Below are 57,671 nucleotides of genomic sequence, written 5' to 3' on the forward strand. Positions count from 1 at the left end.
GTAGACGCCGGTCAGCGGCTGGTCCCGCCCCCCGGGGTCGACCAGCAGCGCGCCGTCGGCGTCCGGCGGCAGGGCGGCGGCCAGCCGGGGCACCGTCGCGGCGTCGAGGAACGGCAGGTCGGCGGCGAGCACCGCGACCAGCGGGCGTTCGGTGAGCGCGAGGCCGGCCGCCAGCGCCGGCAGCGGCCCGCCGCCGGGCGGCTCCTCGCGGGTCCACCGGACCGGCCGCGCGGTGCGCCGTCTCGGCCCGACCACGACCGGGTCGGGGCCGCCGGCCGGGCAGCCGGCCAACACCCGGTCCAGCAGCGTCCGTCCGCCGACGCGCACCGCCGGCTTGTCGGCCCCGCCGAGCCGGCGCGCCGCTCCCCCGGCCAGCACCACCGCCTCGGGCGCCGCGTCGGGGTCCTGGTGCTCGCTCGCCGCCGTCATGGCCGTCACCGTAGCGCTCCCCTCCCCGTCGCGCCCCCGTCCAGGGCCCCGACCCCGCCCGGGCGCCCGGCCGTCGCCCGGCGCCCGGGGCGGGGTCGCCACAGGGGCCGCCGCCGCCTGGTGCCTGGGCGGACGGGTGGGGTCGGCCTCGCTGTGGAGGAAGGTCGGCGGACGAGGCCCTGGGCCGCCGCGCGCCGACCGGGTTCGTGCCGAGCGACCCGCGACGAAACGCGACGCTCTCCCCACAGATTGTTCGAACCGACCGGCGAAATGGCTAGCCGCGGTGACGCCCTGTGGACAGTCGGCCGCATATGCCGTGATATGGGGCCAGGACGTCCAGGGAGGGGAGGCTCAACGGGATGCCGGAGGACCAGTTGCCCAACGGGGGCGAACGGCCGCTCGACGCGATAGACGAGTCGATACTGCGACTGCTGCGGAACGACGGCCGCGCCTCGGTGCGTTCGGTCGCCGAACGGGTGCACATCTCGCGGGCCAACGCCTACGCGCGCATCAACCGCCTCGTCGAGGGCCAGGTGATCAGGGGGTTCACGGCCAGGATCGACCAGGAGCGGGCCGGGCAGGCCACCTGCGCCTATGTCACGTTGAAGATCGTCCAGAACAGCTGGCGCACCGTCCGCGAGCAGTTGGCCCGGCTGCCGGGGGCCGCGCACATCGCCCTGGTCAGCGGGGACTTCGACGTGCTGCTGCTGGTCCACACCGCCGACAACCAGCAGCTGCGCGAGCTGGTGCTCACCCGTATCCAGGCCATCCCCGAGGTGCTCTCCACCCGCACGCTGCTGGTGTTCGAGGAGACCGACCTGCTGCCCGAGCCGTAGGGCGGGGCGCGTCCCCGTTACGGTGGCCCCGTGCGCACGCGTGTCGAACGTCTGGCCTGGGTGACCACCCGCGCGGCCCGGGGGCGGGACGAGGACGAGCCGCTGGCCCTGGCCGCGCTGGAGCGGGCCGGGGTGCGGGTGGAGGTGGTCGACTGGGACGACCCCGGGGCGCGGTGGTCCCGTTTCGACCGGGTGGTCGTGCGCTCGGCCTGGGACTATCCGGAGCGCCTCGCGGAGTTTCTGCGGTGGCTCGACGAGGTGGACGCGGTCAGCGATCTCGTGAACCCGCCGGCGACCGTGCGGTGGAGTCTGGACAAGCGGTATCTGGCGGAGCTGGAGGGCGCCGGGATACCGACGACACCGACCGCGTTCGCGCCCCCGGGCGCCCCGGTGGCGTTCCCCGCCGGCCGGTTCGTCGTCAAACCCGCCGTCGGGGCCGGCAGTCGCGACGCCGCTTCCTACGGCCCCGACCAGCACGAGCCGGCGCGGGCCCACGTCGCACGGCTTCATGCGGCGGGCACGGTGGTGCTGGTGCAGCCGTTCCTCTCGTCGGTCGCCGCCGAGGGCGAATGGCCGCTGGTCTTCTTCGACGGGGTCTTCAGCCATGCCGCGAACAAGCGGGTGGCCCTCCCCCGCGCCGGGTCGATCGACGGTCTCTTCGCCGAGGAGACCAACACCGAGCACGTCGCCACCGAGGCCCAGCTCGCGGTCGCCCGTTCCGTGACGGACCTGGTCGCCAGGCGGCTCGGGACCCCGACCTACGCCCGGGTGGACCTGGTCAGGGACGACGCGGGGGCCTTCCGGGTGCTGGAGCTGGAGCTGAACGAACCGTCGCTCTTCCTGCCGCAGGGCGGCGCCGACGCCGTGGAACGCCTCGTCGCGGCGCTGCTGCGGTGGCCACCCGTGGGGCGCGGCCCGGGTCGCGCGGCGCCCGCCGCCGGGTGACGGTGGTCCCGGGGGCAGGCCACGCGCAGTGAAGGAGCGCCAACGATGAGACTCACCCTGACCCAGTTCGTCTCGCTGGACGGCGTGGTGCAGGGCCCCGGCGGGCCGCACGAGGACACCACGGACGGCTTCACCCGCGGCGGCTGGGTGGTCCCCTACGCGGACGAGGCGATGGGACGGCTGGTCAGCGGCTGGTTCGCGGAGGCCGACGCGTTTCTGCTGGGCCGGCGGACCTACGAGATCTTCGCCGCGCACTGGCCGCTGATCAGCGACCCGGACGACATCGTGGCCGTGAAGCTCAACGGCCTGCCCAAGTACGTCGCCTCCGGCCGGCTGCGCACCCCCTCCTGGCAGGGTACCGAGGTGCTGGGACCCGACGTCGTCGCCGAGGTCGCCGAGCTGCGGGCACGGCCGGGCCGCGAGCTCCAGGTGCACGGCAGCGGCCGGCTGGCCAGGACGCTGCTGGCGGAGGGGCTGGTCGACGAGGTGCGGCTGCTGACGTTCCCCGTGGTGCTGGGCGGCGGCCGGCGGCTCCTGCCCGAGGGCTCCCCGCCGGCCGCCCTGCGGCTGACCCACACGGAGGCCACCCCGACCGGAGTCGTGGTCCAGGTCTACGAGCCGGCGGGCGAACTGGCCACCGGCTCCTTCGAACTGACCTGACCCGGCCCGGGACGGCCCGCCGTCACCGGAGGGGGCCCGGGACGTCGCCCGCGTTCCGCGGCCCCGCCGGGCAGCGGCCGGCGGCACGCTCCCTGGCGTCGTCGTCGAGGAAGAAGTTGGGCCGCGACTCGACCTCGTCGTAGTAGCGGTGGAAGACCGGGGTGATCCCGCCGGAGAGCGGCGGGACGATCCAGCTCCAGTCGGTCGGCGCCGGGCGGCCCAGCCGCTCCTCGCGCTCCACATGGGTCAGGAAGTGCCGCGAGAGCGTGTGGTGGTCGGCGATCCTGACGCCGGCGCTCTCGAAGGAGTGCAGCACCGCGACGTTCAGCTCGACCAACGCCCGGTCCCGCCACAGCGTCGACTCCCTGCCGGTGTCGAGGCCGAGCAGTTCGGCCATCACGGGCAGCAGGTCGTAGCGGTCGGCGTCGACGAGGTTGCGGGCGCCGATCTCGGTGCCCATGTACCAGCCGTTGAACGGCGCCAACGGATAGTCCACGCCGCCGATCGACAGGCGCATGTGCGAGATCGCGGGGACGGCGTACCAGCGCAGGCCGAGCGCGTCGAACGCCGGCACGTCGGGGTGGCGCAGACGCACCTCGCGCACCTCCTCGCGCGGCACCTCCAGCACCCGCGGCGCTTCGTGCGCCACCTCCACCACCCACGGCAGGATGTCGTGGGCGCCGCCCGGCGCCCGCCAGCCGAGCCGGCGGACCGCCTCGGTGAACCCGACCCGGCCCGGGTCGCCGACGATCCCGCCGCGTTCGGCGCGGTAGCCGGCGTACCGGATCAACTGGTCGTTCCACACCCTCGGCGCCGGCCGGCCTGGCGCCTCCTGGGCGAAGACCGAGATCACCGGCCGGACGCGCCCCCCGTTGGTGGCCAGCCGCAGATGCTCCACCAGATGGCGGTGGATCTCCTCGGGCGTGCGGGCCGAACGCCGGTCCAGCACCCGCAGGTTGCGCCAGTAGAGGCGGCCGATGCAACGGGCCGAGTTGCGCCAGGCGGCCCGGCAGCCGAACTCCAGCTCGGCGGGCGTGTGCCGGTATGTGCCCGTGCGCGCGATCTCGGCGCGCACCGCGGCCAGCCGGGCCCCCAACGGGACCGGCTGCTCCGGCTCCTCCGCGTGGAACCGCCGCAGGAACGCCTCGGCCTCCTCCGGGTCGGGCGGGCGCCGGTCGCCGGTCGATGAGGCACCGGGAGCGGGGGACGCCGCCGCACCGCTCGCACCGTCGTACTGCATGGGCTCCCCGGTCTCGTCGCCAGGCGCGCGGCCTTCGGCACCGGTTCACCCTAGGCGGCCGACCGCCGCCCGGACCGCCGCGAACGGCACTGCGGCGCCCGGGAGTCGGGGTCCGCGCGGCTCCGCCCGAGGAGGACGCGGCGAGACGGACGCCCCGCCGGACACCCGTTCCCCGGGTGACGCTCTCCGAGAGCGGCGGGCGACGCGCCCTAGCCCCGGCCGAGTGGCGGGTTGCACAATCGTGCCCACCCGCACCGCGAGGAGTTGGCCGTCGATGACCCCTTCGCTCACCCGCTCCCTGCTGACCGAACGCCACCGCCCCACCCTGGAGCGCGCCACCAGCGCGCTGCGGGAACGCGGACACTGGTCGGCGTACTCCGACAACCCGCGCGACTATTCCCGCGAGGAGGGCGCCGCCGCGTTCGACTCGCTCACCGGCCGCCGGTTCGCGCTGGACCAGCCGGGCACCGACGACTGGGTCGGCGCCGAGGTCTCGCCCTACGGACCGGCGTTGGGCATCAGCTATCCACGCCCCGACCCGGACGTGCTGCTGCCCGCGATGCGGGCCGCGCTGCCCGCCTGGCGGGACGCCGGGCCCGAGCTGAGGGCGCTGGTCTGCGTCGAGATCCTCTCGCGGATCGCCGCGCGCACCGCCGAGTTGGCGCACGCCGTCATGCACACCACGGGCCAGGGCTACGCCATGGCGCTCCAGGCCGGCGGGCCCAACGCGCTGGACCGCGGCCTGGAGGCCGTCGCCAGCGCGCTGGTCGAGCAGACCAGGCACCCGGCGACCACGGAGTGGACCAGGCCCCGGGGCCGCCACGAACCGCTGCGCGTCACCTCCACGTTGACCCCGGTACCGCGCGGCGTCGCGCTGCTGGTCGGCTGCCGCACCTTCCCGACCTGGAACGGCTACCCGGGGCTCTTCGCCTCCCTGGCCACCGGCAACCCGGTGCTGGTCAAGCCGCATCCGCGCGCGGTGCTGCCGCTGGCGCTGACCGTGTCGACGGCGCGCGAGGCGCTGGCGGAGGCGGGGTTCGACCCGCAGCTGGTGGCGTTGGCCGCCGAGGGGGACGGAGAGCACAGCGCACGGGCGCTGGCGGTCCGGGAGGATGTCCGGATCGTCGACTTCACCGGGTCGGCCGCCTTCGGCGACTGGCTGGAGGAGAACGCCGGGCAGGCGCGCGTCTACACCGAGAAGTCCGGCGTCAACACGGTGCTGTTGGACTCCACGGACGACTACCGGGGCCTGCTGGCCAACCTGGCGTTCTCGCTCTCCCTCTACAGCGGCCAGATGTGCACCACCCCGCAGAACCTGGTGATCCCGCGCGACGGGATCGGGACCGACGAGGGCCCCAAGGGCTTCGACGAGGTCGTCGCGGACCTGGCCGCCGCCGTCGACAAGCTGCTGGGCGACGACCGGCGCGCGGCCGGGCTGCTGGGCGCGGTCGCCGACCCCGGTGTGCTGTCCCGGATCGCCGCGGCCGGGGAGACCGGCGAAGTCGCGCTGGCCTCCCGCGAGTTCACGCATCCCGACTTCCCCGGGGGACGGGTGCGCACCCCGCTGCTGGTGCGGCTGGACGCGCGGCGGCCCGGGGTGGAGAGGACGCTGCTCGCCGAGTGGTTCGGGCCGGTGTCCTTCGCCGTGGCCGTCGACTCGACGGCGGAGGCGCTGGCGCTGCTGCGCCGCACGCTGCGGGAGCGCGGGGCGTTGACCGTGCTCGGCCACACGACCTCGCACGAGGTGGAACGCGACCTGGTCGGGGTCTGTCTGGACGAACGGGCGCAGCTCTCGCTGAACCTGACCGGCGGGGTGTACGTCAACCAGACCGCCGCGTTCGCCGACTACCACGGCAGCGGAGGCAACCCGGCGGGGAACGCGGCGCTGGTGGACGGGGCGTTCGTCGCGACCCGTTTCCACTGGGCGCAGGTGCGCCGCCCCGCCTGAACCGTCGGCATCCTCGCCTGCCCTCTCCCGCCTCCCACCTGCCGATCCGCTGGCCGGATCGTTTCAGCTGGGGGGCGGGAGGCTCAGGCGGGGCGCCAGAAGCGCCAGTTCTCGTCCAGCACGTCGGCGTTGCGCTGCTCCCACTCGGACGCGGCGCGAACCGCGTCGGCGGGACAGTGCCAGGGGCGGCCCCTGGTCAACGGCCGCAGCCGCAACCGCGGGCCGATCCGCCCCGCCACCCGCCCGACCCTGCCGCTCCTGGTGTCCACCACGCAGGCGCCGTCGGTCCAGGCCATCGAAACGCTCCCTCGCTCTGACACAGCCGTCCCCGGTGCTGTAGTCGGCTCGTCGCCGAGCGCACCGGACTCCTCCGGTACCCACTGTGCGGGGTGTCGAGGGGTGCTCGGTGCGAGGTTCCACCGCATTGCGCAACGGACTACCCCTTCGGGGGATGGCGCGCGAGTGACCTTGCCGCGCCGTTCGATAACCCGTGGGACGCTGCCCGCCGGACGTTGCCCGCCGCGCTTCGCGGAGGGCGCGCGCCCGGGGGCGCCGGGCGCGGTACGCCGGGAACGCGCGGGGTGGGGGCGCGGGGTGCTGGGCGCAGGATGCCTCATCCCCCGGTGCCGCGTCCCCGTTTCCCGGGGATGCCGCCCGCGCGAGGGATGGCCCCGTTCCGGTGGGACGATCCGCTCTATACGCTCCCCGCCATGATTCGAGCGGTGGTGTTCGACGTGGGTGAGTGCCTGGTGGACGAGAGCCGGGAGTGGGCCGGTTGGGCCGCCTGGCTCGGGGTGCCACGGCACACGTTCTCGGCGGTGTTCGGGGCGGCGCTCGCCCGGGGGCTCGACCCGAGGGAGGCGTTCGAGGTCTTCCGGCCCGGCTTCGACATGGCGCTGGAGCGCGAGAAGCGCACGGCGGCCGGGGAGCCGGAGTGGTTCGGGGAGAACGACCTCTACCCGGATGTGCGCATCACCATCAGAGTCATGCGGCAGGCCGGGATGTGGCTGGGCATCGCCGCCAACCAGAGCCCCGCGACGACACAGGTGCTGCGGACGCTCTTCTCCGGCTACGCGGGGCTGGTGCTCACCTCAAGCGACCTGGGCGTCGCCAAGCCGGATCCGCGTTTCTTCGAGCTGCTGGTCGAGGAGTTGGAGGTGGCGCCGGAGGAGATTCTCTACGTCGGCGACCGCCTGGACCACGACATCGCGCCGGCGGCGTCGGTCGGCCTGCGCACCGCGCTGATCAGGCGCGGGCCGTGGGCGACCATCCAACGCGACCACCCGGACGCGGAACGCCTGCCGACGATGCGGATCGACGGGCTGCGTGAGGTGCCGGAGCGCGTCGCCGCGTTCAACGAGGCGATGGCGGCGGGGGCGGCGACAGGCGGCATCGCGTAACCGCTGGGCCGCTGGCCGTGGGGCCGCGGGGCGGTGGGGCGACAGCGGTGCGTCGTGGCCGCGGTGAGTTGTCGGCCTCGCCCCGGTGGGCGGTCACCCGCGCGGTTCCCCGCACCCCCGAACCGCCCACCGGGGTGAGGCGACACCGCGCGAGCCAGGGTGCTCCGCTGTTCGCGCCGGCTACCCGCCGGCCGGGTTGTCGACGTCGAACCACTCCGTGCCGCCGATCATGTACCCCCACTCCGTCTGCCCGCTGGAGGCGCTCGTCCGGAACGACCTGCCCTCGTCGTCGACGCGGAGCGTTCCCGACTCGTCGCCGCTCGACCAGTCGAGTTCGAGGTGCCAGGTCACGTCCCGGCTCTCCGTGCGCGCGTCGAGGTAGAAGACCACCGGCTCGTTCTCGTCGACGGACAGCGGCAGGTCGTCCTGGTCGGGGTCGGCCACCAACTCGGGCGCCCCGGCGTCCAGATCGAGGGTGAAGTCGGTGGTCCGCACGGGGCCGCCGCCGCAGCCGGCGTAGCCGCCGTAGAGCTCCCACGGCAGCGGGTCGCCGGTCTCCGTGACGTTGACCCGCAGGTCGTTGAGGACGACGGTGGAGTCCCCGCTGCCCTGGATGGTGAACTCCATCAGCTGGCGGTCCGCCACCACCGCGCCCAGCGCCCGTACCCAGCCGTGCGCCTTGCCCTCGTCCGGCGGAGGCGGCACCTCGGCCGGCGGCCGGTCGACGAGGTAGAGCGCGCCGTCGCAGTTCTCGAACGCGAAGGGGCGGGTGGTCACGTTCAGGGGTGCGGTGCCCGTGACCGGGTTTCTGACGTAGTCCTTCTCCGCGCCGCCCTCCCCTTCGGGCAGGAGCACGGCCAGCAGGACCGCCGCGAGGCCGGCGGCGAGGGCGCCGCCCGCGATCCACGGCAGCGGCGGCCGGGGACGGCGGGGCGCGGCGGGTTCGGCCGGCGCGGCGGCGGGTTCCGGTTCCGGGAGCGGGTCCGCCGTGCCGGCGGAGGGCGCGGCCACGGGCCGCGTCGGCGCCTCGGGTTCGGCCGGCCGGGGGCCTTTGCGGTCCCGCTGCCGGGCGAGGTCCGCGGCGATCCAGCGCCGGTGCGCCTCGGATTGCTCCTCCGGCGTGGCGCGGCAGACCCTGGCGAAGCGTTCCACGATCGCGAACTCCGGCGGGAGCGCCTCGCCCCGGCAGTACCGGTGGAGGGTGGAGGCGCTGAGGTGGAGTCTCTGTGCCAGCACCCCGTAGCTCAGCTTGGAACGGGTCTTCCACTCCATGAGCAACGCGGCGAGATCCGCCGTCTCCGCACCCGGCGTCAACGTCCCAACCCCTCTTCGGCGTCCCGTCCCGGCATTCGATCCGCTCACCATACTTCCAGCTCAGCCCCCTCGGGGCCGTCCCACCCCTCCGAACCGGCCGTGTCCGCTGGCTGGTGGGACGGGAAGCGGCACATGCTGCCTCTCGTCACCGACCGACAGACCACGGAAGGAACACCCACCATGAAGACCCGCGCACCGCACCGCCGTTCCCGCGTTCGGACCGCCGCCGTCGCCGCGCTCGGCGTGGCGCTGACGATGGCGTCCCTCACCGCCTGCCAGGACGACGACAAGGACGACGCGAACGCCTCGCCCTCCCAGTCCTCTTCCACCGACTCGGGCGACTCGGGCGACTCGGACGGCGCCGCCGAGGAGGGCGAGGACGGCACGGAGGACGCGGCGGGGGACGACACGGAGGGCGACGGCAACGTCTCCGTCGACCCCGGCGCCGCGGACGACGAGGAGTCGGGCGGCGAGCCGGAGGCCACCCAGCCGGAGGCCGGGGAGGAGCCCCGCGAGGTGTCCTCCGAGGAGGCGGCCGAGTTCCCGCCCTGCGCCGAGGGCGGCGTCGAGTTGAAGGTCACCCCGGTCGAACGGCCGATCAACCACATGCTGTTGACCGTGACCAACACCGGCGACGAGACCTGTGCGGCCTACCACGCCCCGCTGCTGCGTCTGGGCGAGGACGCCCAGGCGCCCGCGCCGCGTAACGAGGACAGCAAGCCGCAGAGCGTCATCGTGCTGGACCCGGGCCAGGTGGCGTACGCGGGGCTGCTGACCTCCGACGCCTCGGGGGACTCCGGCGAGGGGCACACGATCGACAGTCTCGGCGTGACCCTCACCGACCGCGACGACCAGCCCACGGGCGGGCAGATCGACGTGCCGCTGCCCGGCGGCGAGATCCACGTCGACGACGCGGCGCAGGTCACCTACTGGCAGTCGTCGCTGGACAACGCGCTCTACTGAGGCCCGAGGGGGGAGAGGCAACGGCGTCCGAGGCGGCCGAGGGCCGCGTCGGGCGCCGCCGCGCGTGGGCCGCCGGCGTTCAACGGGCGGTGGCGCGCCAGTGGTAGAGCGTCATGGCCACGCTGGTGGCCAGGTTGTAACTGGAGACCCCGGGGCGCATCGGCAGCGCGACCAGCGCGTCCGCGCGGGCGCGCACCTCGGGCGTGAGCCCGGCGCGTTCGGAGCCGAAGGCGAGCAACGCGCCCTCGGGAACGGTCAGTCCGCGCAGGTCCTCGCCCTCCGGGTCGAGGGCGAGCAGCGGCCCCGCCGGCAGCCGGTCCACCTCCGTCCTGCCCACCGGCACCGCGTAGTGCAGCCCGGCCGAGGAACGCAGCACCGTCGGATGCCAGGGGTCCACCGTGCCCGTGGTCAGCACCCCGGCCGCGCCGACACCCGCCGCCAGGCGCACCACGGCGCCCACGTTGCCCAGATGGCGCGGCTGGTCCAGCACCACCAACGGGGCGCCCCGCCCGGCCGGCGGCGGCAGCAGCGCGGGGTCGGCGGGCGCCGGCTCCGCCAGCGCGGCGACGCCCGTGGGGTGCGGCCTGCCGACCAGTTCCCGCAGGGTCTCGGCCGGGACCTCCAGCAGCGTGGCGGCGAGGCGTTCGCCCAGGTCGGGCGCCAGCCGTTCCGCCAGCTCCCGGGTCGCGGCGGGGTCGACGGCGAGCGCCAGCTCCACCCGGGCGCCGAAGCGCAGCGCGTGCTTGAGCGCGTGGAAGCCGTCCAGCAGCACATGCCGTGCGGACAGCGCCCGCCAGCGCGCGCCCGCCTCGGCCGGCGTCACGCGCGTTCGGCCCCGGCCGGGGCCGGCGCGGGAGCGGGCGCCTCGGTCGGCGGCGCGGGCCGCTCGCCGCGCCCGACCAGCCGCGCCACCGGCGCCGTGACGCGGCGGGCGATCCGCCCGGTCCGGTCGCCTGCCCACAGCAGGAAGACGGTGGGCAGGAAGACGGCGTCCATCGCGATCATCGCCAGCGAGAAGAACGGCAGCCCCAGCATCACCGCGATCCCCAGGTGCTCGCCCATCATCAGAAACAGCAGCACGTTCTTGGCGCGGCGGTTGAGCAGCGCGAAGGGGAACGCGACCTGCACGATGACCGTTCCGTAGGTCAGCGCCAGCACCAGCAGGCCGCTGCCGGTGATCAGGTCGCTCAGCTCGGGCCAGGCGTTGAAGTAGTCCAGCTTCAGCGGGTAGAAGACCGCCGTGCCGTCCTGCCAGCGCGAGCCCTGGATCTTGTACCAGCCGGCGGTCGCGTAGATGACGCAGACCTCGAACATGATCACCAGCAGGGCCGCGTTGTGGACCAGGTTGCCGATCATCCGGGAGACGATCCGGGGCTCGCCCGGCGCGTACCTGGTGACCAGCCACCAGAACGCGTGCACCGCCCACATCCCGGCGAAGAACAGCGTCCACACCAGGCTGTCCATGCTCCCGGTCACGACGGAGAGCAGCAGCGCGACGCCGAGCACCGCCCAGATCGCCACGCCCACCGGGTCGTGCGTCGCCGGCACCCCGGCCGCCGCGCGGCGGGCGCGGCGCCTGGCGTCCAGCGACCAGACCTGGCCGCAGCGGGTGAGCACCAGGTACATCGCCATCAGATGGATGACGTTGTCGCCGCCGTCGCCCATGAAGACGCTGCGGTTCTGCACGGCGAGCACGCCGACCATGAAGAGCGTCGAGCTCGCCCTGGTGCGCCAGCCGAGCAGCAGCGCCACACAGGCGAGGATCGCCAGGTGGTAGACGAACTCGAACCACAGCGCCGAGTCCGACCACAGCAGCGGGGTGAACGCCCCGGTGTCGTCGACGAACCGACTGGCCAGGTCGTAGCCCCAGGGGCTGTCCGGGCCGTAGAGCAGTCCGCGGTTCGGCCACTCACGCACCAGGTACAGCAGCATCGTGAAGGCGAAGCCGATCCGCACGATCGCCGTCTGGTAGGGGCCGAGCGCCCGGCGGGTGATGTTGCCGATGCCGCGCAGCAGCGCGCCGTCGAACTTCCGGCCGAGGTCGGCGAACGGCGAGGGCGGCGGGGGGCCCCCGGCGTTCCGGGCCCCGGGCCCCCCGGGGCCGCCGCTCTCGGCGGCCGGCGCGGAACGGGGCGGGGGGACTGTCATGGCCGCGCCTCGTTCCCGTCGGTGTCGTCGTTCGCGTCGGCTGCGGTGTCACCGTCTGCTTCGGTGCCGCCGTCGGCGTCCTCGGTCTCACCCTCGGCCTCGGCGCCGCGGCCGGCGGCGTCGCCGCTGGTGCGGACGTCGGCCGGCAGGTCCTCGGTGGTCACCGTCCACCAGCCCAGCTCCTCGGCGGTGGGCTCGGTGTCGAAGTCCTCGCTGCGCCAGTTCGGCGCGGGAACGCGGGTGTTGACCACCCGCAGCTGGATGCGTTCCACGGTGGTCAGGTCGAGCCGGTCACCGAGCCGCTCCAGCGCGATCCGGTGCAGATAGCTCGCCGAGACCTCGCCGCGCATCCCGACCGGTTCGCCGTCGTCGTTGTGCGACTTCTCGTAGAAGTCCCAGCCGCGACGGAGCATGTTCTGGTTGGAGTGGCTGGGCAGCGGGTTGTGCCGGATCTGGTCGATCTCCCAGGCGGTGAGGTCGATCCACTCGGTGGTGCTCGGCGACTGACCCGCGCCCTCGCGTATCTCCGCGCGGGCGTGCACGGCGGTGTTCCGCTGGAGCGGGTTGGGCGCGAAGAGCTTCCAGTTCTGCTCGAACTCCGGGTACATGTACGCGCGGACCGTGCCCCAGTGCTCCTCGCGCACCGTGTTGGACGGCGCGACGAAGAGGAAGATCATCGCCAGGTGCCAGCACGCGTAGACCGCGAGCGCGCCGATGGCCACCGCGACGACCGCGCGCGCCGGCAGGGACAACGCCCCCAGCCGCACGGACTCCAGCGAGTCGTCGTCCACACCGCCGGCGAGCGGGCCGCCACCGCGCGCGCGGTCGTCACGCGCGCCGTCGTCGGACGGCGTCACGGTGCTCGCACGCTCCTCGCCGGGCTCGCCCCTCGCCCCGGCGGCGGAGTCGGATGACATCATCTCGGTCCGCTCCCCCATCGCCGCCCTCGCGGCGGCACCACTCCACGCTTTCCACGCTTTCCACGTGATGACCCCAGCACCGTATCCCGTTCGGTACCGCTCGTGACACCGGAGTCTCCCGACCCGGGACCGGGCGGCGCGCGCGGCGCCGAGACCTATCGTGGGCCCATGCGCCGCGCCAACGAGACCTCGATCTTCACTGAGATGACCGAACTCGCCCACCGCACCGGGGCGGTCAACCTGGGCCAGGGCGTGCCCGACCTGGACTCGCCGCCCGAGCTGCTCGCCGGAGTCGCCGAGGCCGTACTGGCCGGCCGGAACCAGTACCCGCCGGCCGCCGGCCACCCGACGCTGCGTGCGGCCGTCGCCGACCACCAGCGCCGGCACTGGGGGATAGAGCTGGACCCGACGGCCCAGGTGCTGGTCACCACGGGCGCCACCGAGGCGCTCGCCTCGGCCGTGCTCGCGCTGACCGGGCCGGGCGACGAGATCGTCGCGTTCGACCCCTGCTACGACGCCTACCCGGCGGACGCCCGGCTGAGCGGCGCCACCCTCGTGCCGGTGCCGCTCACGGTCGACGGCGACGGCTTCGCGCTCGACGCGGACGCGCTGCGCGCCGCCCTCACCCCGCGCACCCGCCTGCTCGTCCTGAACTCGCCGCACAACCCGACGGGGAAGCTCTTCACCCCCGACGAGCTGACCCTGATCGCCGAGCTGTGCGTCGAACGGGACCTGACCGTGCTCACCGACGAGGTCTACGAGCACCTGGTCTACGACGGGGCCCGGCACGTGCCGATCGCGACCCTGCCGGGGATGGCCGAACGCACCCTGACCGTCTCGTCGGCCGGGAAGACGTTCAGCGTGACCGGCTGGAAGGTCGGCTGGATCAGCGGCCCGGCCGAGCTGGTGACCGCCGTCGCGTCGGTCAAGCAGTGGCTGACGTACGCCTCGGGCACCCCGTACCAGGAGGCGATCGCCGCCGCGCTGGGAACGGTGGACACCTGGGCGGCCGGGCTGCGGACCACGCTCACGGAGGGGCGCGACCTGCTGGCCGCCGGCCTCACCGAGGCGGGCCTCAGGCCGCTCCGCGCGGACGCCGGGTACTTCCTCCAGGCCGACGTGCGGCCCTGGGGCTTCACGGAGGGGCTCGCGCTCTGCCGCCGGCTGCCGGAACTGGCCGGGGTGGTGGCCATCCCGACCAGCGCGTTCCAGCAGGGCGTGGACACGATGCCGTGGCTGGTCCGCTTCTCCTTCTGCCGCCGCCACGATGCGCTGCGCGAGGCGGTCACCCGCGTGACGGCGGCGTTCGCCGGGTAGCCCTGGGGGCGGGCCGCCCTGACCGCGACGCCAGGCACGGGGAACCCACCACCGGGGCCCACGCCGACAACCCGCCTTGACAGCGCGGCACCGTGGCCGTCCGCCCCCCGCCACCCAGCATTCGCGCAGCTCCCCGCGCCCCCAAACCGCCCACCGGCGTGGAAGGGGCGCGGGGAACGGCGCGAGCAACCCACCACCGAGGCCAGGACGACCACCCACCCAAACCACGCACGTGCGTAGTCGACCGCCCCCCGCCACCCAGCACCCGCGCAGCTCCCCGCACCCCAAAACCACCCACCGGCGTGGAAGGGGCGCGGGGAACGGCGCGAGCAACCCACCACCGGGGCCCACGCCGACAACCCGCCTTGACAGCGCGGCACCGTGGCCGTCCGCCCCCCGCCACCCAGCATTCGCGCAGCTCCCCGCGCCCCCAAACCGCCCACCGGCGTGGAAGGGGCGCGGGGAACGGCGCGAGCAACCCACCACCGGGGCCAGGACGACGACCCACCCGAGCCACGCACGTGCGTAGTCGACCGCGGCCCCCGCCGGCGCGGCGTCAGCGCACCGTCGGGGCGTCGCCCTCGTCGCTGACCATCGGGCGGCCGGCGGACTGCCACGCGTGCATCCCGCCGTCCACGTTGAACGCCTCCACGCCCTGCTGCCGCAGGAACGCCGTCACCTGCGCGGAGCGGCCTCCGGCCTTGCAGATCACGTGCACGGGCCCCGCGCCGGCCAGCTCCGTGATCTCCGGCAGTCGCTCGACGACCTGGCCGAGCGGGACGTGAACGGCGCGCTCGACGTGTCCCGCGGCCCACTCCACCGGTTCGCGCACGTCCAACAGCAGACCCTCGTCCGGCACTTCGCCCGCGCCAACGGCGGGAACCCCAAAGCTCATGGCGTCAACCCTGCCACAGGACCGCGAACCGTCACCCGGTGAGCCTGGCCAGCTCGGCCTCCTTGGTGGCGATCTGGCGGCGCAGGCCCTCCGCCACCTCGTCCAGCAGCGCGTCCGGGTCGTCCTCGGCCATCCGCAGCATGGAGCCGACGGCGCTGTCCTCCAGCGCCGCCGCCGCGTCCGCCAGCAGCTCCTTGCGGCTGGCCAGCCACTCCAGGCGCGCGTACAGCTCGCTCGCGCCGGGCGCGAGCGGCTCGCCGTCCGGCGTGCCGCCGTTCTCCCACTCCTCCGTGAGCGCCCGCAGCTCGTCGGCGTCGCCGCGCGCGTACGCCTGGTTGACGCGGGAGAGGAACGCGTCCCTGCGTTCGCGCTCCGTGGGGTCGGTGGAGAGGTCCGGGTGGCAGCGGCGGGCCAGCTCGCGGTAGAGCTTGCGGGCCTCCTCGCTGGGGCGTACCCGGGGCGGCGGCTGGACGGACTGGTCCGTCATCATCGCGTAACCCTCGGGAGTGAACCCCTCGCCGTCGAGCCATCCGGAGAACAGTTCGGAGACCAGCGGCATCGGCGTCACGGCGGCCCTGGCCTCGCGGGCGCGGCGCTGGTCTTCGGGGTCGCCGGTGCGGGCGGCGACCGCCTCGGCGAGCTGGGCGTCCAGCTCCTCGATCCTGGCGTAGAGCGGGCCGAGGCGCTGCTCGTGCAGCCGGGAGAAGTTCTCCACCTCGATGCGGTAGGTCTCCACCGCGATCTCGAACTCGATCAGCGCGTTCTCGGCGGCCCGCACCGCCTGGGCGAGCCGCTGGGTCGCGGCCTCCGCCTCCGGCCCGCCGCCGTCGACGTCCGACCCGCCGCCGTCGACGTCCGACCCGCCGCCGTCGGCCTCCGACCCGCTCTGGGCCGACCCGTCCCGGGCCGCCTCCTCCGGCGTCGAAGCGTCCGGCGTGGTCCCCTCGCGCGGGGCCCCGTCGGACGGGGACCCGGCGGGCGCCGTCCCGTCGCCCGCCGCTTCGTTCCTGGCCGCGTCGTCCCTCGCCTCGTCGCTCACCGCATCAGCCTAAGCCGTCCGAACGCCCGCCCGGCCACCGTCCCCGACGCGGGCGTGCGACACGTCGCCTCCGCGCCCACCCGCCGTGTCAGGGGCCCATCCGGGGGCACTGGCCGCCGTCCACCAGATGGGTCTCGGCCCACCGGGTCAGCTCCGTCAGCGCGGGGCGCAAGCCCTGACCGGCCTCGGTGAGGCGGTAACTGACGCGCAACGGCGGCCCGTTGTGCACCTCCCTGGCGACCAGTCCGGCCTCGGCCAGCTCGCTGAGGCGGTCCGAGAGCATCCGTTCGCTGATGCCGGGGACCACGCGGCGCAGCTCGGCGAAGTGTCCCGGGCCCGCCATCAGCGCCGCGATCAGCAGCCCGTTCCAACGCTTGCCCAGCACGCCGAAGACCTCGTTGACCGCGTGGGCCGGCTCGCGACAGGCGGCCGACGCGGACTCACCACCCCCGGACCGCTCCTCACCCCTGGTAGCGCTCATGAGTTCAACCCTACTTGTGGGCTCCGGAAAGAGGTGTACTGTAGAAAAGTAAGCAGCTTCGCAAACACTGGCTGCCTCCTTGAATGTATCCCCTTACTCTTTGGAGAGTACGTCATGGCCACCCTCCTGCACATCGACTCCTCCCTCAACGGCGCCGCCTCGGTCTCCCGCGAGGTGACCAGGACCTTCCGTGAGGCGTGGGAGGAGGCGCACCCCGGAGGCACGGTGTGGTACCGCGATCTCGACGCGGCGCCCGTTCCGCACCTCTCGGCCGCGGGACACGTCGCGGCGAGCCTCCCGGCCGAGGAGCGCAGCCCGGAGCAGCGGGCGGCCCTGGAGCTGCGTGAGGAGCTGACCAGCGAGTTCGAGGCGGCCGACGCCGTCGTGATCGGCGCGCCCCTCTACAACTACGCCGTGCCGAGCACGCTCCAGGCGTACCTGAACCAGATCATCGTGGTGGGCCGCACCCTCGGCGAGAACTCGTCGGTCGCCGGCAAGCCGGTCACCGTGGTCACCAGCCGGGGCGGTTCCTACGCCGAGGGCACCCCGCGCGCCGGGCAGGACTTCAACGCGCCCTATCTGAAGCACATCCTGGCCGACTCCTTCGGCGTCGACCTGCGGCTGATCGTTCCCGAGCTGACCCTGGCCCGGATGGTGCCCGCGATGGCGGACCTGGTCGATCTGGCCGACGCCTCCCGCGCGAAGGCGCACGAGGAGGCGCGGGCCTACGCGGGCGCGCTGGCCGCCGCGTAAACGCTCCCCTGCCCTCCCCCGGGACGCCGGAGGTAACGGTCCTCGCAGGTTCTTGTATTCGGTGACCCCTCACGGCTTCGGGGAGCCACAATGAAGTTCCCGTCACGGTTCGTCCGAGAAAGGGAGCGCAGTGGACCCGACCCCCGGGACTTCCCCCTCTTCCCCGCCGCCGGGCGACGCCGACCCGTTGGCCGTCGGCGTCGCCAACGCCTCGCTGCTGGGCGGCGGTTACGCGCTGCTGCGCCGCCCGGGGCTCGCGCTGGGCGCGGCGCTGGTCTCGTTGGCGCTGGTCGGCTTCCTCGCGGCCTCGCCCTCCTGGTGGCGCGAGGTCCTGCTGCTGGCCTGGTGGGTGTTCGTCTCCGTACACGGCTGGTATCTCGCGGGCGGGCGGCCGGCGCGCGGGGCGTGGAGGGCGGAGGCGGGCGAGAGCGGCAAGGGCGGTTGGCTCAGGGGGATACGCCGGCAGCGGCTGCTCGCCCTCACCGCCGCCGTGCCGCTGGTGCTCTCCGTGGCGATAGCCCGGTTCGACGCCCACGCGATCGAGGGCGACGCCACCGCCGCCCACCGGGAGGGCGACTGCGAGCGCTCCCTGGCCCGCTCGGACGCGCTGGGCTTCTTCCACCGCCTCTACGACGCGCCCCTGACCTCCCGGGTGGACGACGAGGCCGAGGCGTGCGAACTCCTCGTCGAGGCCGAGCGGTTGCTCGACTCCGAAGAACGGGTCGCCGCCGCGGGCACGTTCGCCGACTACGCCGACCACGCGAGCGCGCTCTGGGAGGGCGCGCGCGACCGCGGTGCCGAGCTGTATCTCGCCGAGGCGCGGGACGGCCTGGACGCGGCCCTGGCGGGGGGCGACGTCGAGCTGCTGGCGGCGGCGTTCGACCAACTCGACGTGGTGTGGTCCCGGTTCCCCGAGCGCGGCGGCGAGGCGGAGGAGGCGTTGGACGGCTTCCTCGGCGCGCTGCCGACGGACGACGCCTGTGTGACGCGCGAGATCGCCGGCTGGCTCGACGCCACCGACGAGGAGGAAGAGGACGCGGCCCCGGACACCGCGCTTGGCCGGTCGGTCGGCGTCGTACCCGAGATCCAGCCCGCCGCGCTGGTCGGCTGCGGCGAGGAGCTGCTCTCGGACGAGCGGTGGGAGTCGGCGCGCGCCCAGTACCGGGGCCTCGTCGACCGCTACCCGGACCACGAGCTGGCCGGTGAGGCGGAGCAGGGGATCGAACGGGCGGAGACCGGCATCGAGTTGGAGGCGGTGCGGGCGCTGCTCGACGACGGATACGGCGGCGAGCCGGACTACTGCGACGACCCCGCGCCCTACCGGGGCGCCCCCGCCTACGACGGCGGCGGCCCGCACCCGGCGCTGCTCTTCAACGACGAGGAGGGCACCGGCGCCGGCCTCCCCGACTCCTGGCGCGCCGAGGGCGCGGAGGACGCGGTGCTGGTGGTCTGCCTCGGCACGGCGGAGATGGGCGCCGCGGTGGAGACCTGCCCCTACGAGTCCGACTTGGGCATCAACGGCTCCGTGGACGTCACCTTCCACGAGCTGCGGGTGCCGCTGCGGGCCTACGAGCTGCGGACCGGCGAGTTGGTCTCCGACAGCGCGCTGGCGGTCGGCGGCGCGAGCTGCCCGGCGGTGCTGACCTACGAGACCTACACCGGCGTCGGCATCCCGCCGTCCGAGGTCTATGTCGAGCCCTCGGACTCCGACCGCCGCGCGGCCTACCGCCCGCTGATCGAGCCGTAGGGTCGCGTCCGGGGCTCGCCCTGGTCACCACGCCGCCGAGGTGCGTCGGGAAGGCCGGCGGATCGGCCTCCGGCGCGCGGGCGGGCGGCGCGGAGACGGAAGGGCGGGTTCCGGCCAACTGCCGGAAAGCCACACCAACACCCCACGATCACCTCACCGCACGTCCCTGGCGTGCGGAAAGGCGCGTCCCTACGCTCGTCCGCAGCCCGCACAACGTTCGGCCGCGTCGGCTGCGACCCACCGCCTCTCGGCCGTGCCGACCGCCAACGGCTTCGACAGGAGGCCCTCTTGACCACGGAAGACGCGGACCCGACCAGCGCCCCAGGCCCGTCCCCGGCCCGTAGAAACGTGCTCCGTACCGGACTCGGTCTCGGGCTGGCGCTCGGCACCGGCGGGATCGCCCTCGCCCCGGGCGGCGCGGCGAGCGCCCACGCCGGCGGCACCCACGCCGGGGGCGGCAGTCCCGGGGGCGGCCTCGCGCCGGCGGCCGTCGGCGGCTCCAAGGTCAGGGACCTCACGGGGCCGAACGAGACCGGCCGGTTCGCCGCGCCCTGGACCGACCTCGGCATCCCGGTGCGGTGCCCGGACGGCACGATCCTGCTGGTGTGCGGCGACACCTTCGACGGCGAGGGCGTCGGCGACGACACCAACTGGCGCTCGCCCGTGGGGCTTCGCGCCTCCAACCCGGACCTGAACGCGCTGGTCGTCGACGGCGCCGTCGGCGGGGCGCAGGCCGTCGGGCTCGTGCCGGAGGGCCACGAGGGCGGGACGACCGCCATCCCCTCCGACGTCTTCGCCATCGGCGACACGCTCTACATGCACCTGATGCGCGGGGTGATCTTCCAGACGCACCACTCGGACTTCTGGCGCTCCACGGACAACGGCGAGACCTGGGAGTACCTGTGCCAGTGGCCGGGTGACCAGTACGGCGGCCAGTTCCAGCAGAAGACCTACGCGGTGGCCGACGACGGCTACTGCTACGTCCTCTCCTCCGTCTTCAACCGCGACATCCCCTCGGGCCTGCTGCTGCACCGCGTGCGCCACGAGTCGGTCGGCGACCCGGCGGCGTACGAGCCGTGGGGGTACGCCAACGGCGCCTGGGCGTGGGGGAACCAGCCGACCACGGTCAACGGCGTGCGCCGCCGGGGCGAGATCGGCTTCCGGGCGATGGAGGGCCGCTACATCCTGACCTGGCTCAACATGGAGCCGCTCGACATCCGTGCCCAGATCTTCGACCTGCCCACCTCCGACCTGACCGTCACGCCGGAACAGCCGATGATCCTGCCCACCGCCCCGGGGCAGGACCACGACAACGTGGTGGCACACCCGTACGGCGGTTGGGTCTTCCCCGGCTCGACCTTCGATGACCTGCACATCGCCGTGAGCCAGTGGTACGACCCCCAGAACTACCGGGTGATGCAGTACCGCATCCACGGACTGGTCACCTGACCACCCAACTCCCGTCTCGCACACGCCCGTCGGCCCTGCGCGTCGGCGGGCGCGTGCGCGTGCCCCGACATACCGTCAACCCATGCCGGAGCGCGCCGACTCGACGACCACCCGGCGCCAAGCCGGCGGCGGCGCCCGCCCGTTGGCCGGGCGGCGAGAACGGCACCGCCGTCGTTCCCCCGACGGGGTGACACGGCGCGGACCGGTCATACCGGCACGGGCGTCCCTACCACCGCGTCAGGCGCGTCACGAAGCGGAGGCGGGTGCGGTCGGCGGGAAGGGTGATGCGGGAGAGTTCGACGGTGCGGTCGTCGACGGCGACCGAGCGGGCGGTGAGGCGGATCACGGGGGCGCCGGGCGGCAGGTCCAACTCCGCGGCCTCGGCGCGGAAGGCCGGCCCGACACCGGTGACCTCCTCTTCGATGCGGCTCAACTCGACACCTACGGTCGCCAGTTGGTGCTGCGTGCCGCCGGGCCAGGGTTCGCGGGTCTCGTCGAGCAGCGCGGGATTGGCCGCGACCAGTTCGCTGACCAGGAACGAACTGGTCAGGTTGAACGGCGCCGACTCACCCGCGCGGCGGGTGCGGTAGACGCGTTCCACCAGCGCCGTGCCGGCCGGGACGTCGAAGGCACGCGCCAACTCCCCGTTCGCGACGGCCTCGTGATAGGTCGCGGTGAAGACCAGTTCGTCCGTGGGCAGCCCGGTGTCGCGCTCGGTCACTCCGGTGCCCGCGCGGACCCGGTGGTCGCGCCGGGCGCGGTCCTTCTCCCACTGGTGGCGCTCGTTGGAGCGGACCACCGCCCGGCGCGGGGCGCGGGCGAGCACGCCCCCTCGCCCGTCCGGGACGAGACGCCCCTCGGCCGTCAACGCGGCCAGCGCCGAGGCGACGTCGGCGTCCGTGCCGCCGCACTCCCGCGCCAACTCCTCGACGGGCGGCAGCGGCCGCCCCGCCGCCCAGTCCCCGGAGCCGAGCCGTCGCCGCAGCTCCTCGGCGATCTCCCGGTCGCTCCTCGCCATCGCGCGCCGCCTCTCTCCCACGCGGCGCACCCGAACGCCGCGACTCCGCCGCACCGTTCCGCGGCATTTGCCACAACCTATCCGTCGTTCCCCTGTTTCCTCCGCCCTCGCCGGCCGGGGAAACAGGTGTGGCACGGGGAGTTGGGGGAACGTCCGTGCGAGGCATACCCAGAGAGGCCAGCGCGACTGAATATCCCATAGGAATATCGCATTCCTGAGAGTCTCTGATTCATGAAGCGCACAAAGATACGGATGGGGTGAACCGCCTTGCGGCACCGTGGTTTTCAGCTCTACTCTCGTCTCCTCGCACACGCACGGAAGATCGCAACGGGGGAATCCAGTGACGGTCGCCTTGTCAAAGCGCAGGTTCCCGCAGGTCGTTCACCTCGGGAATTCTCATGAGTCTGTTCGGGCAGGGGCACGCCTTCCTTGACGCCCTGTCGCCGGGGGACCGCGCGGATCTGATCAATCTCGGCACCCCCCGCACCTTCGCCCGAGGCGAGGCCATGATCCGGGAGGGCGATCACAGCACCTTCGTCCTGGTGATCCTCGACGGCTGGTCGGTCGCCGAGGTGAACACCGACCGGGGCGCCCGGCTGATCCTCGCGCTGCGCGGTGCCGGCGACCTGGTGGGAGAGCTGGCCGCCGTCGACCACCGCCCGCGCAGCGCCACCGTGACGGCGCTCGGGGAGCTGAACGCCACGGTGCTCACCGGCGACCGGTTCCGCGGGTTCCTCTTCCAACGCCCGGTCGCCGCGGGGCTGGTGATGCGCCAGCTCAGTTCGCGGCTGCGCAGCTCGGACCAGGAACGCAGGGAACTCGCCTCGGGAACGGTGCTGCGACGCCTGGCCATAAGGCTGCTGGAACTGGTGGAGAGGACGGGACGCGAGGTGGAGGAGGGAACGGTCGTGGACCTCCCGCTGCCCCAGCACGACCTGGCGGCGGCGATCGGCACCGGACGGGAGGCGGTCGCCAAGTCGCTGCGGCTCCTGCGGGACCAGGACGTCGTCCGCACCGGGCCGAGACGGCTGATCGTCACCAACCCGCACCTGCTGCGGCTGCTGGCGGAACGCGGGGAACTGAACTGAGGGTCCGGCGGCGGAGCCACCACGCTCCCGGGGTGGGAAAGCGGAGGGCGGGGCGCCGTCCGGAAATGTTGTGCCGGGTGTGTAAACGGCTACATCGCGCCGGCGAGTGGGTGTCCACACTCGTTCAGGAAACGGCGGCCCGTGGAGGGGAAGGGCATGGGGGAGGACATGGGGAGGGCATTCGATGACGGGGAGCGAACCGGCCGGGAAACCGGCGGAGTTTCCCGCGACGACCGGGGGAAGCCGGAAAGGGCGCTCAGCCGGCTGGTGATCTCCGTGGACGCCCGCGGTTCCGGCCGGCTCGGAATGGACGCGAAGATCGCGCTGCGCGAGGCGATGTACCGGGCGTTCCACGAGGCGTGCGACCTGGTCGGGCTCCTCCCCGGGGAGTTACGCCACGAGGACCGGGGGGACGGCGTCCTCGCCACCGTCGAGCCGTCGTTTCCGGCGACCGACATGGTCGGCGTCTGGATGGACGCTCTCCACCAGGGCCTGCGCGCGCACAACCGGGCCGGCGGGGTGCCGCTGCGCCTGCGGGTCGCGATGCACGCCGGCCCGGTGGTGTTCGACGCGCGGGGCCTGGTGGGGCGGGCCGTCGACCTGACCTGCCGGCTCTGCGACAGCGAGGCGGCCAGGCGGGCGGTCGAAGAGGCGCGGGCCGACCTGCTGCTGGTGGTCTCCGACACGCTCTACCGCACGGTGGTGCGCGAGGGCGGCCGCTACATCGAGCCGGAGCACTACGCGCGCCGCCGCGTCGGCAACAAGGAGACCGACGAGTACGCGTGGTTTCTGCTGCCGGGACGCCCGACGCCGCTGCCGGAGTCCGCCCCGGAGTCCGCCCCGGGACCTGGCCCGAAGCGCGCCCGGGACGATGCGCCGGGGCGCCGGCCGGCGCCCGAGGGGGAAAGCGCGCCGGGGCACGCCGAGAGAAGCCCGCGCCCGGTGTTCCACGTGCGCGGCGACAACCAGGTGATCCAGGACAACGTGTTCCACGGCCCGTTCACCGGCATCCGGAAGTCCGCGGGGGCGGACCGCCCCGACCGCCCCGACGGTTCCGACGGTTCCGACGAGGGGGGACGGCCGCATGACTGAACGGGACGAGGACGAGGGCTCCCCGCCCGAGGCGGGGCGTTCGGCGGAGCCGGCGGAGGGGGCCGGCTCCGCCGACGACCGGGACCGCGACCGCGACCGCGACCGCGACCGGGACCGGGACCGCGACCAGCGGGAGGGCAGGGAGGGTAAGGGCGGTCGGGACGGGAGGGACAACCGGGAGGAGCGCGGCGACGAACCGTCCCCCGGGCCCGACCCGTTCCGCTCCGCCGTCGGCGACCTCGGCGACGGGGAGGACGGCGGCGGCGCGGCCACGGCGCGCGCGGCGCGGGCGAACCTCGCCCCCTCGCGCACCCTCGCCGTCGGCCGGGACAACCAGTACTTCGAGGGCAACTACTTCTTCGTCAACCAACTCGATCCCGCCTGGGCCGCCGGCCCCGCGCTGGCCGACGGGCCGGTCCCCGAGGAGGAGTTGGGGCGGTTGCGCGCCGTCTACCTCCAGGCCCCCGGCTACGCGCGGATGAAGCGACTGCTGCGCGCCCAGAGCCTGTTGGTGGTCTGCGGCGAGCCGGGCACCGGGCGCGGCACCACCGCGCTGGCGCTGCTCGCCGAGGTGGCGGCCGAGGGCGTCAACCGGCTGGACCCGGCGACCGATCCGCGCGCGCTGCGGGAGGAGCGGTTCCGCGCCGGCGCCGGCTATCTGCTGCGGCTGCCCGACGAGGACGCCGCCGACGCCCAGGTGACCGACGCGCCCCCGGGCGCCGAGGGCGGGCCGGGGACGGCGGGGCCGTTGGCGGAGATGCATCTGGACCGGCTTGGCGCCCAGTTGGCGAAGGCCGGCGCGTTCGGCGTGCTGGTGGTGGGCAGCGGCGAGCTGGCCGACCGGCTGCTGCGCGGCCGGCACGCGGTGGGCTTCGTCCCGCCGCCGGCGCGCGAGGTGCTGCGGCGCCATCTGCGGCGGCGGCTGCGCGACGCGCCCGAGGGGGCGCTGGACGCGGCGCTGGCGCGGTCCCGCGGCGCGGCGGTGCGGGGCGCGCTCGGCCTCGACGAGCTGCTGCCGGCCGAGGCCGCCCTGCTCGCCGACCATCTGGCCCGCCGCGAGCTCGGCGAGACGACGGACGAGGAACTGCGCGCGGCCTGCGCCGGGTTCGTGACGCGGCAGGCCCGGGTGTGGTTCGCCGGCGCGGACCGCCCCGGCCGGCTGCCGGAGGCGCTGCCCGCGCTGCGCACCGCGGCGTTCCGGATCGCGGTGGCGGTCTTCAACGGTTCTCCCTACGGGCTCGCCACCGAGGCCGCCGACCGGCTGGCCTGGGAGTTCGGGATCACGCTGGCCCCCGAGGAGCCGCCGGGGCGCCGGCTCTTCGGCACCCACGCCGAGCTGCGGCCGGCGCTGGCCCGCGCCCAGCTCGGCGACGGGGTCGTGGACCTGGGCCTCGCGCAGGTGCCGGCGCGGGTCGTCACGTTCCGGGGGAACGGGCTGGCCACCGCCGTGCTGCGCGAGGTGTGGGAGGGGCACCACTCCGCGCGCGGCCCGATCGGCCGCTGGCTGCGGGAGCTGTGCGACGACCCGCGCCCCGCCGTGTGGGTGCGGGCCGCGGTGGCCGCCGGGGTGCTGTGCTCCTGGGACTGGATCCACGGCTTCGGCGACATCGTGCGGCCGATGGCGCTCGGCGACCAGGAGGGCCCCCGGCTGGCCGTCGCCACCGTGCTCTCGCGCGCGGCCCACGCGCCGGGCGTGCGGCCGGCGGTGACGAGCCTGTTGAAGCAGTGGGCGAAGGGCCCCGACCCCGGGCTGCGGAAGGCGGCGGTCGTCGCCCACGGCTACGGGTTGGCGGCCGGCTCGGTGGCGGCCTCGCTCGACGAGTTGGGCAAGGCGGTCCGCCGCGACGAGGAGGGCGCGCTGCTGGGCGCCGTCTCGCTGAGCGTGGCCAGGCTGCTGGCGGGGCCCGGTCCCGAGGCGGTCGTCGAGCGGCTGGGCCGCTGGCTGCGCGACGGCCGCCGCCCCTACGCGGACCTGGTGCTGCTGACGGTGCTGCGCGCGATCCGCACCCCGACCACCTTTCTGTGGGGGCTGCGGGACAACGAGGAGTGGGAGGGGCGTTCCGACTGGCCGCTGGTGGGTGCGCTGGTCGCGGCGCGCCCGGAGTTGGCGGGGCGGCTCGCCGACCTGACGCGGTACGCGCTCACCACCGCGCGGTCCTCCACGCCGGCGCTGGACGCGCTGGGCAGCTGGGTGCGGCGGGCGGCGGCGGACGAGGAGCAGTTGGCGTCGCTCGCCGGCTTCCTGCCGCTGCTGGTGGCCGACGACCGCGACCGGGACCGGCTGCGGCACCTGCTGGACCGTCAGGTACGCGATCTGGACCGCCCGTTGGAGACGGAGGTCGCGCGTCGCCTGTGGCGTGCGGCGCGAGGAGGGAGTACCGACCGGTGAGTGACAGGGAACCCGGCGCGTTCGGCGGGCCGGGTCGCGAGGACGGGGACGGGGACGGGGATGAACGGGGAGAACGCGTCACGCCCGCCGGCCCGCTGCTGCGGGAGTGCCGGGTCCCCTACCGCCAGACCAGCGGGCAGGTGATCGCGGTGCTGCGCTACCGCAACGGCGGCCACTCGGTGTGGTGGCCCGACCGGCACGAGGACCACGCCAAGCCGCTGCTGCGAGGGCCGTACACGGTCTTCGAGGTCGCGACGGGACGCCATGTGAGCCGGTTCGACCTGACGCTTCCGGCCGCCGGTGACTCGGAGTTCTTCGAGGCCGAGGCCGCCGTGCACTGGGAGGTGCGGGACCCGCACCTGGTGGTCGAGCGGCAGGTGTGGAACGTCGCCGACCTGCTCGCCGACGAGTTGCAGGAGCATCTGCGGGGGATCTCGCGCCGGTTCGAGCTGACCCAGGCGGAGCGGGTGGACCGCGCGGTGCGGGACGAGTTGCTGTCCGGGCGGATCGCGTTCGGCGACGAGCTGGGGCTGCGCGCGAAGGTGCACATCTTCGTCGACCTGAGCTACCGGGCGGTCGACCAGCGGCGTCAGCACTCCGAGCTGGAGCAGGAGATGCGGGTCTCGCACCGCAGGGAGGAGTGGGAGTCCCGGCGGATCGCGTCCCGGGCGCGGGAGTTCGAGCAGATGCTCCAGCGGGGCGACATCGCGCAGATCGCCTGGTTCATGGCCAGCGAACCGGGGCGCGAGCTGGAGATCCGCAACCTCATCCGGCAGGAGCGGCGGGAGGACCACCAGGTGTCGATCGAGCTGTTCAGCCGGATGCTCGACAGCGGTCATCTGGAGCGGCACGACATCGGCGAGCACATGTACGAGGTCATCCAGTACCTGCGGGACAGGTCGGACGACGTGGTCGGCAACACCATGGACCGGGTGCTGACGGCGCGCGGCGGCCGGCGTGAACTCGGGCGCGGCGAAGGCGGGTCCGGCCGGCGCAGGCCGTTCTGGGAGGACGGGGACGGGGACGCCGCCGGGGGCGGGGACCGGGGGGCGGAGGGCGGCCGGGCGGACGCCTCGGGCCCGCGCGCGGGGGGCGTGCGGGAGGACGAGTGGGAGCCGTGGGACGGCGAGCCGGGCGACGGCCCCGGTCGGGCGCCCGACCGGATCTCCCGTTTCGCCGGCCGCGGCGACCGCGACGGCGGGCGCGCGAGTGACACCTTCGACGACTGGGACGCGCCGTGAGCGCCCGGCGCACGGCCCGGCGCGGGCGCCGGGCGGCGGCGCCGCTCGCCGCGGGGCTGCTGCTGGCGCTCGGCGCCTCACTCGCCCCGCCGGTCGCCGCGCAGGACGACGGCGAGGGCGCCGACCCGGGGGTCGCCCCGATCGACTTCACCATCGTCGTCGACCAGTCCGACAGCCTCTCCGAGGAGGATCTGCGGCGCGAGGTCGACGCCGCCACCACCATCGCGCAGGCCGAGCTGTCCGAGCGCTCCCGCGCCACCGTGATCGGCTTCGGCAGCGCGGAGGAGGAGGGCCAGGTCGCGGCGGTCGAGGCGTGCCAGGGCACCGAGTTGGACGCGGCGGGCCGGCAGCGGATCAGCGAGTGCGTGCGCGCGCTCGCCGACCCGAACCGCGAGGTGATCGGCCCCGGCACCGACCATCCCGCGGCGCTCGCGCAGGCCGTCGACCGGCTCGTCCAGGGCGACGAGGAGACGCCCAGGGTCGTCTTCCTGCTCACCGACGGACGGCTCGACGTGCGCGACAGCCTCAACTACGGCGGCAGCCCGGAGGCCCGCCAGCGGAACGCGCGGGACGCCCTCGGCGAGACCCTCGCCCGCGCCAGGGAGAACCGCGTCCAGATCTGGCCGTTGGGCTTCGGCGAGGACATCGACGAGGAGGCGCTGGCCGAGATGGCGGCGGGCGGCTATGTCGAGGGCTGCGCCGAACTCCCGGACGCCGTGCCGGAGATGACGGTCGTGGGCGCCTCGGGCGATCTGCTGGAGGCGTTGCAGCGCACCTTCGCCGCCGCGCGCTGCGCCGCCGTCGAGATCGGCGAGAGCGGGGTGCCGCCGGTGGACCTGGAGGTGACGATCCCGCCGATCGCGACCGACGGTTCGATCACCGTCGCCAAGGGCGTGCCGGGCGTCGACGTCACCTACTACGACCCGGACGGCCGGGAGGTGCCGGAGCAGGGCGAGTTCGACGGTTCGACGTTCGAGGTCAGCGGCCGGAACACGGCGGTCGAGGCGCTGCGCGTCAGCGACCCGAAGCCCGGCACCTGGCGGGTGCACCTGGCCCCGGGGGGCGAGGGCCCGCCGCGGGAGGCCGCGGTCAGCGCGATATGGCAGGGGCGGCTGCTCTCCTCGGTGACGGTCCAGCCGCCCTCGCCCAGCCCCGGCGAGCGGGTGCTGGTCGAGGCGCGGCTCCAGACCAGGGAGAACGTCACCATCGACGACCCGGAGCTGGTCGCCGGCATCCGGGCGTCGGCGCTGCTGACCGGCGACGGCTTCGCGCCGGTGCCGGTGCCGCTCGGCGACGAGGGCGCGGAGGGTGACCGCGACGCGGGGGACCTGGTCTTCAGCGGCGAGTTCACCGTGCCGGAGGAGGCGACGGGCCAGCTGGTCTTCACCAGCGAGATGGCGGCCCCCGGCGTGGTCGCCGACGAGCGCCCGTTCTACACCCGCGCCACCCAGGGGCCGCCGGCGGTCGACGCGCTGGTGACGTTCGACGAGGACGAGGCGCACCCCGGCGGCACCGTCGCGGGCACGCTGCGGGTGGGGAACACCGACGGTCAACCCCACGACCTGCGGCTGGAGTCGAGGGACACCGGCGAGGGCGGGGTGCGCGTCGCGCCGGCCGAGGTGCGGGTCGGGCCGGGGAGCGAGGAGTCCGTCCCGTTCACCGTGACGTTCGGGGAGGACGCGCCGCTGGGCAGCACCGGCGGGGTGCTGGCGGTCGTCGACGCCAGCGACGGGGACCGCGTCGTCCACGAGGCGTTTCTTGAGGTCACGGTCACCGCGCCGCCCACCTGGTGGGACCGGTATCGGTGGGCGGTGATCGCCGGCGCGCTGGTGGCGGCCGCGCTCGGCGCGTGGGTCGCCGGCTGGCGGGCCGCGACCCGGCGGCGCAAGCAACTCGGCGGTCACCGCGTCGCGTTGCTCCAGTCCGGCCACCGGATCGACGAGCAGCTGATCAGGGATAGGCCACGGGTCTTCCACTTCCGGGTGGAACGCGGCACCGGCGGCCGGCCGACCCTGGTCGTGGCGCGCTCGGCCGGCGCGTCGGTCTACGAGCTGCGGCGCGGGGCCGACGGCGCGCTGCGCCTCAAGCCGCCCAGGGGGCAGGAGCGCGCCGTCCCGGCGGGGGTCGGCCTCCCGGTCGACGACGACACCGAGGTCGTCGTGCGCTCCCCCGACCCGAGGACCACGGCGCCCGGGAGGCGCTCGTTCCTCGCCCCCCGCCCCGCGAAACGGCCACGACCGGCCGCCGGCCCCGGGGCGCCGGGGCCGGGGACCGACCACCGCACGGACTTCTGACCCGAGGGACGACAGATGAAGATCTACCAACCCATGCTCTTCGTCGGCCTGGGGGGCACCGGCAACCGGATCGGCGCCGAGCTGGAGCGCACACTGCGCCGCGAGCTGTGCGGCCCCGACGGCATGGCGCTGACCAACGGCGGCCAGCGCCAGCCGTTCGAACTGCCGCAGTGCACCCAGTTCGTCTACGCCGACTTCAGCGAGGCCGAGCTGTACCAACTGCCGCACCTGAGCGCCAAGGGACCGGAGGCGGCGGCCTACCGGAAGACGGCGCGCGCCATCCACGACCTGCTGCCGGCCGGGCTGAGCAGCTCGACGGAGGTCACGCGCGCGCTGCGGGTGGGCTGCCCCGAGGACATGTTGGACTGGCTGCCGCCGACCGTCGGCGAGCCCCGGGTCGCGCCGCTGAGCGCCGGCGCCGGCCAACTGCCGTCCGTGGGGCGGGCGGCGCTGCTCGCCACCCTGCGCGACGGGCTCGAACCGGTGGTGGCGCCGCTGCGCGAGGCGATCGGCGCCATCGCCGGGTCCGGGGGCGACCTGCGGGAGCTGGGCGGCGGCCACATCAGGGGCTGCGACGTGTTCGTGGCGTTCTCCGTCTCCGGCGGCACCGGCGCGGGCATCTTCTACGACCTGCTGCACCTGGTGGGCCGCGAGTTCCACCACGCGTTCCACGAGGCGCTGGAGGGCGTGAAGATCTACCCGCTGGTGGTGATGCCCTCCGCGTTCCCGCCGGAGGCGGGCGGCGGCCGGGAGGCGGAGCTGAACGCCGGCCGCGCGCTGGTCGACATCGCGCGGCTGGTCGACAGCCAGAACGCGCCCGAGGCGTCCGGGGAGGTCGGCGACATCGCGGCGGCCGGCGACCCGCCCGGGGTGACCTATCCGCGCGGCGGGCGCATCACCCTGCGCCCCTCCACCATGCAGACCGCCATCCTCTTCAGCAGGCCGGTCGGCCTCCAGCCGGAGGACCTGCGCCGTTCCGTCACCGCCACCGTGATGTCGCTGATCGGCACGGAGCTGGGCGACGACACCGCCTCGGGCCGCGCGGAGGGCGACTACCAGACGTTCGCCGCCCAGTTCGTCAACAGGGCCGTCGAGCGCTCCACCCCGTCCCGTTCCGGCGTCGGCTACCGGGGCATGTCGACCAGCCTGGCGGCCTCGTTGACCATGCCGGTCGACGACCTCGCCGAGATCGTCGCCGGGCGGCTGCTCGCCGCCGGGGTCAAGGGCATGGCCGAGGGGGCGATGCGCACCACGTCGGAGGCGAGGACCCGGGTCACCGAGCTCTTCCGCGCCGCCGGGATCGGCGCCCTGTGGGACCGCGAGCCGCTGCCGATCGCCGACCCGGACCCGCTGCCCCGGGGCAGCCGGAACATCGCGCAGGCGCTGCGCGACCGGCAGGACGACATGGAGGACGGGCTGCGCCGGCTGCGGCTCAACCTGGACCGCGACGTGCAGCGGATGGTCGAGGAGTTCCGGCCGGCGGCGGCGTTCCGGGAGAAGCTCGGCGAGTGGGGCCCGTTCCAGCTGGAGCAGGTGCTGGTCGGGCAGGCCGAGCACTCCGACCGGGTGGCGAGGGCCGGCCTGGTGGGGATGCTCGACAACCGGCGCAACCCGCCGGAGCGGCCGGAGCACGTGCAGCTCACCCCGCCGCCGATCCCGCCCGTCCGCCGCCCGCTCGCCGGCCTGGCGCCGGCCCGCTGGGGCGACGCCGAGGTGCAGGGCTGTGTCGCCGCGCAGAACGCCTGGTACCAGTACCGGGCGAACCAGCTGTGGCACGCGGCGTGGAAGGACTACGAGAACCGCTGGCGCCCGGCGTTGACCCGGAGCGTGCGGGAGGTCAGCGAGCTGGTGCGGGCGCTGCGGTCCCACGAGGAGGGCGAGAGCCGGGCGTTCGCCGAGCGGCGCAAGCACCTCTTCCGCGATGACCGCAAGGGCGTCTCCTACCTGCTGCCGCCGCAGAACAACCTCCGCTCCTTCTACGACGCGGCGTTCGAGCGGCTGATGCGGCAGCACGGGCTGGCCGAGGGCCAGGACGCGGCCAGGCTGCTGGAGCGGATGGTCGACCGGGACGTCTGGCGGGGCGCGTTCGGTCTGGCGCGTCAGTCGCCCGGCCCGGCGGTCGCGGAGATCAAGCAGATCGTCGAGCGACAGGTGAAGCAGCTGTTCACCACGCAGGACGTGGCGGACGGCCGGCCGCTGCTGCCCTCCCTGGAGGAGCTGCTGCGGGCGGCGGCCGGCGACGCGGAGGCCGGTTCGACCGTCGCGGAGAGCTGGCTGGTGGAGCTGCGTTCGCAGCTGGCCAGGCTGCTGCCGGTCGGCTTCGTGCCGGACGGCAGGGGCCCGTTGAAGATCCTCATCGTGCACCCGCAGACCGAGGCCACCTCGCGGATCAAGCAGTATCTGAGGACGGCGCTGAACCTGCCGCGCGACTCCGCGGCGACCATCGAGTTCCGGCCGGTCTCCACCGACTCGATCACGGTGGTGCTGCTGCGCAGCGGCATGAGCCTCACCGACATCTCGGAGGTGGGCCACGTGCTGCGGCTGTGGGCCGACGCCAAGGACCAGGCCCGGCGCGACGACGCGCTGGACTGGCGGCAGCGGCTCGGCTACCGGGACGACTGGCTGGCCAGCACGGAGGAGGACCGTCAGCGCATCCTGCACCGGCTGCTGTGCATGGTGTGGAACGACCGCGTGCTGCTCCGCGGCGACCCGGCCTCGCCGACCGCCGTCCGCTTCCGGCTCAGGGACGGCGGCGACGCGGCGATGACGCTCAGGCTGGGCGAGTTGGAGGACGACCTCTCCAGTTGGACGGGGCTGCTGCGGGCGTACGAACGGTTCGCGCTGCTGGACGAGGGCCAGATCGTCGACGTCGTCTGCGACCGGCTGATGCGCGCCCAGCCCGACGGGCTGACCACCTCCCCGGTGCCGCCGTCCCGGCTCTTCCGCCGGCTGGTGCACGAGGTGGCCCCCGACCAGCGGGACCTGGTGGCGGAGCTGGCGTTGGAGCGCGGCGGGCGCGTGGACTCCTGGCTCGCCCCGATGCGGGACTTCTGGGAGAAGACCTTCGAGGGCGCCCTCGACCTGCCGTTCCCCGGCACGCACCAGGGCTCGGCCCACAGCACGCTGCGGGAGCTGCTGCGCACCGCGGAACGCAGGGAGCGGCACCCCCAGGACGACGACCGCCGGGCCCGTCTCGCCGCCCGGCGCGAGGAGCGGGAGCGGGAGGAGCGGGCGCGCGAGGAGACGCGCGGGCGCGGGGAGGAGCGGACGGCTGCTGAACGGCCTTACGGGGAGCGGCCGTACGGGGAGCGGCCGCACGACGAAGGGCCGGGCGGCGAACGGCCGGGCGGCGGGCGCCGGCGGGACGACGGCACGGGCGGCTGGTACGGCGACGGCGACCACGGAGGCGGCGCCGGAGACGGAGACGGAGGCGGCGCGAGGCGCGAGGCGCGGGAGGCGACGCCGGCCGCCAACGGGTTCGGCGGCCGCGTCCCCCCGCGGCCGACCGGGCGGCAGCCGGACGAGGACGAGGGCTGGGAGCGGGACGCGGACCCCGCGCCGCACGGCGGCGCCAACGGGCATGACGGCGGCGGGCGTTCCACGACCGTGCCGCCGTCCTCCCCGTCCGAGTCCCCCTCCGACCAGTTCGACGACTGGGGGGCCGTGGACGGCCGCGGCGAGACGACGGAGGAGGGCTGGTGACCGTTCCCATCCACCGACTCGACCTGCGGGAGGACCCCGCACGGGCGGCCGCCGCCGTCGGGGAGGCGCGGCGGCGCGAGGCGGACCGCTTCCTGGTGCTCGACACCTTCGCCGGGCTCCCCGGCCACCAACTCCTCTACGAACGGCTGCTCGCGCACGACGCGGTGCCCACCCTCTGCGTGGCGGTCGGCGCCCCCGCCGACCCGGAGGACATCGCCGCCGGCCGGTCGGTGCTGCGCCGCCCGCTGCCGCTGCGCCCGCCGGGCGCCGGCGTCGTGTGGGTGCCCGACCCGACCTGCGGCGACGGCCGGCCGGAGGTGGAGGAGGCGCTCCGCCCGCTGGTCGACCTGCTCGCGGAACCGGCCGTCTTCGACGCCGTGTTGCTCGCGCTCTCCCAGGTCACGGAGGGGGTGGCGGTGCCGGCGCTCGACGTGCTCGAGCAGTGCCTCACGCCCGCGGCCAGGGGCCGGGTCTGGCGGGAGTCGATCGAGCGGCTGGTCGGGCAGGAGCCGCCGGTCGCGGCGTTCGTGGGCGCCGGTCTCGACGACGTGCCCGCCGCCCTCGTGCCACTGGTCGAGGAGGGGATGCCGCGCGGTCTCGCCGGCCACGAGTGGCTGCGCGGCCGGCCGCGCGACCGGCAGGACGCGTGCACGGCGGCGCTGGACGCGGCGCGGGACGCGTTCGACGTGGCCCGGCATCCGCTCGCGCCGCTGACCGGGGCCGGAAGGCGCGTCGAACTCCCCTTGCGGCTGGAGGAGTTGGCGGACGCGCTGGACGCCTACCGGGAGACGGCCGTCGAGACGCTGCGGGAGGGCGACCTCAGGGACGACAGGTCCGACCAGCGCGGCCGGCTCTTCCGGCTCGGCGTCAACCTGCCGGAGACGACGGAGGGTTCGCGCGAACCGGTCGGCCCCGCGCTGCGCTCCTACACGGAGTCGCGGCTGCGCCGCGGCGTCTCGCTGCGCTCGACGGCCGCCCGGCTGGCCGCGCTCGCCCAGCGCGCGCACCCGGTCAGCAGCGCGGCGCGCGTCCCCCGGCTCGACGAGGTGTGTCCCGCGGCGGGGCGGGCGCGGCTGCGCGCCCCGCACCCGTTCCCGCTCGGCTCTCCCTCGCCCCGCGTGAACGCGCTGGAGAGCGGCGGCGTGGCGCTGCTCGCCGGGCTGTGGCCGGTCGCGGGCTGGGCGTTGGGCCCGGCCGTCGGCCTGGCGTGCGTCGGGGTGACGGCGTTCCTCGCCCGCGGCCGCCCCAACCGGGATCTCGACGGGCGGCTGGACGGCGGGGTGGTGGGCACCGAGGGGCGTCTCGCCGGTGGGGTCGCCGGCGGACTGCTCGGCGCGCTGGCCGGCCAACTCCTGGGCCCGCCCGTCTGGTTGGCGGGACTGGCGCTGGCGCTCTCGGTGCTCGGGGTGCTGTTCCTCGGGCAGCGCTGGTGGGTCGCCGGCGTGGACGGCTGGTGGGAGGCGACCGGCGCCGAGGAGTCGCGGGGGTGGCGCACGGGGATCGGCGAGGTGCTGGTGACGGCGGCGGCGCGGGACTGGTTCCTCCGCGACGCGCGGGAGCACTGCGCCGCCGTCGCCGCCACGGTGGCCGGCACGCTGCACGTGATGGCGGACGCGGCGGAACGGCACGCGACGCCCGGCCGCGCGGACCGCCCGCCGCCCACGGCGGACTGGGCGGAGCCCGACGACTGGGGCACGGGCGGCGACTTCGGGACGGGGCCCGAGGGGGACGGGGACGAGGAGTGGGCGAGCGGCGACTGGAGCGGCTGGGAGGAGTGGGAGCCGCGCGCCGCGCAGGGTCCCCCCGGCGACGGGCGGCCGAACGGTGGCGCGCCGCCGGAGTCCGGGATCGAGGCGGACCCTCCGCCGTGGCTGCGGCGGGAGGCGGGCGACGGCGGTGAACGGCTGGTGGAGACCGTCGCCGGCGACCTGACGGCCGGCGCCCTCCATGTGCTGGGCGGCCTCTGGGGAACGATCGAGGCCGCGCCGGAGAACCCGGCCACCGCGACCGTCACCGCGCGGATGACCGGGCTGCTGGACGACGAGGCCCGGCGGCTGGACGAGGACCCCGCCTCGCCGCCCGCGTTCGCCCCCGAGGCCGAGCGGCTGGAGCGCCGTCCCGGCCCGGCCGCGCTGTTCGGTCTCGGCGGGGAGCCGGCGCGGGCGCTGGTCGCCCGGCGCGCCGAGACGCCGGGCCAGCCGCTGTGCGGGCGGGCCCAGCGCAACGCGCTCTCCCGCGACCCGTCCGCCGCGCGCCGCGTCTGCTTCGCGCCGGAGTCGGTGCGCGGCGGCGGGAGCGGCGGTCCTTCGGACGGCTGGGACACGGCGGGCGAGGACATGGTGTGGACGGGCGGCGGCCGGTTCACCGGGGTGGCGCGGCTGCTGCCGCTCCGCCGCGGCTTCGTCGGCACCCCGTACGCGGACGGGGAGGAAGCCGGCCGGTGAGCCAGGGAACCCGACCCGAAGCGCACGAGCTGACGTACGAGACGCCGGGGGGCGAACCCGTGCGGTTCCAGGCGCGGTTCGGGCCCGACCGCCCGCTGCCGGACCGCGGCCCGACCCTGGGCCGGATGGTGCGGCTGGGGCGCGGCTGGGTGGTGCGCCAGTACCGGCTGCCGGCCAGGTCCCGTGGCGACCGGCGGGCGCGCGAGGCGCTGGAACGGGAGGTCAACGCGGCCGTGGCCGTCGAACGCGCCCACGGGCGCGGCCCGCACGCCGGCCTCTTCCTCCGCGTGGTCGGCCACGACCTCGACGCCGAGGAGCCGTTCGTCCTCTACGAGCCGCCGCCCCGGGGCGCGCCCCGGCTCACCGAGGCCCGGCTCAGCGGCCGGCGGTTCGACGAGGCCGCGCGCCAACTGGTGCGCGCGGTCCGGCTGTGGGAACAGGCCGGGCAGGTGTGCCGGACGCTGGCGCCCGACACGGTCTGGTGGCACGACGACGGCATCGTCATCGGCGAACCGTACGGCGCCGTCCCCGTCGGCCACCCCAGGGAGCCGTTCGGCCAGGCGCCCTGGGCCTCCCCGGAACAGCTCGCCGGCACGGGCCACTGCGACCCGCGCGACGACCTGTGGAGCGCGGCCCGGCTGCTCTACGCGGCGCTCGCCGGGCAGCCTGGCCCGCACGCCGAGCCGCCGCCCGACCTCGGCGCCTACCCGCAGCTGTCGGCGCTCCGCGACGGCCGCGCCTTCGCGCCGCGGGCGGCGGACCGGCGGCCCGTCGCCGAGCTGCTTGAGCTGTGGAACGAGCCCGACCCCGGGCCCGCCCCACCTCCCGGCCCGGCGCGCGGCGAGTACGCCCGGCGGGTGGGTGAGAAGCGCGAGCGCCTCGGACTCGGTCCCGGCCCCGCGCCGCGCGGCGAGGAGGCCCCGGGCGACGAGCCGTTCGAGGTCGTCTGCCCGTACTGCCTCGGGCCCGTCGCCTACGACCCGGGCGCGCTGTTCCTCCCCGAGGAGCAGGGGGAGTACGTCGCGTTCGACCCGGCCTCCGAGCCGGTGGAGCTGCGCCGCGCCGACATGCTGCGGCGGGCGTTCCAGCTCTGTCCCAACCTCAGCGGACTCGACGAGCACCATCTGCCCGTCCCCTATCTGACCAACGGCAGACCGCTGACCGTCGTCACCGTCGGCGGCTCGCTCACCGGGAAGACGCACCTGCTGACCTCGATGATCGGCGAGATCGAGGAGAACGGCCTGGAACCGTACGGGATCACCGCGGAGCCGCTGAACCCGGAGTGGCACCAGCGCTTCGTGCGGGAGCGGCTGCAACCGCTGCGCGACGGCAGGGTGTTGCCGAGGACGGCCTCCACGCGGTTCGCGCGGTTCGCCGACGGGCTGCTGCTGACGTCGCGCGGCCGGACCCGCCCGGTGATGTTCTTCGACCTCGCGGGGGAGGACCTGGAGAGCCACGACGAGGCGATGCGTTTCCTCGCCGGCGCCGGCGCCTTCCTCTTCGTCGTCGACCCGCTGCGCGCGCTGCGGCTGCCGGAGCTGGAGCGGCACCGCGAGCGCGTCGGCATCAGGGAACGCGACCTGGGCGACGAGGCGTTCGCCGCCGTGCTGTCCCGGGTGCCGCGCACGGCGGGCCTGATGATGACGCCGTCGGCCGTCGTCCTCAACAAGAGCGACCTGGTCCGCTTCGAACCGGCCGTGGCGTCCTGGCTGATGTCCCCGCCGCCGACCGACCGGCTGCCCGAGGCGCTGCGCGGGGAGAGCGAGGACGTGTACGCGTTCCTGCGACACCACGGCAGCCGCGCCTGGCTGCGTCCGTTCACCGACAGCGCGCGCTGCACGTTGCACTTCGTCTCCGCGACCGGCCGCGGGGAGCGCGGCGGCACCTTCCCGCACGGTGTGACGCCGCGCAGGACCCTGGCGCCGCTGCTGTCGCTCCTCGCGATGGCCGGGATGGTGGAGGAGACCGACCCCTGGGAGGTGGGGCTGTGACCACGTGGACCACGGACGGACGCCAGGGACGTGACGAACCGGCGGACACGGTGCGGCAGTTCGTGCTGCGCTGGGACGCCGAGCACCCGTCCGGCGGCACGGGCTTCGGCGTCGTCGCCGCGTCCGGGGGACGGGAGTGGGCGGAGTCGATCGCGCGCTCGGCGGGACCGACGCTGGAGGTCGCGGGCGAGAACGCGGTCCGGGGGCTGGTGCGGATCGAGAAGGGGGAGCGGGTGCTCCTCGGCCACCGCACCCCGGGCCGGGACGCGGGTGGCAGATCGGGAACGGTCTGCCACGTGCTGGTCGGCACGACGCGGCAGTTGCCGACGCGCCGCTGCCTGGCGCTGCACACGTGGGACTGGGAGCCCGCGCCCCTGGACGTGGCCTCCGTGCGGGGCGCGCTTCCGCCCGTCCCGACGGAGTCGCTGGCGGCGGCCGAGCCGGAGAAGCTCGCCGCGCTGCGCGCGCAGTGGGGCGAGCCCGAGGTGGCGAGGACGCTCGGCGCGCTCACCGCCGAGGTGCTGCGCGACCCGGACCGCCGTTTCTCGGTCCTCGACCGCTCGCTCGGGCGGGCGCCGCGCGCGGTGCTGGTGGGGCTGACCGACATGTTCGGGCCGGTGCTGGTCAGGCAGCAGGGCGGCTGGTCGTTCGCCACCCACGACACGGACGACGGCAAGCCGCTGCGCTTCGTCTTCCTCCCGGAGTGGCCGCACCACCCGCCGACGGGCGAGCGGCACGTGCGGGTCGACCCCGGGCGGGCGCGGAAGGACGAAGCCGAGGCGGTCGCGGGGGAGTTGGTGGAACGCCTGCTGGAGGGCGCCGATCCCGCGCGGCTCCGGGACCACCTGCGGCTGCACGCCGACCGCGAGGCGCCGAACCGGCCCGGGTGGCTGCTGCGGGCGACGGAACACGCGCTCGACCACCTCTCCTCCACGAACGCGAGGCGCCCCACCCGCCGGCCGCCCGCGCAGGAGCCGCCCGCGTTCGAACCGCCCATGCCCGAGCCGTCCGCGTTCGAACCGCCCATGCCCGAGCCACCCGCGTTCGAACCATCCGCTCCCCGACCGCACGACCCGCACGACCCGCGCGACCCGCGCGACCCGCGCGACCCGCGCGACCCGCGCGACGAGGCCGAGGCGCTGCTGGCTGAGCTCCGCCACATCGACCCGGCCGCCCCGGAGCTGCGGACGCTGCTCACCAGGGTCGACGAGGCCGAGGCGCACTGGCCCGAAGCGCTGCGGCGCGGGCTCTGCCTGGTGCTTCTGGAACGCGGCCTCCTCCTCGGGGCCCGGCTGGGCGGCACGGAGGAGGAGGACACGACCGCGGTGGTCGGCGTCTACCAGCGGTGGGTGCGCCCGTTCAGCCACGAGCACGAGGTGGTCGACCGGCTGAGGAACGTCGTCGGCGCGGCGTGGCGCTCCTCCCGCGACAACCCCCGGGCGCGGAGGGCCCTGACGGGGATCGTCGAGGACGGCTCCGGGTTCACGGAGGAGGTGTGGATCGCCCTGTGGCGCGCCACCCGGGACGAGCCCGCCGCCGAGGTGCCTCGGCAGCCGCCGCCCGCACGCGCGCCCGCGACCGGGAGCTGGTCCTCCCTCAAACCCGTCCCCACCGCGCCCGGTTACACGCCGCCGACCGCCGCCCCGCCCCCCGTGGCGGAGCCCCCGCGTCCCACGCGCCCGGTCCCGGAGCCGAGGCCCGAGCCGAGGCCGGAGCCGAGGCCGGAGCCGGAGGCGCCGGTCGTGCTCCACGGACGCGGCTGGACGGAACGCGACCGGGTGCTCCTGGTGGTGGGCCTGATCGGGCTCGCCTTCGTGTTCATCTTCGTGCTGCTGTTCCTGGCGACGAACTGAGCGGCCTCCCCGGTGGCCCCGGGGAGGCCGGGCAACTCCGTGCGACCGGCGCGCGCGACCGGCACGTTCAACCGGCGCGTGCGACCGACGCGTTCAACCCGCGCGTGCAACCGGCACGTCTAACCGGCGAGCAGGGCCACCGGGAGCAGCACGATGCCAAGACCGGACGTGACCAGGCCGAAGCGCACCCAGCGCAGCTTGCCGGTCGCGATGCGGCTGTTGGCCGCCAACGCCTTGGCCAGCCGGTCGCGCGGGGCCCCACCGGTCGCGGCCAGCGCCTCCCGCAACTCACCCCGGCGCGCCGCGCGGTCGATGTCGCCGAAGTAGGTCAACGGCTCGCCCGGGACCCACCCACCGGGCAGGCGCGGCGCGACGGCCAGCAGAAACGCGGTCAGCGCCAGGAACAGCGCGGCCAGCCCCAGCCACCACAGCACCTGCCCCAAGGTGCTCAACGCCCCCGGCGACCAGCCGCCGTTGGCCACCATCCCGCCGAACAGCCCGGTGCCCAGGCCGAGCGCGGCGACGAGCAGCGCCGCCTTGCTGTCGGCCCTGGCGATCTCCACCCTGACCTCGTTGAGCAACTGCTCCGCCAGCGGGACGGAGAAGTCACCGGGTGTCGTCATGGTCATCGCGATCCCCCTCCGGAAACGAGGCCCGCGTCGCTCGCGGCCCCGGCGTCCAGCGTGCGGCAGGGGCGGGCACCAGCTCCAGGGCGGCGGACGCACACCGAATGTGACCGATGACCCACAACCGCCGTGCGGCGGCGTCGCGTTCAGCCCCGTTCCGCGCCCGCCGCGATCCGGCTCAGCACCTCGGGACGGCGCAGCCACACCTTCCGCCGCGCCGTCTCCACCACCCCGCTCCGGCGCAGCTCCGCCAGCAGCCGCACGATGGCCTCACGGGAGGCCCCGACCGAGCCGGCCAGCTCCTGTTGGCTCAGCGGGACCGTCAACAGCAGCCCGGAGTCCGTCGGTTCGCTGTGCGCGCGCGCCAGGTCCAGCAGCAGCAGCGCCAGCCGCTCCCTGACGCCCGACGAGGCCAGCTCCAACGCCCTGCGGTCGCCCGCCCGCACCCGTTCGACCAGCAGCGCGCTCAGCTTCCGGTGCGCGTCGGGGCGGCGTGCCAGAAAGTCGAGGAACGCCTCCCGGCCCACCAGCACGCACTCCGCCTGCTCCAGCGTCGTGACCGTCGCCGACCGCGCCTGCCCGGTCAGCGCCGCCGACTCCCCGACCACATCCCCCGGCCGGCGCAGCGCCAGCAGCGCGACATACCCGTTCGGCGAGCCGGCGGTCACCATCAGCCGCCCGCCGAGCACCAGTTGCACGTGGGTGGAGGGCGTGTGCTCGTGGATCACCTCGGTCCGCGCCCGGTACCCCACCCGCGGCCCCAGCCCCAGCAGCTCCACCCGCTCCGGCTCCGCCAGCCGGGCCAGAAACGGCACACGGTCCTGAAAGAACGGAACCCTCTCCGTCTCCCCCGGCCGCGCGCCTCCAGGCGGCGTGCTCGCACCCATGGGCCCCCCGGCGCGTGGAACAGTGCGCACAGTCTATCCGGACGGGCCTCGCGACGCCGGTCAACGGCCGCCGGCGGGCGACGAGTTCGACCTCAGCGGACCAGGATCAGGCCGCAGCCGTGAGCCCGCGGCGCACTGGCTGGGCGACCTGGTCGCCGCACAACTGCGCGGGGCGGGGTGACCGCTCGTACCATGCGGGGCATGGGGTGGGTGGAGTTGCGGGGTTCTGTGGCGGTGAAGACGCACGGTGCCGAGGTCGAACTCGAAGCGCTGCGCGCCCGGTTGCGGGCGGCGAAGGCGCTGGACGGGCTGGTGGTACCGCCGTTGGGCGGGGTGGAGGTGTGCGACGGGCGGCTGGTGACGCGGTGGCCGCGGGGAGAGCCGGTCGATCCGGCCGTGCCGGAGCGGTATCCCTGGGGCGAGGCCGGGCGGTTGCTGGCCCGGCTGCACGCGGTGGAGCCGTCGACGCCGCTGCCCGCGGCCGGCGGCCCGGCGCGGGTGGCGCGCGCGGTGGGCAGGCTGCGGGCCGAGGTGACCGGCCCGCGCTACGCGGCGGCGGTGCGGCAGGTGCTGCGCGCGCACGAGCGCCGCGCCCCCGCCCCGCCGGAGGCGGAGCTGAGGCTCTGTCACGGGGATTTCCACCTGGGCCAGTTGGTGCTGCTCGCGGGTGCCGGCTGGCGGCTGATCGACGTGGACGACCTCGGGTGGGGCGATCCGACGTGGGACCTCGGGCGGCCGGCGGCCTGGTACGCGGCCGGCCTGCTGCCGCCGTCCGACTGGCAACGGCTGCTGAACGGCTACGGGTTGGCGTCCGTCCGCGATCCCTGGGCCCGAGTGGACGGCGCGGCACGCGCGTTCACCGTGCAGGGAGCCGCCCGCGCGCTGCTGCTCGCGCACGGCCGGGACGCCGAACTCGCGGCGGACGGCGTGGCGTTGGTCGATTCCTGCGGTCGGATCGCGGTGCTGTCGTAGGGTGGCCGGGACAGCAGATCGACCATGGAGCCGATGATGCAGTGTCCCAAGTGCGGCGCACCGATGCGCACGTTCAACCGAAGCGGCGTTCAGATCGAACAGTGTGACGGCTGCCGTGGAATCTTCCTCGACTACGGCGAGTTGGAGCACATCAGCCAGCTGGAGAGCCAGTGGGCCCCGCCTGGCGCCCCCGCGCCGCCGCCCCCGCAGCAGCCGCATTACCAGCAGGGTCCCCCGCCGCCCGGCCCCGGCTGGGGCGCGCCGCAGCACGGCGGTCACCACGGCGGTCACCACGGCGGCCACTACGGCCACCGCCGCAAGGGCGGTTTCTCGGGCCTGTTCTTCTCCTCCTGAGCCGACCCGCATCCCCCCCGGCCTCCGGCACCCCCGGACTTCCGGGGCTCCCCGCGCCTTTGGCGCCTCCCGAGCCCGGGGCTTCGCCCACAGCCGCGCCCGCCGGCTCGTCCGGACTCGCTCGGACTCGTCCCGCTCATCCCGCTCGTCCCGTTTTCCGGTGAGTGCCCGGGGGTGTCCCCTTCCGCACACGCGTACGGACACCCCGGCTCCGAACCGGTGAAAATTCGCGACTCGGCACAAGCAGGGCTTCCGGTGGGTGATGGTGTGAGTACGGAAGGTCAGTAGTCGCACCGACTGGGAGTGAGGATGGCAGGGAGCGGTCAGGGCGCGGGGTCGCGCCGCCCTCGGGGTGGGCTGGTGCCGGCGTGAGGGCGCGGGTCTCCCTCGGCGGCATCAGCTTCTCCGGGGTCAGCGGCTGGCCGGTGCCCCACCGGGGCACCGGCGGCAACGAGTGGGTCAACGGGCGGTGTTGGCTCTACTGCCGCCGGGAGAACATCAGCGTCCTGTGGATCGGTCCGATCCGCGCCCCCCGCGCGGACGGCGACCTCTACGCCTGCGGGCAGTGCATCGCGGAGCTGGTGCACATGGTCTACGAGCAGCAGCACCGCGTGGACGTGCCCATGCGGCACGGCCAGGGCCCGGGGCCGGGCCAGTCGGCGTACGGCCAGGTACCCCGCGCGGCGGCCGGTCGCGCCGAGGTGCCGAGCCCGGGTGAGTGGGGGAACGCGAACGGGTAGTTTCCCGCCCATGCGTGCTGTCACCATTCCCGAGCCCGGCGGTCCCGAGGCACTGGTCTGGGCCGAGGTCCCCGATCCGACACCCGGCCCGGGTGAAGTGCTGCTGGAGGTCGCCTCCAGCGGCGTGAACCGGGCCGACGTCCTGCAACGCCAGGGCTTCTACGACCCGCCGCCCGGCGCCTCGCCCTACCCGGGGCTGGAGTGCGCGGGCCGGGTGGCCGCGCTCGGCCCGGGGGTGAGCGGCTGGCGGGTCGGCGACGAGGCGTGCGCGCTGCTCTCCGGCGGCGGCTACGCCGAGCTGGTCAGCGTTCCGGCGGGTCAACTGCTGCCGGTCCCCGAAGGGGTGGGACTGCTCGCGGCCGGCGGACTGCCCGAGGTGGCGTGCACGGTGTGGTCCAACGTCTTCGGCGTGGCCGGGCTGCGTTCCGGCGAGACGCTGCTGGTGCACGGCGGGGCGAGCGGGATCGGGACGTTCGCGATCCAGCTGGCGAAGGCGTTCGGCGCGCGGGTCGCGGTGACCGCGGGCAGCGCCGAGAAGCTCGAACGGTGCCGGGAGCTGGGCGCCGACCTGCTGATCAACTACCGGGAGGACGACTTCGTCGAGGAGCTGCGGCGGGTCGGCGGCGCGGACGTGATCCTGGACATCGTGGGCGGCCGCTATCTGGCGCGAAACGTCGAGGCGCTGGCGACCGGCGGCCGGCTGGCCGTGATCGGCCTCCAGGGCGGCGCGCGCGGGGAGTTGCCGCTGGGCAGGCTGCTGGCGCTGCGCGGCTCCGTCAGCGCCACCTCGCTGCGTGCCCGGCCGCCGGAGGAGAAGGCGGCGATCGTCGCCGAGGTGGCCGCCCGGGTCTGGCCGCTGGTGGCCGAGGGGCGACTGCGCCCGGTGATCGACCGGCTGCTGCCGCTGCCCGAGGCGCCGTTGGCGCACGAGGTGCTGGAGGCCGGCGGACACGTGGGCAAGATCCTGCTGACCCCGACCGGCGAGGAGGGCGACCTCACCGCGCCGCGCCCGGCCTGACCCCGGACCTCGGCCCCCGAACCCCGCACGCCGCGCCCCGCGTTCCGGCCACCCGTCCGCCCGCACCCCCGTGCGTCCGAAATGCCCGACTGCTAGTGCTATGTCACGCTGGTCACATCGTTGACGGGATCACAGCGAAGGGTCGGGACTCGTGAGGCTGTGGGTGGGAATCGGGTTGGCCGGGGCGGTACTGCTGACCCTCGCCGCCTCCTTCTCCGCGTCGGCGTCCGCCGACGAGCGGGGCCGCGGCCGGGACGGCGAGCCGACCCCGGCGGCACCCGCCGACGAGACGGCCCCCGCCGACGGGATGCCTCCCGCGGACGAGACGCCCCCTGCGGACGAACGCGGCGCCCCGCCCGCGAACGGGTCCGCGCAGGAGCGCGCGAGCGGGTCCGCGCAGGAGCGCGGGGCCGAGACGGAAGCCGGGAACGACCCCGAGGAGCAGCGCGTCGCCCGCTGGCGCATCGTGGACCAGCCCTCCACCCGCTGGGAGGGCCGGGGCAGCGAGAGGCTGGCCCGCACCGGCGCGGGAACGGGCGGCGCGGTCTTCCCGGTACTGCCGCTCGGCGCCGGCCTGACCTGCGTCGGTCTGGGAGTCGGCCTCCTCGGCTACCGCCTGCGCCGCGCCTGACCACCCGCGCACCCCCCCGCCGCCACCCGGGCGCACACCCCGGCCCCACCAAGGGACTTACCACGTAACATACTCGGTAAGCAGGCTTGCCGGGACGCCCGCATACCCGGTATACATACGCGGTATGTCGATCCGTTTCGGGCTACTGGCCCTCCTGGACCGGGGGCCTCGCTATGGCTCCCAGCTACGTGCCGAGTTCGAGTCCCGCACCGGCACCACCTGGCCGTTGAACATCGGGCAGGTCTACACGACCCTCGGCCGCCTGGAGCGGGACGGCCTGATCAGACCGGAGGGCGGCGGGGACGCCAAGCAGCAGCTCTACGCCATCACCGACGAGGGGCGGCGTTCGCTCACCGAGTGGTTCAACCAGCCGGTCGACCGCACCCACCCCTCCCGCGACGAGCTGGCGATCAAGCTGGCGATGGCCGTCGGCACCCCCGGCGTCGACATGCGCGCGGTGATCCAGGGGCAGCGCCGCCACACCCTCTCCGCCATGCGGGACTACACCCGGCTCAAGGCCGACGCGATGAACGCCGACGGCTCGGCCCCCGACGACATCGCCTGGCTGCTCGTCCTCGAACAGCTGATCTTCTACGCCGAGGCCGAGGTCCGCTGGCTCGACCACTGCGAGTCACGGCTGGTGCGCCTCGCCGCCGCCCGGGCCACCCAGCCCCAGCCGCCGCCTCCCGAGGTGACCGAGACCGACCCGTCCGACGTCACCACCCAGCCGAAGGGGGCCTCCCGATGAGCCAGAACACCCGCACCCACGACATACCGCCGGGCGACCCCGGCACGAGGAAGGAGAGCCCCGCCGTCCTGGAGCTGCGGCAGCTCAGCCGCACCCACGGTAGCGGCCCCGCCGCCGTGCACGCGCTGCGCGAGATCAACGTGACCGTGCGCGCCGGCGAGTTCGTCGCCGTGATGGGCCCCTCGGGCTCCGGCAAGTCCACCCTGCTGACCCTGGCCGGTGGCCTCGACACCGCGACCGGCGGCCAGGTCCTCGTCGAGGGGCAGGACCTCGGCGCGCTCAACCGTGCCGACCTGGCCAAGCTGCGGCGGACCTCCGTCGGCTACGTCTTCCAGGACTACAACCTGATCCCGGCGCTCACCGCCGTCGAGAACATCGCGCTCCCCCGCGAGCTGCACGGCGTGCGCCACCGCGCCGCCCGCAAGGAGGCGCTGGCCGCGCTGGAGGAGATGGGGCTGGCCGAGGTCGCCGACCGCTTCCCCGACGAGATCTCCGGCGGCCAGCAGCAGCGGGTCGCCATCGCCCGCGCGCTGGTCGGCGACCGGCGGCTGCTGCTCGCCGACGAGCCGACCGGCGCGCTGGACACCGAGACCAGCGACGCCGTGCTCGCGCTGCTGCGTCGCAGGTCGGACCAGGGCGCGGCCGTGGTGCTCGTGACCCACGAGACGCGGTTCGCCGCCTGGGCGGACCGGGTGGTCTTCCTGCGCGACGGCGTCGTCGTCGACGAGTCGGCGTCCAGCACGGCCGAGACCCTGCTCACCGGAGGGGGAGCCCGGTGAAGGCCGGCAGCACCTGGCGGCTGGCGCTGCGCGTCGCCCGCCGTGACGCGCTGCGCGCCAAGGGCCGCAGCGCCCTGGTGGTGGCCATGATCGCGCTGCCGATCGTGGGCGCCGTCGGCGCCGACCTCGCGGTGCGCAGCGGCAACCTGAGCGTGGCGGACAAGCTGGAGCGCGGCATCGGGCAGGCGGACGCCAGCTACGAGCTGACCGGCTCGGACCCGATCGCGCAGGACTTCGAGGGGAAGTGGACGACGCTCGACAACGGCGCCTCCTCCGAGGAGATCAGCGCCGACGCGCCCGAGGTGCTCTGGGAGACGCCCGAGGAGCTGATCGCGCTGGCGGAGGAGGTGCTGCCGGAGGGGAGCAGCGCCCTCTTCGAGCGCACCGACTGGCAGCGCGCCACCACCGCCCACGGGGTGGACGACGCCGAGGTGGTGGAGACCGACCCCGGCCACCCGTTGGCCGAGGGCAAGCGGACGCTGCTCGACGGCGAGTGGCCGGAGAACGACGACGAGGTCGTGGCCAGCAGCGAGTTCCTCTCCGGCAGCGGCCTCTCGCTCGGCGACGAGGTGACGGTCAACGCCTGGGGCGAACCGCTGGACGAGGGCACCACCTTCACCCTCGTCGGCGAGTACGAGGCGCCCTTCGAGCTGGACGTCAGCGAGCTGATCGTGCGGCCCGGCGCCATGAACGACACCGCCAACGGCTGGGCCGTCGGGAAGCTGCTGGTCGACGTGCCGGGCGACACCGGCGTCGACTGGGAGCTGACGGAACGGGCCAACGAGGCCGGCTTCGTCGTCGTCTCCCGCGAACTCCACCTGAACCCGCCGTCGGAGAGCGTGCTGGCCCCCGAGGTCCTCGCGCTGGACTCCGGTTCCGGCGTGGACGGCACCGGGGTCGCCGTCGCCGTGGTGGCGGTCTCGCTGGTGGTCCTGGAGGTCTGCCTGCTGGCCGGCCCCGCGTTCGCGGTCGGCGCCCGACGCTCGCGCCGCCAGCTCGGGCTGGTCGGCGCCAACGGCGGCGAACGGCGCCAGATGCGCGCCATCATGCTGGCCAGCGGGGTCGTGCTCGGCGCGATGGCGGCGGTGATCGGCCTCATCGGCGGTATCGCGCTGGTGATGCTGGTCAAACCGCTGCTGGAAGGGCAGATGGGCACCCGGTTCGGCAGCTGGGACTTCCGCTGGCTGGAACTCGGCGGCATCGCGGCGTTCGCCGTGCTGATCGGGCTGATGGCCGCCGTGATCCCGGCCTACAACGCGGCCCGCACGCCGGTGCTCGCCTCGCTGACCGGCCGGCGCGGGGTGCGGCACAGCAGCCGGGTGCTGCCGCTGGTCGGCGGCTGCATGTTGCTCTTCGGCACCTCGCTCGCGCTGCTCGGCGGGCTGCTGCTGGGCGAGACCATTCCCGTGGCGGCGGGCGCCGTCATCGCGGAGCTCGGCCTGGTGGCCTGCACCCCGATGCTGGTGGGCGCGTTCGGCCGGCTGGCCCGTTGGCTGCCGCTGACCCCGAGGCTGGCGCTGCGTGACGCGGCCCGCAACCGGGGGCGCACCGCGCCCGCAGTCGCCGCCGTGCTGGCGGCCGTCGCCGGCACCGTGGCCGTCGCCACCGTGACGGTCAGCGACGAGGCGAAGATGCGCAGCGAGTACCAGGCGCAGCTGCCGGACGGCAACGCGGCGCTCATGGCGTACGACGCGGACGGCGCCACCACCCTCGACCAGGCCAGGACCTCGGCGGAACGCGAGCTGCGCGTCAACGAGCGGCAGGACCTGGCGAAGGCCGTGCCGGGACCGCTGAACTGCGAGACCACCGACGACGGGTGGAGCACCTGGACCTACTGCGGCGACGTCGGGCCGCTGCCGGCCGACGGTGCCGAGTGCCCGGCCTACACCGAGGACGCCGATGCGATGGCCCCGGAGGACCGCCGTGCCGCGTTGACCAGCCCGCTGTGTGACGGCGGCGGGGGCATCGTCGGCGGCATCTCCGAGCCCGTGCTGATCCTGGAGCCGGAGGCCCTGGCCCTGCTCGGCCTCGACGAGCCGGGCGCCGCCGAGGCGCTGGCCGCGGGGAAGGCGCTGGTCGCCCACGAGGACCTCCTCGACGGGCCGGACGACGTGCGGCTGGGCGCCTTCACCAAGGAGGCCGAGGAGTACGACGACCTGGGCCTGCCGGTCGACGCCCCCGACAGGGAGGTCACGCTCCCCGCGCACGTGCTGGAGGACGGCGACGACGCGCCGCTGGTGATCATCACCCCGGAGATGGCGACCGAGGCCGGCTTCGCCCCGCTGGACAGGGGCACCGTCTACGACCTGGACGAGACCCCGGGCGAGAGCGCCCAGCAGGCGGTCGACGCCGACATCGAGATGCTCGGCGGCAACGTGACGTTCCGCGTGGAGGACGGGTACAAGGAGAAGAACTCGCTGGCGCTGCTGGTGCTGGCGCTCTTCGCCACCGTGATCACCATCGGCGCGGCCGGCATCGCCACCGGCCTGGCGCAGGCGGACGCGGCGGCCGACCTCTCCACGCTCTCCGCGGTGGGCGCCACGCCGCGGCTGCGGCGGGCGCTGTCCGGACTCCAGTGCGGGCTGATCGCCGCGATGGGCGTACTGCTGGGAGCGGTCTCCGGGCTCATCCCGGCGGTCGGCCTCCGGCTGGTGGAGCACCGCGCCGACCTCGACTGGTGGCAGCCCCGGTGGGACGCGGGCGAGACGGCGCTGCCGCGCCCCGAGATGTTCATCGAGCTGCCGTGGATGACCTTCCTCCAGCTGATCGTCGTGGTCCCGCTGGTCGCCTGGCTGCTGGCCACGCTGCTGACCCGCTCGCGCGTGCCCCTGGCTCGGCGGATCGGGTGAGGGTCGTTGCATGATGGAGGTATGACTCAGCCGAGGAACGAATCGCCGCAGGAGAACGCCCAGGTCCTGGTCGTCGGCCCGGACGGGATGGCGCTGAGCGGCCCGGTCGGCCGGGACGGTGAGGAGGGCCACTCCGAGACACCGGTCACGGAGATGGTGGAGCAGCCGGCGAAGGTCATGCGCATCGGCAGCATGATCAAGCAGCTTCTGGAGGAGGTGAAGGCGGCCCCGCTGGACGAGGCCAGCCGGGTGCGACTCAAGGAGATCCACACGAGTTCGGTCAAGGAGCTGGAGGAGGGCCTCGCGCCGGAGCTGGTGGCCGAACTGGAACGGCTGTCGCTGCCGTTCACCAACGACGGGGTGCCCACGGAGGCCGAGCTGCGCGTCGCCCAGGCACAGCTGGTCGGCTGGTTGGAAGGGCTCTTCCACGGCATCCAGACGGCGCTGTTCGCGCAGCAGATGGCGGCACGGGCGCAGCTGGAGCAGATGCGCAGGGCGCTTCCGCCCGGCGCGCTGGGGCCGGAGGAGGCGTCCCCGGAAGACCCCCACCAGGGCGGCGCCCGCTCGGGCCCCTACCTGTAAGCCGACCGCACACGGTTCCCCGCGCCCCCGACAGGAAGGGGGTCGCGGGGAACCGCGCGAGCGGCCGGGCACCGGGGCGAGGACGACGATCCGCCCCGGCCCCGCGCGCGGGTGGTCGCGGTCACGTCCAGGTGATCAGCTTCTTCGGGTGCTCCAGCACCGCCGCGACGTCGCCGAGGAGGCGGGAGCCCAGCTCCCCGTCGATCAGCCGGTGGTCGAAGGAGAGCGCCAACGTCGTCACCTTGCGCGGCTTGATCTTGCCCTTGTGCACCCACGGCTGGTCCTTGATCGCGCCGAAGGCGAGAATCGCGGACTCCCCCGGGTTGAGGATCGGCGTCCCGGTGTCGATGCCGAAGACCCCGATGTTGGTGATCGTGACGGTCCCGCCGCGCATGTCGGCGGGGCTGCTCTTGCCCTCCCTCGCCGTGCTGATCAGGTCGCCGAGCGCGCGCGACAGTTCGGGCAGGGTCTTGGCGTGGGCGTCCTTGATGTTGGGCACCAGCAGCCCGCGCGGGGTGGCGGCGGCGATGCCCAGGTTGACGTAGTCCTTGTAGACGATCTCCTGGCGTTCCTCGTCCCAGGCCGCGTTGGCCTCCGGGTTCCGCCGCAGGCCGACCAGGAGCGCCCTGGCCACCAGCAGCAGCGGGTTGACCCGCAGCCCGGCCATGTCGGGGTCGCTCTTCAGCCGCTCCACCAGCCTGATGGTCCTGGTGATGTCGACGGTGACGAACTCCGTCACGTGCGGCGCGGTGAACGCGCTGTCCACCATCGCCTGCGCGGTGGCCTTGCGCACCCCGCGCACCGGGACCCGCCGTTCACGGATCGCCGCCAGCGACTGCGGCTCCACCGCCGGGCTCTCCCGCTCACCCTCGGCGGCGGGGAGCGGCTCGAACGCGGGAGCCGCCGGCGCCACGGGCGCGGCCGGCGCCGCCGACTCCGCGGCCGCGCGCACGTCGTCCCTGGTCACCACGTTGCCCGGCCCGGTGGGCGGCACGGCGGCCAGGTCGACGCCGAGGTCCTTGGCCAGCTTGCGCACCGGGGGCTTGGCGAGCACGCCGGAACGCCCGGGCAGCGACGCGCCGTTGGTCGCCGGCGGCGCGGCGGCGGCCGGCGGCGCCTCGGGGGCGGCGGCGGGCGCCGGGGCCGCCTTGCGGGGGCGCCGCCGGCTGCTGGCCGCCGAGACGCCGTAGCCGACGAGCACCGGCTCGCGCGCCGGCTCCTTCTCCCGCGTCTCGGGCTCCCGGGGCGCGGGCGTCGGCCCGGCCTCGGTCCGCGCCTCGGGTTCTGGGTCACCCCCGGGCCCGGTGTCGGACGCGTCGTCACCGCCGCCGGTGTCGACGGTGATGATCGGGGTGCCGACCTCCACCGTGCTGCCCTCGGGGAAGAGGATCTCGCCGACCAGCCCGTCGTAGGGGATCGGCAGCTCGACCGCCGCCTTGGCGGTCTCCACCTCCACCACGACCTGGCCGTCCGTCACCGCGTCCCCCGGCTGGACCAGCCACTTCAGGATCTCGGCCTCCGTGAGCCCCTCGCCCACGTCCGGCATTCGGAACTCGCGGTAGCGCTGTTGTTGTGCCGCAGCCATCGTCACGACTCTCCTCAGCCTCTCCCTCAGTACGCCAGGGCGCGGTCGACGCCGTCCAGCAGCCGGTCGAGCCCCGGGAGGTACTCCTCCTCCAGCCGCGCGGGCGGGTACGGCGCGTGGAACCCGCCGACCCGCAGCACCGGGGCCTCCAGATGGTAGAAGCAGCGCTCGGTGATCCGCGCGGCCACCTCGGCGCCGACGCCCTGGAAGACCGGGGCCTCGTGCGTGACCACCAGCCGTCCGGTGCGCTCGACGGAACGCTGGACGGTGTCGAAGTCGATCGGGGAGAGCGACCTGAGGTCGACCACCTCCAGCGACCTGCCCTCCTCCTCGGCGGCCTTGGCCGCCTGGAGCGCGGTGCGGACCGTCGGGCCGTAGGCGGCGACGGTCAGGTCGGTGCCGGCGCGGGCGACCCGGGCGCTGTGCAGCCCGTCGGGGATGCCCTCCGCGTCGACCTCGCCCTTCTCCCAGTAGCGGCCCTTGGGTTCGAGGAAGATCACCGGGTCGTCGCACTCGATGGCCTGGCGCAGCATCCAGTACCCGTCGGACGGGGTGGAGGGCGTGACGACCTTGAGGCCGGCGACATGGGTGAACAGCGCCTCGGGCGACTCGCTGTGGTGCTCGACGGCGCCGATGCCGCCGCCGTAGGGGATGCGGATGACGACCGGCAGCTTGACCTTGCCGAGCGCCCTCGCGTGCATCTTGGCCAGCTGGGTCACGATCTGGTCGTAGGCGGGGAAGACGAAGCCGTCGAACTGGATCTCGACGACCGGCCGGTAGCCGCGCAGGGCCAGGCCGATGGCCGAGCCGACGATGCCGGACTCGGCGAGCGGGGTGTCGATGACCCGCTCCTCGCCGAAGTCCTTCTGGAGCCCGTCGGTGATCCGGAAGACGCCGCCGAGCTTGCCGACGTCCTCCCCCATCACCAGCGTCTTGGGGTCGGACTCCAGGGAGGCGCGCAGCGCGGAGTTGATCGCCTTGGAGAACGCCATCTTCTCGACGGTCATGTCAGTTCCCCTCGTGGTCGGCGAAGGAGGCGAGGTAGCCGGCGAACTCGGCCCGCTCCTCGTCCACCAGGGTGTGCCCGTCGGCGTAGATGTGGTCGAACATCGCCATCGGCTCCGGGTCGGGCATGGTGCGGATGGACTCCCGCACCCGGCGGGCCAACGTGTCGCTCTCGGCCTCCAGCGCGGAGTGGAACGCCTCGTCGGCGGCGCCCTCGCGGTCCAGGTGGCGGCGCAGCCGCAGGATCGGGTCCCTGGCCTCCCAGGACTCCAGCTCCTCCTGGCGGCGGTAGCGGGTCGGGTCGTCCGAGGTGGTGTGCGCGCCCATCCGGTAGGTGAACGCCTCGATCAGCACGGGCCCCTGGCCGCTGCGCGTCTGTTCGGCGGCGGCGCGGGTGGCGGCGAGCACGGCCAGCACGTCGTTGCCGTCGACCCGCAGCCCGGGGAAGCCGTAGCCCTGGGCGCGCTGGTAGAGCGGCACCCTGGTCTGGCGTTCCGTGGGTTCGGAGATGGCCCACTGGTTGTTCTGGCAGAAGAAGACGACGGGTGCCTGGTAGACGGCGGCGAAGGTGAACGCCTCCGCCACGTCGCCCTGGCTGGATGCGCCGTCGCCGAAGTACGCCATCACGGCCGCGTCGCCGCCGTCCTTGGCGACGCCCATGGCGTAGCCGGCGGCGTGCAGGGTCTGCGAGCCGATGACGATGGTGTACAGGTGGAAGTTGTTGCTGTTCGGGTCCCAGCCGCCGTGGTTGACGCCGCGGAACATGCCGAGCAGCTGCGTCGGGTCGACGCCCCGGCACCAGGCGACGCCGTGCTCGCGGTAGGTGGGGAAGACGTAGTCGTCGGCGCGCAGCGCGCGGCCGGAACCGATCTGGGCGGCCTCCTGGCCCAACATGGAGGGCCACAGGCCGAGTTCGCCCTGGCGCTGGAGCGCGGTCGCCTCCGCGTCGAAGCGGCGGCTGAGCACCATGTCGCGGTAGAGGCCGCGGAGTTCCTCGTGGCTGATGGTCAGCGGGTAGTCGGGGTGCTCGACACGTTCACCCTCGGGGGTGAGCAGTTGCACCATCTCGGGGCCCTCGGCGGGCGCCGTCCGCGCGGCGGTCCCCCTCGGCGCGGCCTTCTTCGGGCTCGCCTTGCTCGCCGAGGTCTTCTTCGCCGCGCTCTTCTTGGCCGCGGTCTTCCCGGCGGTCGCCTTCTTCGCGGTCGCCTTCCTGGCCGGTGGCTTCCCGGTCGCGCTCTTCGTCGCCGTCGGTCCGGGCTTCCCCGACGTGGACTTACCGGCCGTGGGCTTCCCCTCGGCCGTGCGGCCCCGGGTCCGTCCCGCGGACGGGCGGTCGGTGGACTCCTGCGTGGTGGTGCTGCGCGCGGTGTCGCGCGATGTGCTCTCCACGGTCACTCGTGTTCCTCCGTCGGTCCGGCCCCCGGGGTCCGCCGGGCGACCAGTGCGGTTCGCCCGATCCGTACGGCGCACGGGGTGGGTGCGGCGGACGGAAACCGAGCGATTCCCTTGTTCCCGCTTCCCCGCCCGTTCTTCCGCCTCATGAGAGCACGGTATCCAGCCGGTCCACAAGCCGCGAAAGCAGCCCTGACCTGCGCATTTACCTGGATTTCCAAGTAACGTCACATCCGGGTCGAACGCGCTGGTCGAAGCCCTGCGGGGCAGCGGGTAACTCGCACGTTAACCCGCGCCTCGCCCTCGCGGGAAGGCGTGGGCGCCGCTCCTATGGAAAACTGACAAGGTGCCTGAAAACGGAGAAAACGGTGCGATCACCGTGTTTCTGGTGGACGACCACGAGGTCGTGCGACGCGGGGTCCACGAGCTGCTGGCGATGGAGCCCGACATCGAGGTCGTCGGCGAGGCCGGCACGGCCGCGGAGGCCCTGGACCGCATCCCGGCCGCGCGCCCCCGGGTGGCACTGCTCGACGTACGGCTGCCGGACGGCAGCGGGGTCGAGGTCTGCCGGGACATCCGTTCCCGTGACGAGTCGGTGCGCTGCCTGATGCTCACCTCCTACGCGGACGACGAGGCGCTCTTCGACGCGATCATGGCCGGCGCCTCCGGCTATGTGCTCAAGGCGATCCGGGGCAGCGAGCTGCTCTCCGCCGTGCGGGACGTCGCGGCCGGCAAGTCGCTGCTCGACCCGGACGCCACCCAGCGGGTGCTGCAACGACTGCGCGGCGACGAGAAGAGCGACGACGACCGGCTGGCACAACTGACCGACCAGGAACGACGGATTCTGTCCCTGATCGGCGACGGACTGACCAACCGGGCGATCGGCCAGGAGCTGCACCTGGCCGAGAAGACCATCAAGAACTACGTCTCGGCGCTGCTCTCCAAGCTGGGGATGGAGCGGCGCTCCCAGGCCGCGGCCTACGTGGCCAGGCTCCAGGAGCAGAAGCGACGCTGACGGCCGGCGCCTGCTCCCTACTCGGAGCCGCCGGCGCGCGGGCGGGGCAGCCAGGGGCGGGCGGGGGCGGACGCCTCCGGCTCGTGCACCGAGGCGTAGCGTGGCGCGAGCCGCAGATAGGTGGCCTCCGGATGGCGCGCGTAGCGCGGCGGGGGCGGGAACGCCTCGCGCACACGCTGGTCGGGGTGGGCGACGGTGGCGACACCCACCACCTGCGCCTGCCACGCCGCCGGCGCGCCCGGCCGCTGCCCGTCGTCGTTCGCCTCGTAGGCCAGCACGGTGCCGTCCCACGGGTGCACGACATCACCCGCGTGGGTCACCCGCAGCAGCAGCGTCCCGCCCGTCACCAGATGACTCGCCGGCAGCACCACCGGCATCGCCCGCCGCGTCGCGGCGGCCCGGCCGTGCGGCACGCGGGGCAGCAGCCGCAGCGCCCTGGTCAGCTCCTGACGTGGGGTGTCCTGGTCCGGCATGGGAAACATGGCTTCCACCCTGCCCGCCCGAGCCACCCGCCACACGGGCGGGAGGTCCCACGTCCCCGAGTCCTTGGTCCCGGACGGCCCGGCCGGCGAGCGGCACGGTGGCCGTCCGCGCACCGCGAGAGGCTTCAGCCCCCGCTGAACGCCCCCCGCACCGCGGCCGCGTGGCGGGTCCACCAGACGACCAGGGCCGACGCCGCGGGAAACTGCGGGTCGGCGCGCCGGTCCCCCCGTTCGTAGTGCCAGCGCAGCATCCAGAAGTCGTTGAGCCGCTCCCACCACACCCGGTGAACGGCGGCGGCCAGCTCGTCGGGGGAGGCGCCGGACGCGGCGCGATACGCGGCGGCGTAGGCCCGGATCTTCCCCAGGGCCAGACCGCCGTCCGGGCGAAGGTAGAAGATGCACGCGGCGCGGACCGCCTCCTCCGCGCGCGGCTGCACCCCCAGCCGGTCCCAGTCGACGATGGCGACCGGCTCCACGGGCCCCTCTATCCGGTACAGCAGGTTCAACGGATGGAAGTCGCCGTGCACCCACCCCTCCGTCGGCACCTCGGCCGGCCCGGGACGCAGATGGGCGTGGGTGCGCAGCAGGGCCCTGCGTTCCAGCAGCCGGTGCTCGGCCAGCTCGTCGAAGCCGGTGCGGCGCGGCCGCGCCCTGATGTGGGCCAGCAGCTGGTCGATCACGGCGTGGGTCTCGACGGGGGTGGCGGCGGCGCGGGCCTCGGGCCCCGGGCTGGGGGAACGCCCTATCACCTGCTCCAGGGCCCGGTGGACCCGGCCGAGCAGCGCGCCGAGCCGGTGGCTCTCGTCCGTGCTCAGCTGCGCACCGTCCCGGTGCTGGCCCTCGACCCAGGGGTGCAGCGCGTAGCAGCGGCCCGCGTGCACGGCCACGGTCCGCCCCAGCCGGTCCGCCAGCGGCGGGGCGACAGGCAGGCCGAGTTCGGCCAGGGCCGCGGTCGCCCGGTGCTGCCGGACCAGCGGGGCTATCGCCCCGGGATCACCGTCCAGGTGGTGCTTGAGGAAGTAGCGGCCCCTGGTGGTGGCCAGCCGGTAGCCGTGGTTGAGCAGCCCCTCGGTGAGCGGCTCGCAGCTGAGCGGCTCGCCGGCACCGTACTCGCCCAGCAGCTCGCTGAGGGTGGCGCGGGGAAGGGTGGGCCTTAACGGACTGGTGGGCTTCACGTCAGGGGGTGGCGTCGCCCTCGCTGCCGCCCCCGGGCACGCCCTCCGAGCCGCCCTGGTCAGCGCCGCCCGCGGGGTTCCCGGTCTCGCCGGCACCGCCGTTGTCCTCGCCGCCGTCGTCGCCCTCGGTCACACCCTCGGAGTCGCCGCCCTGGTTGGTCTCCTCCGGCGGGGTCTCCGGCTCGGTCTCCGACTCGGTGGGCTCGTCCGGGGTCGTCGGCTCCTCGGTGTCGGTCGGCGGATCGTCGTCGTCGCCGTCCCAGCCGCCGTCGTCGGAGCCGTTGTCGCCCCGCTCACCCCCGTTGTCCCAGCCGCTGTCGCCCGGGAGCTCCTCGGTCTGCGCCGGGTCCTCCGGCTCCTCCTCGTCGTCCGTCGGCTCCTCCGGCTCCTCCTCGGTGGTCTCGGAGGTCTGCTTGGGGTCGGGCTTGTCGCCGTCGCCGGAGTCGCGCTGGGCCGCGACCAGCACGCCGGTGCCGATGGCGACGACGGCGAGCAGCGCGAAGAGCAGGGTCTTGCCGCGGCCGCCCCCGCGCCGGGGCGGTTCCTCGTCGCCGCCGCGCGGGTCACCCAGCAGCAGCGGGGCGGTGAGCTGTCCGGTGGGCGGGGTGTTGCCGCCGGCCCTGGTCCCCGCGAGGGACTGGGTGCCCATCGGCGGGGTGGTGACGGAGGTGATCGCGCCGGTGTTCCACAGGCCGCCGGTGTGGCTGCCGTGCTCCGCGAGCGTCCTGGCCGCGTACTGCACCAGCCCGCGCATCTCCTCGGCGGTCTGGAAACGGTCGTCGGGCTCCTTGGCCAGCGACCGCATCACCAGGCCGTCCAGCTCCGGCGGCGCCGAGGAGACCTCGGAGGGCAGCCTGGGCTGGTCCTGAACGTGCTGGTAGACGACGGCCAGCGGGGTCTCGCCGACGAACGGCGGCCGCTGGGCGAGGAGTTCGTAGAGCATACAGCCGACCGCGTACAGGTCGGAGCGGGTGTCGACGGCCTTGCCCAGCGCCTGCTCGGGGGAGAGGTACTGGGGAGTGCCCATGACCATGCCGGTCTGGGTCATGGTCTGGTTGGCGCCGTGCAGGGCACGGGCGATGCCGAAGTCCATCACCTTGACGCTGCCGGTGTCGGTGATGATCACGTTCGCCGGCTTGATGTCCCGGTGGACGATGCCGTGGTGGTGGCTGTAGGCCAGCGCTTCCAGCACCCCGGAGACGATCGCCAGCGCCTGCTCGGGCGGCGGCGGGCTG

At 74.7% G+C, this 57,671-nt stretch carries 49 protein-coding genes (2 of these 49 only partly in view); 30 read left to right on the plus strand and 19 right to left on the minus strand.

All coding sequences use genetic code 11. The features are described from left to right. On the minus strand, positions 1–429 hold the start of the coding sequence (locus tag CRP51_RS29565; protein WP_097231750.1) for an NTP transferase domain-containing protein. 438 nt of this gene lie to the left of the window's left edge; 429 of the gene's 867 nt are visible here — the first part of the coding sequence; its start codon is at positions 427–429; its stop codon lies beyond the left edge, outside the window. Between the two features lie 359 nt (positions 430–788). Here CRP51_RS29565 and CRP51_RS15035 point away from each other — a divergent pair, with 359 nt between their 5' ends. From CRP51_RS15035 to CRP51_RS15045, 3 genes are read left to right on the plus strand one after another with little or no spacing between them, the layout of a single operon-like run. Beyond that, entirely contained in the window at positions 789–1,265 is a 477-nt protein-coding gene (locus tag CRP51_RS15035) for an Lrp/AsnC family transcriptional regulator (RefSeq protein WP_097231691.1), read from the plus strand. Positions 1,266–1,295: 30 nt separating this feature from the next. Continuing rightward, a complete protein-coding gene (locus CRP51_RS15040) occupies positions 1,296–2,210 on the plus strand; it encodes an ATP-grasp domain-containing protein (RefSeq protein ID WP_097231692.1) in 915 nt (304 codons plus the stop codon). A 45-nt stretch (positions 2,211–2,255) separates the two neighbouring features. Continuing rightward, a complete protein-coding gene (locus tag CRP51_RS15045) occupies positions 2,256–2,870 on the plus strand; it encodes a dihydrofolate reductase family protein (protein ID WP_097231693.1) in 615 nt (204 codons plus the stop codon). Positions 2,871–2,892: 22 nt separating this feature from the next. Here the strand turns inward: CRP51_RS15045 and CRP51_RS15050 are convergent, their stop codons facing one another. Beyond that, on the minus strand, positions 2,893–4,110 hold the full coding sequence (locus CRP51_RS15050) for a nitric oxide synthase oxygenase (RefSeq protein ID WP_097231694.1): 1,218 nt from the start codon (positions 4,108–4,110) through the stop codon (positions 2,893–2,895). 274 nt (positions 4,111–4,384) lie between these two features. On the opposite strand from CRP51_RS15050, the gene paaN reads away from it, so the two are divergent. Next, a complete protein-coding gene (gene paaN, locus CRP51_RS15055) occupies positions 4,385–6,058 on the plus strand; it encodes a phenylacetic acid degradation protein PaaN (protein WP_097231695.1) in 1,674 nt (557 codons plus the stop codon). Between the two features lie 83 nt (positions 6,059–6,141). Here paaN and CRP51_RS15060 read toward each other — a convergent pair whose 3' ends face one another. Continuing rightward, positions 6,142–6,354: a hypothetical protein gene (locus CRP51_RS15060; RefSeq protein WP_097231696.1), complete on the minus strand. Its 213-nt coding sequence runs from the start codon at positions 6,352–6,354 to the stop codon at positions 6,142–6,144. 414 nt (positions 6,355–6,768) lie between these two features. Here CRP51_RS15060 and CRP51_RS15065 point away from each other — a divergent pair, with 414 nt between their 5' ends. Beyond that, positions 6,769–7,458 (plus strand): HAD family hydrolase, encoded by a 690-nt coding sequence (locus CRP51_RS15065; protein WP_097231751.1) that lies wholly within the window; start codon positions 6,769–6,771, stop codon positions 7,456–7,458. A 180-nt stretch (positions 7,459–7,638) separates the two neighbouring features. Here the strand turns inward: CRP51_RS15065 and CRP51_RS15070 are convergent, their stop codons facing one another. Further along, entirely contained in the window at positions 7,639–8,772 is a 1,134-nt protein-coding gene (locus tag CRP51_RS15070) for a helix-turn-helix domain-containing protein (protein WP_245880589.1), read from the minus strand. Positions 8,773–8,952: 180 nt separating this feature from the next. Here CRP51_RS15070 and CRP51_RS15075 point away from each other — a divergent pair, with 180 nt between their 5' ends. After that, positions 8,953–9,735, plus strand: coding sequence for a DUF4232 domain-containing protein (locus CRP51_RS15075; RefSeq protein ID WP_097231698.1), 783 nt, complete (start codon positions 8,953–8,955; stop codon positions 9,733–9,735). Between the two features lie 79 nt (positions 9,736–9,814). On the opposite strand, the gene CRP51_RS15080 is transcribed toward CRP51_RS15075, so the two are convergent. Genes CRP51_RS15080 through CRP51_RS15090 form a run of 3 tightly spaced genes read right to left on the minus strand, consistent with a single transcriptional unit; the run spans position 9,815 to position 12,803 of the window. Next, complete coding sequence (locus CRP51_RS15080; protein WP_097231699.1) at positions 9,815–10,558, minus strand: TrmH family RNA methyltransferase; 744 nt, start codon at positions 10,556–10,558, stop codon at positions 9,815–9,817. Then, positions 10,555–11,883 carry an HTTM domain-containing protein gene (locus CRP51_RS15085; RefSeq protein ID WP_245880590.1) on the minus strand — a complete coding sequence of 443 codons (1,329 nt, stop codon included), beginning with the start codon at positions 11,881–11,883 and terminating at the stop codon, positions 10,555–10,557. The genes CRP51_RS15080 and CRP51_RS15085 overlap by 4 nt, the downstream gene beginning before the upstream one ends. Then, positions 11,880–12,803 carry a DUF5819 family protein gene (locus CRP51_RS15090; RefSeq protein ID WP_141514610.1) on the minus strand — a complete coding sequence of 308 codons (924 nt, stop codon included), beginning with the start codon at positions 12,801–12,803 and terminating at the stop codon, positions 11,880–11,882. The genes CRP51_RS15085 and CRP51_RS15090 overlap by 4 nt, the downstream gene beginning before the upstream one ends. Before the next feature lie 168 nt (positions 12,804–12,971). On the opposite strand from CRP51_RS15090, the gene CRP51_RS15095 reads away from it, so the two are divergent. Beyond that, the gene (locus CRP51_RS15095; protein WP_097231701.1) at positions 12,972–14,120 is read left to right on the plus strand and encodes an aminotransferase class I/II-fold pyridoxal phosphate-dependent enzyme; all 1,149 of its coding nucleotides are present in this window, start codon (positions 12,972–12,974) and stop codon (positions 14,118–14,120) included. A gap of 556 nt (positions 14,121–14,676) precedes the next feature. Here the strand turns inward: CRP51_RS15095 and CRP51_RS15100 are convergent. The 3 genes from CRP51_RS15100 to CRP51_RS15110 form a co-directional block, all read right to left on the minus strand. Then, positions 14,677–15,015, minus strand: coding sequence for a rhodanese-like domain-containing protein (locus CRP51_RS15100; protein WP_097231702.1), 339 nt, complete (start codon positions 15,013–15,015; stop codon positions 14,677–14,679). A gap of 31 nt (positions 15,016–15,046) precedes the next feature. Next, positions 15,047–16,054, minus strand: a complete 1,008-nt coding sequence (locus CRP51_RS15105) for a J domain-containing protein (protein ID WP_097231703.1) — start codon at positions 16,052–16,054, stop codon at positions 15,047–15,049. Positions 16,055–16,142: 88 nt separating this feature from the next. Further along, positions 16,143–16,535 carry a winged helix-turn-helix transcriptional regulator gene (locus CRP51_RS15110; protein ID WP_097231704.1) on the minus strand — a complete coding sequence of 131 codons (393 nt, stop codon included), beginning with the start codon at positions 16,533–16,535 and terminating at the stop codon, positions 16,143–16,145. Positions 16,536–16,649: 114 nt separating this feature from the next. Here CRP51_RS15110 and CRP51_RS15115 point away from each other — a divergent pair, with 114 nt between their 5' ends. The 3 genes from CRP51_RS15115 (at position 16,650) to CRP51_RS15125 (ending at position 20,484) form a co-directional block, all read left to right on the plus strand. Beyond that, positions 16,650–17,288, plus strand: a complete 639-nt coding sequence (locus CRP51_RS15115) for an FMN-dependent NADH-azoreductase (protein WP_097231705.1) — start codon at positions 16,650–16,652, stop codon at positions 17,286–17,288. Positions 17,289–17,418: 130 nt separating this feature from the next. Beyond that, positions 17,419–19,035 (plus strand): hypothetical protein, encoded by a 1,617-nt coding sequence (locus tag CRP51_RS15120; protein ID WP_097231706.1) that lies wholly within the window; start codon positions 17,419–17,421, stop codon positions 19,033–19,035. Between the two features lie 288 nt (positions 19,036–19,323). After that, positions 19,324–20,484: a DUF4185 domain-containing protein gene (locus tag CRP51_RS15125; protein WP_170970562.1), complete on the plus strand. Its 1,161-nt coding sequence runs from the start codon at positions 19,324–19,326 to the stop codon at positions 20,482–20,484. 226 nt (positions 20,485–20,710) lie between these two features. Here the strand turns inward: CRP51_RS15125 and CRP51_RS15130 are convergent, their stop codons facing one another. Further along, positions 20,711–21,502: a GntR family transcriptional regulator gene (locus tag CRP51_RS15130; RefSeq protein ID WP_097231707.1), complete on the minus strand. Its 792-nt coding sequence runs from the start codon at positions 21,500–21,502 to the stop codon at positions 20,711–20,713. A gap of 398 nt (positions 21,503–21,900) precedes the next feature. Between CRP51_RS15130 and CRP51_RS15135 the strand changes: the two genes are divergently transcribed. The 9 genes from CRP51_RS15135 (at position 21,901) to CRP51_RS15175 (ending at position 39,596) form a co-directional block, all read left to right on the plus strand. Continuing rightward, positions 21,901–22,590 (plus strand): Crp/Fnr family transcriptional regulator, encoded by a 690-nt coding sequence (locus CRP51_RS15135; RefSeq protein ID WP_097231708.1) that lies wholly within the window; start codon positions 21,901–21,903, stop codon positions 22,588–22,590. A gap of 276 nt (positions 22,591–22,866) precedes the next feature. Beyond that, entirely contained in the window at positions 22,867–23,682 is an 816-nt protein-coding gene (locus CRP51_RS15140) for a nucleotidyl cyclase domain-containing protein (RefSeq protein WP_212615909.1), read from the plus strand. Further along, a complete protein-coding gene (locus CRP51_RS15145) occupies positions 23,675–26,071 on the plus strand; it encodes a hypothetical protein (RefSeq protein ID WP_097231709.1) in 2,397 nt (798 codons plus the stop codon). The genes CRP51_RS15140 and CRP51_RS15145 overlap by 8 nt, the downstream gene beginning before the upstream one ends. Next, positions 26,068–27,312 (plus strand): hypothetical protein, encoded by a 1,245-nt coding sequence (locus tag CRP51_RS29160; RefSeq protein ID WP_097231710.1) that lies wholly within the window; start codon positions 26,068–26,070, stop codon positions 27,310–27,312. The genes CRP51_RS15145 and CRP51_RS29160 overlap by 4 nt, the downstream gene beginning before the upstream one ends. Beyond that, positions 27,309–29,606 carry a vWA domain-containing protein gene (locus tag CRP51_RS15155; RefSeq protein ID WP_097231711.1) on the plus strand — a complete coding sequence of 766 codons (2,298 nt, stop codon included), beginning with the start codon at positions 27,309–27,311 and terminating at the stop codon, positions 29,604–29,606. Before CRP51_RS29160 ends, CRP51_RS15155 begins: the two co-directional genes overlap by 4 nt. 15 nt (positions 29,607–29,621) lie before the next feature. Beyond that, positions 29,622–33,308, plus strand: coding sequence for a tubulin-like doman-containing protein (locus CRP51_RS15160; protein ID WP_212615910.1), 3,687 nt, complete (start codon positions 29,622–29,624; stop codon positions 33,306–33,308). Further along, positions 33,305–35,752 carry a hypothetical protein gene (locus CRP51_RS15165; RefSeq protein ID WP_097231712.1) on the plus strand — a complete coding sequence of 816 codons (2,448 nt, stop codon included), beginning with the start codon at positions 33,305–33,307 and terminating at the stop codon, positions 35,750–35,752. The genes CRP51_RS15160 and CRP51_RS15165 overlap by 4 nt, the downstream gene beginning before the upstream one ends. Beyond that, positions 35,749–37,743 (plus strand): hypothetical protein, encoded by a 1,995-nt coding sequence (locus tag CRP51_RS15170; protein ID WP_097231713.1) that lies wholly within the window; start codon positions 35,749–35,751, stop codon positions 37,741–37,743. Before CRP51_RS15165 ends, CRP51_RS15170 begins: the two co-directional genes overlap by 4 nt. Beyond that, positions 37,740–39,596 carry a hypothetical protein gene (locus CRP51_RS15175; RefSeq protein WP_097231714.1) on the plus strand — a complete coding sequence of 619 codons (1,857 nt, stop codon included), beginning with the start codon at positions 37,740–37,742 and terminating at the stop codon, positions 39,594–39,596. Before CRP51_RS15170 ends, CRP51_RS15175 begins: the two co-directional genes overlap by 4 nt. Positions 39,597–39,715: 119 nt before the next feature. On the opposite strand, the gene CRP51_RS15180 is transcribed toward CRP51_RS15175, so the two are convergent. Then, positions 39,716–40,225 carry a Pycsar system effector family protein gene (locus CRP51_RS15180; protein ID WP_170970563.1) on the minus strand — a complete coding sequence of 170 codons (510 nt, stop codon included), beginning with the start codon at positions 40,223–40,225 and terminating at the stop codon, positions 39,716–39,718. A 143-nt stretch (positions 40,226–40,368) separates the two neighbouring features. Further along, positions 40,369–41,037, minus strand: coding sequence for a Crp/Fnr family transcriptional regulator (locus tag CRP51_RS15185; protein ID WP_245880591.1), 669 nt, complete (start codon positions 41,035–41,037; stop codon positions 40,369–40,371). Positions 41,038–41,131: 94 nt separating this feature from the next. Here CRP51_RS15185 and CRP51_RS28865 point away from each other — a divergent pair, with 94 nt between their 5' ends. The 10 genes from CRP51_RS28865 to CRP51_RS15230 all read left to right on the plus strand — a co-directional run bounded on the left by CRP51_RS28865 (position 41,132) and on the right by CRP51_RS15230 (position 49,782). Then, complete coding sequence (locus tag CRP51_RS28865; protein WP_170970564.1) at positions 41,132–41,290, plus strand: hypothetical protein; 159 nt, start codon at positions 41,132–41,134, stop codon at positions 41,288–41,290. Positions 41,291–41,310: 20 nt separating this feature from the next. Next, a complete protein-coding gene (locus tag CRP51_RS15190; protein ID WP_245880592.1) occupies positions 41,311–42,081 on the plus strand; it encodes a phosphotransferase family protein in 771 nt (256 codons plus the stop codon). A gap of 36 nt (positions 42,082–42,117) precedes the next feature. Then, positions 42,118–42,435 (plus strand): TFIIB-type zinc ribbon-containing protein, encoded by a 318-nt coding sequence (locus tag CRP51_RS15195; RefSeq protein ID WP_097231755.1) that lies wholly within the window; start codon positions 42,118–42,120, stop codon positions 42,433–42,435. 368 nt (positions 42,436–42,803) lie between these two features. After that, complete coding sequence (locus tag CRP51_RS15200; RefSeq protein ID WP_097231717.1) at positions 42,804–43,175, plus strand: hypothetical protein; 372 nt, start codon at positions 42,804–42,806, stop codon at positions 43,173–43,175. Between the two features lie 10 nt (positions 43,176–43,185). Next, on the plus strand, positions 43,186–44,193 hold the full coding sequence (locus tag CRP51_RS15205) for an NAD(P)H-quinone oxidoreductase (RefSeq protein WP_097231718.1): 1,008 nt from the start codon (positions 43,186–43,188) through the stop codon (positions 44,191–44,193). 151 nt (positions 44,194–44,344) lie between these two features. Then, on the plus strand, positions 44,345–44,824 hold the full coding sequence (locus CRP51_RS15210; protein ID WP_097231719.1) for a hypothetical protein: 480 nt from the start codon (positions 44,345–44,347) through the stop codon (positions 44,822–44,824). A gap of 124 nt (positions 44,825–44,948) precedes the next feature. Next, positions 44,949–45,572, plus strand: coding sequence for a PadR family transcriptional regulator (locus CRP51_RS15215; RefSeq protein WP_097231720.1), 624 nt, complete (start codon positions 44,949–44,951; stop codon positions 45,570–45,572). Continuing rightward, positions 45,569–46,351 carry an ABC transporter ATP-binding protein gene (locus tag CRP51_RS15220; protein WP_097231721.1) on the plus strand — a complete coding sequence of 261 codons (783 nt, stop codon included), beginning with the start codon at positions 45,569–45,571 and terminating at the stop codon, positions 46,349–46,351. Before CRP51_RS15215 ends, CRP51_RS15220 begins: the two co-directional genes overlap by 4 nt. Further along, entirely contained in the window at positions 46,348–49,200 is a 2,853-nt protein-coding gene (locus tag CRP51_RS15225) for an ABC transporter permease (protein WP_097231722.1), read from the plus strand. Before CRP51_RS15220 ends, CRP51_RS15225 begins: the two co-directional genes overlap by 4 nt. Positions 49,201–49,221: 21 nt before the next feature. Continuing rightward, the gene (locus tag CRP51_RS15230; RefSeq protein WP_097231723.1) at positions 49,222–49,782 is read left to right on the plus strand and encodes a bacterial proteasome activator family protein; all 561 of its coding nucleotides are present in this window, start codon (positions 49,222–49,224) and stop codon (positions 49,780–49,782) included. Between the two features lie 121 nt (positions 49,783–49,903). Here CRP51_RS15230 and CRP51_RS15235 read toward each other — a convergent pair whose 3' ends face one another. The 3 genes from CRP51_RS15235 to pdhA are packed head-to-tail and all read right to left on the minus strand — an operon-like array spanning position 49,904 to position 53,767. Next, the gene (locus CRP51_RS15235; RefSeq protein ID WP_097231724.1) at positions 49,904–51,367 is read right to left on the minus strand and encodes a dihydrolipoamide acetyltransferase family protein; all 1,464 of its coding nucleotides are present in this window, start codon (positions 51,365–51,367) and stop codon (positions 49,904–49,906) included. 26 nt (positions 51,368–51,393) lie between these two features. Then, positions 51,394–52,374, minus strand: a complete 981-nt coding sequence (locus CRP51_RS15240) for an alpha-ketoacid dehydrogenase subunit beta (protein ID WP_097231725.1) — start codon at positions 52,372–52,374, stop codon at positions 51,394–51,396. 1 nt (position 52,375) lies between these two features. Then, on the minus strand, positions 52,376–53,767 hold the full coding sequence (gene pdhA / locus CRP51_RS15245; protein WP_439333168.1) for a pyruvate dehydrogenase (acetyl-transferring) E1 component subunit alpha: 1,392 nt from the start codon (positions 53,765–53,767) through the stop codon (positions 52,376–52,378). Between the two features lie 343 nt (positions 53,768–54,110). On the opposite strand from pdhA, the gene CRP51_RS15250 reads away from it, so the two are divergent. Then, complete coding sequence (locus tag CRP51_RS15250) at positions 54,111–54,779, plus strand: response regulator (protein ID WP_097231726.1); 669 nt, start codon at positions 54,111–54,113, stop codon at positions 54,777–54,779. A gap of 17 nt (positions 54,780–54,796) precedes the next feature. On the opposite strand, the gene CRP51_RS15255 is transcribed toward CRP51_RS15250, so the two are convergent. From CRP51_RS15255 to CRP51_RS15265, 3 genes are all read right to left on the minus strand, one after another. Continuing rightward, positions 54,797–55,261 (minus strand): pyridoxamine 5'-phosphate oxidase family protein, encoded by a 465-nt coding sequence (locus CRP51_RS15255; protein ID WP_141514611.1) that lies wholly within the window; start codon positions 55,259–55,261, stop codon positions 54,797–54,799. 125 nt (positions 55,262–55,386) lie between these two features. Next, positions 55,387–56,436, minus strand: a complete 1,050-nt coding sequence (locus CRP51_RS15260) for a phosphotransferase (RefSeq protein ID WP_097231728.1) — start codon at positions 56,434–56,436, stop codon at positions 55,387–55,389. Position 56,437: 1 nt separating this feature from the next. Beyond that, on the minus strand, positions 56,438–57,671 hold the 3' portion of the coding sequence (locus tag CRP51_RS15265; RefSeq protein ID WP_097231729.1) for a protein kinase domain-containing protein. The gene runs 410 nt beyond the window's last position; only the last 1,234 of its 1,644 coding nucleotides appear in the window; its start codon lies off the right edge, out of view — the gene reads right to left on this strand; its stop codon occupies positions 56,438–56,440.

Source organism: Streptomyces zhaozhouensis (genome assembly GCF_900230195.1).
Classification (GTDB): Bacteria; Actinomycetota; Actinomycetes; order Streptomycetales; family Streptomycetaceae; genus Streptomyces; species Streptomyces zhaozhouensis.

Coding starts and splice junctions, on each gene's coding strand:
- CRP51_RS15035 (WP_097231691.1), top strand. CDS start 789: ATGCCGGAGGACCAGTTGCCCAACGGGGGCGAACGGCCGCTCGACGCG.
- CRP51_RS15045 (WP_097231693.1), top strand. CDS start 2,256: ATGAGACTCACCCTGACCCAGTTCGTCTCGCTGGACGGCGTGGTGCAG.
- CRP51_RS15050 (WP_097231694.1), bottom strand. CDS start 4,110: ATGCAGTACGACGGTGCGAGCGGTGCGGCGGCGTCCCCCGCTCCCGGT.
- paaN (WP_097231695.1), top strand. CDS start 4,385: ATGACCCCTTCGCTCACCCGCTCCCTGCTGACCGAACGCCACCGCCCC.
- CRP51_RS15060 (WP_097231696.1), bottom strand. CDS start 6,354: ATGGCCTGGACCGACGGCGCCTGCGTGGTGGACACCAGGAGCGGCAGG.
- CRP51_RS15065 (WP_097231751.1), top strand. CDS start 6,769: ATGATTCGAGCGGTGGTGTTCGACGTGGGTGAGTGCCTGGTGGACGAG.
- CRP51_RS15075 (WP_097231698.1), top strand. CDS start 8,953: ATGAAGACCCGCGCACCGCACCGCCGTTCCCGCGTTCGGACCGCCGCC.
- CRP51_RS15085 (WP_245880590.1), bottom strand. CDS start 11,883: ATGACAGTCCCCCCGCCCCGTTCCGCGCCGGCCGCCGAGAGCGGCGGC.
- CRP51_RS15090 (WP_141514610.1), bottom strand. CDS start 12,803: ATGATGTCATCCGACTCCGCCGCCGGGGCGAGGGGCGAGCCCGGCGAG.
- CRP51_RS15095 (WP_097231701.1), top strand. CDS start 12,972: ATGCGCCGCGCCAACGAGACCTCGATCTTCACTGAGATGACCGAACTC.
- CRP51_RS15100 (WP_097231702.1), bottom strand. CDS start 15,015: ATGAGCTTTGGGGTTCCCGCCGTTGGCGCGGGCGAAGTGCCGGACGAG.
- CRP51_RS15110 (WP_097231704.1), bottom strand. CDS start 16,535: ATGAGCGCTACCAGGGGTGAGGAGCGGTCCGGGGGTGGTGAGTCCGCG.
- CRP51_RS15115 (WP_097231705.1), top strand. CDS start 16,650: ATGGCCACCCTCCTGCACATCGACTCCTCCCTCAACGGCGCCGCCTCG.
- CRP51_RS15130 (WP_097231707.1), bottom strand. CDS start 21,502: ATGGCGAGGAGCGACCGGGAGATCGCCGAGGAGCTGCGGCGACGGCTC.
- CRP51_RS15135 (WP_097231708.1), top strand. CDS start 21,901: ATGAGTCTGTTCGGGCAGGGGCACGCCTTCCTTGACGCCCTGTCGCCG.
- CRP51_RS15145 (WP_097231709.1), top strand. CDS start 23,675: ATGACTGAACGGGACGAGGACGAGGGCTCCCCGCCCGAGGCGGGGCGT.
- CRP51_RS15160 (WP_212615910.1), top strand. CDS start 29,622: ATGAAGATCTACCAACCCATGCTCTTCGTCGGCCTGGGGGGCACCGGC.
- CRP51_RS15180 (WP_170970563.1), bottom strand. CDS start 40,225: ATGACCATGACGACACCCGGTGACTTCTCCGTCCCGCTGGCGGAGCAG.
- CRP51_RS15190 (WP_245880592.1), top strand. CDS start 41,311: ATGGGGTGGGTGGAGTTGCGGGGTTCTGTGGCGGTGAAGACGCACGGT.
- CRP51_RS15195 (WP_097231755.1), top strand. CDS start 42,118: ATGCAGTGTCCCAAGTGCGGCGCACCGATGCGCACGTTCAACCGAAGC.
- CRP51_RS15205 (WP_097231718.1), top strand. CDS start 43,186: ATGCGTGCTGTCACCATTCCCGAGCCCGGCGGTCCCGAGGCACTGGTC.
- CRP51_RS15215 (WP_097231720.1), top strand. CDS start 44,949: ATGTCGATCCGTTTCGGGCTACTGGCCCTCCTGGACCGGGGGCCTCGC.
- CRP51_RS15220 (WP_097231721.1), top strand. CDS start 45,569: ATGAGCCAGAACACCCGCACCCACGACATACCGCCGGGCGACCCCGGC.
- CRP51_RS15230 (WP_097231723.1), top strand. CDS start 49,222: ATGACTCAGCCGAGGAACGAATCGCCGCAGGAGAACGCCCAGGTCCTG.
- CRP51_RS15235 (WP_097231724.1), bottom strand. CDS start 51,367: ATGGCTGCGGCACAACAACAGCGCTACCGCGAGTTCCGAATGCCGGAC.
- CRP51_RS15240 (WP_097231725.1), bottom strand. CDS start 52,374: ATGACCGTCGAGAAGATGGCGTTCTCCAAGGCGATCAACTCCGCGCTG.
- CRP51_RS15255 (WP_141514611.1), bottom strand. CDS start 55,261: ATGTTTCCCATGCCGGACCAGGACACCCCACGTCAGGAGCTGACCAGG.